The organism is Mycobacterium sp. E2479, from assembly GCF_001667925.1.
Taxonomy (GTDB): Bacteria; Actinomycetota; Actinomycetes; order Mycobacteriales; family Mycobacteriaceae; genus Mycobacterium.
Map to the genome: position 1 here is coordinate 1 of NZ_LZJR01000135.1, position 57,671 is coordinate 57,671.

The following is a 57,671-nucleotide window of genomic DNA, read 5'->3' on the forward strand; positions in this document are numbered from 1 at the left end:
CCAACCAGCGCGACCGGAACCGCCCATCCGAACACGTGCGTGAGCGACTCGGCGTAGGCGCCGACGATCGGGCCGGCCATCTGGCGGGGCAGGCGGTGCAACGCGTCCGGTGACGCGGCGGCCGCGGCCGGGGCGCGACTGGCCGCCATCGCCGGCCCGATCCGGCTGTGCAGGAAGTTTGTGAACAGCGAACCGAATATGGCGGCTCCGAACGAGCTGCCGATCGTGCGGAAAAAGGTGACCCCGGAGGTTGCGACGCCGAGGTCGTCGAAGCTCGAGGTGTTCTGCACAATCAGGACCAGGGTCTGCATGCACATCCCGATCCCGGCGCCAAGAATGACGAGGAACAACGATTGGACGAAAGTGGATGTCGACGGGTCCATCCGCGACATCAGAAAGAACGCTCCCGCCATGACGGCGGTGCCGGCGACGGGGAACACCTTGTATCTGCCCGTGCGGCCGACGATGACACCGCTGCCCATTGAGGTGGTCAGCATCCCGATCACCATCGGCAAGGTGCGCAAGCCCGACGTGGTCGCCGAGACACCGTCGACGAACTGCATGTAGGTCGGCAGGAACGTCAGGGCGCCCAGCATTGCGAACCCGACCACGAAAGACAGCACACAGCAGACGGTGAACACCGAACTCCGGAACAGCCGGACGGGCAGGATTGGCGCGGCGGCACGGCTCTCCACCCAGGCGAAAATGCACAACGCGATCACCGAGCCGATGAACAGGCCGATGATCATGGGCGATCCCCACGGATAGGTGGTCCCGCCCCAACTGGTGGCGAGTGTCAGGCCGGCGGCGCCCAGGCCGACGAACAGGATCCCGGTGTAGTCGATGACGGGTCTGGTGCGGCCGGTCAGGGCCGGGATGGCGGCGGCGGCCACAAAGAAGACCACGACCGAGATAGGCACGTTGATCCAGAACGCCCACCGCCAGGTGAAGTGGTCGGTGAAGTAGCCACCGAGCAAGGGACCGATGACGGTGGTGACGCCGAACACCGCTCCCATCGCCCCTTGGTAGCGGCCGCGGTCCCGCAGCGGGATCACCTCGCCGATCAGGGCCATGGCGGTCACCATGAGCCCGCCGCCGCCGAGACCTTGCAGTGCGCGCGACGCGACCAGCATGCCCATCGAACTCGAGAGCCCGCACAGCACGGAGCCGGCGACGAAGAACACGACGGCCGCCTGGAAGACCCGCTTGCGGCCGAACAGGTCACCGAACTTGCCGACGAGCGCGGTGATGATGGTCGACGCGAGGAGGTAGCTGGTGACTACCCACGATTGATGGCCTGCGCCACCGAGATTGGCGACGATGGTCGGCAACGCGGTCGCCACGATCGTCTGGTCCAGTGCGGCCATCAACATGCCGAGCAGGACCGCTACGAAGATGAAATTGCGTCGCTGCGAGTCGACCGCGACATCGCCGGCTTGTGAATCCGAAGCGGGACCGGCCGGAGCCGCTGCTGAAGTCGCCCTCGTCATGCCTGCCTTCCCACGGCGTTCGATGGTAATGAGTGCCCACGGTCAACCGGTGGCAACCAAAACCGCCGCAGGGTGGCGTCCTAGGGTCAGCTGGGTGGCCGTGACACGCACTGCGCCGAGTACAGCTCCACGCCCAGCTTGTCCATCAACTCGAGCTGGGTCTCGAGGTAGTCGATGTGCTTTTCCTCGTCGGCCACGATGTCCTCGAAAAGGGTCGCTGTGGTGGAATCCTGCTTTTCCCGGCACAGGATGATGGCCGGCTTGAGCCGCTCCATCACCTCGTATTCGATCGCCAGGTCGGCCTCGAACTGCTCGCGCAGCGTCTGGCCGATGCGCAGTGAGAACAGGCGCTGGTAATTCGGCAACCCGTCGAGCAACAGGATGCGGTCGGTGATCGTCTCCGCGTGTCGCATCTCGTCGAATGACTCGGCCCGGGTGTGCTCAGCTAACTCGGTGAAACCCCAGTTGTCCTGCATCTTGGAGTGCAGGAAGTATTGGTTGATCGCGGTGAGCTCGCTGGTCAGTTGCTCGTTGAGCAGACGCAAAACTTCCGGATCCCCTTGCATTGTCACTCCTATGGTGTGAGCGGCTGTCGTGTGTGGCCGCGCCGGTGCGCTGGGCTGGAGCGCACAAAACCTGGGCGCTAGCAGCACTTTGCCACGCCCGGATGGAATGTTCTAGCAAGGTTTGGCTGCACTCAGTGACGTGCGGAGCCGAGTAAGTCGGCCCTTGGTTAGGTTAGACTGCGCTAACGAACTTAGGTTAGACTCCACTAATAAGCGGCATGCGTTTCGGCCTGATCGCCATGACTCACAGTCGGCGACGAACCGCAGACGTTTGACCGAACGACGAAGGGACGCGGACGTGCGGGAGGTGCGCTGATGTACGTGTGCCTCTGTGTTGGGGTAACCAACCAGACCGTGTGCGACGTCGTGGCGCAGGGCGCGTCGACCTCCAAGGAGATCGCCGCTGCATGCGGGGCCGGCGGTGACTGCGGCCGCTGCCGACGCACCTTGCGTGCCATCCTCGCCGACTCGGCCAAGTTGCGAACGGCTCAGTCGGTTTAGCGCTTGTTGAAATCGGCCAGCGCGGCCGCGTTGGCTTGCGCACCCATCAGTTCGGCGAAGTGCGCGTTTTCGCGGGCGGTAGCCGCCACGATCTCCGGGCGAACGGGTTCCATCATCGTGTGCTTGACGGCCATCAGGCTCGAAATCGGCCGCGAGGCAAGAACTTCGGCGTGCTGACGGGCCTGCGCCATTAGCTCGTCGGGTTCGCAGACGCGCCAGACGAGGCCCATTCGCAAAGCCTCGTCGGCATCGACCCATTCCGACGACATCAACAGCCACGCCGCGTTCTGGCGGCCGACCAACTGCGGCAATAGATACGACGAAGCCGCTTCGGGCGCCACGCCCAGGCTGGTGAACGGGCACTTCAGGCGGGCGGTCGAGGACATGAACGCCAGATCGGCGTACCCGAGGATGGTGGCGCCGATCCCGACGCCCACGCCGTTCACCGCGCAGATCAGCGGCTTGGGAAACGCACGCAGCGCGTCGATCAGTCCGATGAAGCCGTGCTTACCCGGTGTGAAGCGCGGGTCGGTGATACGAGCCTGCATCTCGGACAGGTCGGTGCCGGCGCTGAAGCCCCGACCCGCGCCGGTCAGCAGCACGACGGCGACATCGGGATCCTCGGCGGCGGCCAGCAGCGCCTCGGCCGCGGCGTCATAGAGGGCTTCGTTGAACGCGTTGAGCGCCTCCGGCCGGTTCAGGGTGAGAGTGCGCACCCGTTTCTCGTCGTCGATCTGCAGCGTCACGCCAGCAGCCTAACGAGGCTAGCCGTTGCTGTAGACCCGGGTTGGGGCGATCAGCACCACGGCGCGCCGCTCGGAAGCCATCACCCGGTCGTACTCGTCCCAGTTGTCGTGCGTGCCGCCCGCGGCGGTGAACACCTCGCGGAGCAGCAACCGCAATTGATCTGCGTCCGCCAGCCAGGGCTGGGCATCGTCGGGACCGACCAGTTCGGCGCGGCCCTCGACGGTCGCCCACTGCCATCCGTTGCGGAAGGTCACCGCCAGCTGCGGACGAGCGCGCAGGTTGGCCAGCTTGACCCTGCCGTAGGTGGTGAAGGCCAGGGCTTGTTCGCCAGTCGAAGGGTGCGCCAGCAAGCCCACGTTGACCAGCGAAGCCTGCACCGTCCCGTCGCCCCGGACGGTGGATATCACCGCCAGGCCGCTTTCTCCTCTGGCCAATGCGACTGCGTCGTCGAGTGTTGTCATGAGCGGCCCTCAATCCCGGAACGGTGTTTCGAATACGTAGCGGCTCGTCGGCACGGTGTCGATGTTCTCGTTGGCACCGAATGCCGTTGTGCTGGCGACCATTCGGCCCAACCGATCCTGCAGGTCGTCGTCATCAGAGGCTCCGAAGAATGCCTTGAGGTCGGTGATGGCCTCCTGCGGGAACAACTCCTCGACGATGCCGGCGATTCCCGGCGCATTCGGCGTAAGCGTCCGCACCACCCAATTCTGGGTGTAACCGAACGTCGACTGCGTTTCGATGGCGACCGACGTGTGGTCACGTTGCCAGCGATCCAGCCAGTCCGCCTGATCCATGCCGTCGGGACGGCGCAGCAACGCGATGTTGGCCAAACCCGGTGTGCGAGCACCGGACTCGACAGCCGGGGCGCTCAGTGGGACCGATTCGGTCACCAGATAGGCGGCCAGCTGTTCGCATTCCTGGGCGAGGAATTTGAGCGCCGCCGCCGTTTGGTCGCCGTAGCACTGTTGGGTCCACATGCTCACCACCGCGGCCACGGGTGGGTTCAACGTTGTCAGTGTCATCAGCGAGTGACGCACGGCGCTGTCACGAACGTTCACCTGCAGCCCGGCGAAGCCCAGTTGCAGCAGCGCGTCGGCGACGTGACCTCGTTGCCGGGCACACCACGCGTCATCCGGTTCGGCGCGCATCAGCACTGCGATGACCTTCTCCATACGCCGAACTTACAGTCGCTGCGGGCCTACTTCACCAGGCGTACCTGATGCTCGTTGCTGATCAATCGGCCGATGAGCCCGGCCAGCCGGCGGTAGGACTCGTCGCGCCCGCTCGACGAGCGGAAGACCAAACCGATCCGCCGGCCAGGGCGGGGCGCGGCGAACTGCGCGAGGCCCAGGCGGCTTCGGGACGCCTCGACGGGCACCGCGCTCTGTGGAATGAGCGTCACGCCCAGGCCGCCAGTCACACATTGGACCGCGGTCGCCAGCGACGCCGCCCTGGTGTTGGCCAGCTCGGCTCGTACCCCGGCCTTATGGCAGACGTCGAGTGCTTGATCGCGTAGGCAGTGGCCCTCATCCAGCAATAGCAGCGGCAGGTCGGCCAGGGCGGCGGCCGGCACCCTGCGCTTGCCCGCCAGCGGGTGGCCCGGGGGCAGGGCGAGCACGAAATCCTCGTCATAGATCGGGATCGCGCTGATGCCGGCGCCCTCGGCGGGCAGGGCGATCAGGGCCGCGTCCAACGCGCCCTCCCGCAACACCGCCAACAGCCGTTCGGTCTGGTCTTCGGTCACCCGCAGCGTCAGCTCCGGCAGTTGCTCGGCGACGCCGGCCAGCACCGTCGGCAGCACATAGGGCGCCACCGTGGGTATCAGGCCCAGCCGCATGCCGGCCCGGAGTGGGTCCGACGACCCCGCGGCAGCGGCGCTGAAAGCGTCCGCCGCCTCGACGACGGCCTGGGCGCGCGGGAGCAGTTGCATGCCTTGTGTCGTCAAGAAGACACGCCGGGTAGAGCGCTCAATCAGCCGGGTGCCCAGCCCGGCTTCCAGAGCCGCCAGCGCTTGCGACAACGTCGACTGACTTACGCTGAGAGCTGTTGCTGCACTGCTGAATTGCCGCTTCTCGGCTACCGCGACGAATGCGCGCAGGCCGGCGATCGTGGGTTGATAACTCTTATCGGCCATACCTATAAACCTAGTGGGAAATATCACCTTTACTTCAACTAGCGTACGCGGCAACATGGGAAAGGAAAGCTAATCTTGATTAAATCCAGACAAGGAGCGACATGCCTCTGCTGACCATCGGCGACCAGTTCCCCGCCTACGAGCTGACTGCATTGATCGCGGGCGATCTGTCCAAGGTCGACGCCAAGCAGCCTGGGGACTACTTCACCACCGTCACCAGCGAGGACCACGCCGGCAAGTGGCGCGTGGTGTTCTTCTGGCCGAAGGACTTCACCTTCGTGTGTCCAACCGAGATTGCCGCCTTCGGCAAGCTCAACGACGAGTTCGAAGACCGCGACGCGCAGGTGCTCGGCGTTTCGATCGACAGTGAGTTCGTGCACTTCAACTGGCGTGCACAGCACGACGACCTGAAGAAGCTGCCCTTCCCGATGCTCTCGGACATCAAGCGGGAGCTGAGCCTGGGCGCCGGTGTGCTCAACGCCGACGGAGTAGCCGACCGGGCGACCTTCATCGTCGACCCGAACAACGAGATCCAGTTTGTTTCGGTCACCGCGGGTTCCGTGGGCCGCAACGTCGAAGAAGTGCTGCGTGTCCTGGATGCGCTGCAGTCCGACGAGCTGTGCGCGTGCAACTGGCGCAAGGGTGACCCGACCCTGGACGCCACCGAGCTGCTCAAGCAGTCGGCCTGATTCTTTACTGATCGCATAGGGTCGGGATTAGGAGGCGAGATGAGCGTAGAAAACCTCAAAGAAGCGCTGCCCGAGTACGCCAAGGATCTCAAGCTCAACCTTGGCTCGATCACCCGCACGACCGAGCTCAACGAGGAGCAGTTGTGGGGCACGCTGCTGGCCAGCGCCGCGGCGACCCGGAACATGCAGGTGCTCACGGAGATTGGGGCCGAGGCGGCCGGCATCCTGTCCGCCGAGGCGTACAACGCGGCGCTGGGAGCCGCGTCGATCATGGGCATGAACAACGTGTTCTACCGTGGCCGGGGCTTCCTGGACGGCAAGTACGACGATCTGCGCGCGGGGTTGCGAATGAACATCATCGCCAACCCCGGTGTGGAGAAGGCGAACTTCGAGCTGTGGTCCTTCGCGGTGTCGTCGATCAACGGATGCCCAGATTGCGTGACCGCTCACGAGCACACCCTGCGCGAGGCCGGGGTCAGCCGCGAAACCATCCAGGAGGCGTTGAAGGCCGCGGCGATCATTTCCGGCGTGGCACAAGCGATCATCGCCGCCCAGACGCTGGCAACCGTCGGCTGATCGCGCCGTCGTGACCAGTCCCGTGACCCAACCCGCCTGGGTCGAGCACGCGATCTGGTGGCAGGTTTATCCCTTGGGGTTCGTGGGAGCATTCCCCACACCGCAGTCAAGCGAGCCGCCGCAGCCGGAGGAACATCGGTTGCGGCGGCTCGTCGACTGGCTGGACCATGCCATCGAACTCGGGGCGTCGGGCATTGCGCTAGGACCCATCTTCGCCTCGCGCACACACGGTTACGACACCACCGACCACTACCGCATCGATCCCCGGCTCGGTGACGACGCCGACTTCGACCACCTGGTCGCCGAGGCACATCGCCGCGGACTGCGAGTACTCCTCGACGGCGTGTTCAATCATGTCGGGGAGGACTTCGCACGCTACCGCGAGGCGGCCGATGACGAGCGAGCCGCACGCTGGTTTCGCGGACGCCCCGGTCGTTTCCACACCTTCGAAGGCCACTCCGGGCTGATCACCCTCAACCACGACAACCCCGAAGTCGCCGACTACACGGTCGACGTGATCGCACACTGGTTGGGTCGCGGCGCCGACGGCTGGCGTCTCGATGCTGCTTACGCTGTGCCAAAACACTTTTGGTCCTCAACCCTGAAGAGGGTCCGCGAGCGCTACCCGGATGCCTGGTTCGTCGGCGAACTCATCCATGGCGACTACGCCGCGGACGTACGGGCCGCCGGCTTCGACTCCGCCACGCAATACGAGCTGTGGAAAGCGATCTGGAGCAGCCTTAATGACGGCAACTTCTTCGAACTCGACTGGGCGCTGCAGCGGCACAACGACTTTTTGACCACCTTCTCGCCACTGACGTTCATCGGCAACCACGACGTCACCCGCATCGCCAGCCAGCTGGAGACCGCCGCACACGTGCCCCACGCGCTGGTGCTGTTGCTGACCATCGGCGGGGTGCCCAGCGTGTACGCCGGTGACGAACTCGGCTTTCAGGGATTGAAGGAAGAACGCTTCGGCGGAGACGACGCGGTACGACCCGAGTTCGGCTCTCCCCCAATGCAACTGGATGATCGAGGCGTCGAAATTTGGCGGTTGCATCAGTATTTGGTCAGGCTGCGGCGTCGCTACCCCTGGCTGCACGCGGCATCGACCACCGCACGGCTGCTCAAAAACCGGCACTACGTGTACGAGACGCGCAACGGCGACGATGCGCTGCTGGTGGTGCTCAACATCGACGACGAGCCACTGCGCATCGCACTACCAGAGCTGGGCACGGCGCGCGCGCAGGTGGTCGGCGGTTCGGCGGCCCCGCCGCAGGAGGTCGTCGACATTGTCACGGTCGAGGCACAAGGCTGGCGGATCTTGAGCCCGGCCTAGGGACGATCGCGAGCGCGGTGTAGCCGGGCGAAGCGGGTCGGCCCCATCAGCCTAGGGACGATCGCGAGCGCGGTGTAGCCGGGCGAAGCGGGTCGGCCCCATCAGGTTAGGGACGATCGCGAGCGCGGTGTAGCCGGGCGAAGCGGGTCGGCCCCATCAGGAATTCGTCAGCCGTTCCAACGTCAGCCGGTCTTGATGGCCGTCGTAGTACTTGTCGAGCACCGCGATGAAGTCCTGGTTGTCCTCGGTGGCCTGGGTGAACAGCGTCATGGAGGAGCGCAATTTGAGGTCGTCCGGCGAGCCGAAAATCTGCCCTATCGATCGCCCCTGCACCGAGGTGACCAGCCGCGAGCACTCATGCAACCGTGGCCCCAGCAACTCATGGCGCAGGTATGCGCGGGCCTCGTCGAGCGAGCCGATGCCGAAACGGGCGGCCATCGCGCTGCCGCCCAACCCGCGCAGCTGCGGAAAGACGAACCACATCCAGTGTTTGCGCTTTCGCCCGGCACGTAGCTCGTCTATGACATCGCCGTAAACCGGATCCTGCGCTTCGACAAAACGCTCGAGATCGAAAGGGTCGCCTGTCGATTCCATATGACTACGGTTGCACATATGGCGGTTCGACGACGAGTGCCCAAACTGCGGGATCTGGCGCCGCTGATGCAATTCAAGCGGCCCCGGTTCAACGCGACCAGGCGCCGCCTCGACGCCGCCTACACCATCGAGGATCTGCGAGCCATCGCCAAACGCCGCACTCCCAAGGCGGCGTTCGACTACACCGACGGCGCCGCCGAAAACGAGCTGTCCATCGAACGTGCGCGACAAGCGTTCCGCGACATCGAATTCCACCCGACAATACTGCGCGACGTCAGCAATGTCACCACGGGCTGGGACGTGCTGGGCCTGCCGGTGGTGTCGCCGTTCGCGATCGCGCCCACCGGTTTCACCCGATTGATGCACACCGAGGGCGAGATCGCCGGCGCGCAAGCGGCGGCCCGCGCGGGGATCCCGTTCTCGCTGTCCACGCTGGGCACCTGCGCGATCGAGGATCTGGTCACCGCCGTCCCTCAGGGCCGAAAGTGGTTCCAGCTCTACATGTGGCGCGATCGCGAGCGCTCGATGGCGCTGGTGCAGCGCGCCGCCGCCGCGGGATTCGACACGCTGCTGGCGACAGTCGACGTCCCCGTCTCCGGTGCCCGGCTGCGGGATAACCGTAACGGCATGACGATCCCGCCCACGCTGACACTGCGCACCGTGCTCGACGCGGTGCCGCACCCGAAGTGGTGGTTCGATCTGTTGACCACCGAGCCGCTGGCCTTCGCCTCACTGGATCGTTGGCCGGGCACCGTCGCCGAATACCTGAGCACGATGTTCGACCCGAGCCTCACCTTTGAAGACCTGCAATGGATCAAGGCGCAATGGCCCGGCAAGCTCGTCGTGAAGGGGATCCAGACACTCGAGGATGCGCGCGCCGTCGTCGACCGTGGCGTGGACGGCCTCGTGTTGTCCAATCATGGTGGGCGCCAACTGGACCGGGCCCCCGTCCCTTTTCACCTGCTGCCCGTTGTCGCGCGCGAGCTCGGGAAACACACCGAGATACTGGTGGACACCGGCATCATGTCGGGCGCCGACATCGTCGCCGCCATCGCGCTGGGGGCCCGCTGCACGCTGGTCGGGCGCGCCTACCTCTACGGCCTGATGGCCGGCGGCGAGGCGGGCGTGAGCCGCGCGATCGAGATCCTTGCCAGCGGCGTTCTGCGGACCATGGCGCTGCTCGGGGTCACCTGTTTAGCAGAGCTGTCACCCCAGCACGTCACCCAGCTCACGCGGCTTGGTCCTGTTTCGCCGCCAGCGTAACGCTCTGTGACGGCCGCCTCGCCGGCGCCGAGATTGCCGCTAGGGCTGTGATTTGCGCGCCAACAATGACCATGGCGGCAGTCTCGATGCGTTCGCCGCGATTGCATCGGGAACAAACCGGCGCCGAGCTGGGTTAAGCGCATCAGACTCAACTTTTGGAGGATTTGATGGCTGAAGCCAAGTCGGTGCCGGTGCTGTTTGTCACCGACACCATCGTCTTGCCCGGAATGGTGGTGCCGATCGCGCTGGACGACGCCGCCCGCGCGGCGATCGACGCCGCTCAGGCGAGCGACTCGGGGCAGCTGCTGATCGCCCCCCGGCTCGAGGACCGGTATCCGTCGCACGGAGTGATCGCGAAGATTTTGCAGGTCGGACGCATCGCCGGCGGTGGCACCGCCGCGGTGGTGCGCGGTGAGCGCAGGGCCCAAATAGGGGCGGGAGCGTCCGGACCCGGTGCGGCGCTGTGGGTCGAGGTGACCGAGGTCCCCGAGATCGAGACGACGGAGGAAATCAAGGCGCTGACGGCGGAGTACAAGAAGCTGCTGTTGGCCATGCTGCAACGCCGAGAAGCCTGGGAGATCATCGATTACGTCAACCGACTGACCGATCCCTCGGCGCTGGCGGACACCTCCGGGTACGCCTCCTACCTGACGAACGCTCAGAAGCGGCAGTTGCTGGAGACCGTCGATGTCGCCGACCGGTTGCGCGTGCTGATCGATTGGACCAGCAAGCATCTCGCCGAAGTCGAGGTCAGCGACAAGATCGCCGAGGACGTGCGCGAGGGCATGGAAAAGACGCAGAAAGAGTTTCTGCTCCGCCAACAGCTCGCCGCCATCCGCAAGGAACTGGGCGAAGGCGAACCCGACGGGTCGGATGACTACCGAGCCCGCGTCGAGGCGGCCGAGCTGCCCGAGAAGGTGCGCGAGGCCGCGCTGCGCGAGGTCGGCAAGCTGGAGCGCTCCAGCGACCAAAGCCCGGAAAGCGGCTGGATTCGCACCTGGCTGGACACCGTGCTCGACCTGCCCTGGAACGTCAAGAGTGAGGACTCGACGGATCTGAAGGCCGCGCGCGAGATCCTGGATGCCGACCACCACGGCTTGGACGACGTCAAGGACCGCATCGTCGAGTACCTGGCCGTGCGGGCCCGCCGCGCCCAGCGCGGGCTGCAGGTCGTCGGTGGACGCGGTTCGGGCGCGGTGATGGTGCTGGCCGGTCCTCCCGGCGTGGGCAAGACGTCGCTGGGTGAAAGCGTGGCCCGGGCGTTGGGTCGCAAGTTCGTGCGCGTCGCCCTGGGCGGCGTGCGCGACGAGGCCGAGATCCGTGGGCACCGTCGCACCTACGTGGGCGCATTGCCGGGCCGGATCGTGCGCGCGATCGGTGAGGCGGGATCGATGAATCCCGTTGTGCTGCTGGACGAAATCGACAAGGTGGGTTCCGACTATCGCGGCGACCCGAGTGCGGCGCTGCTCGAGGTGCTCGACCCCGCGCAGAACCACACCTTCCGCGACCACTATTTGGATCTGGACCTGGATCTGTCGGACGTGGTTTTCCTGGCCACCGCCAACGTGATTGAAAACATTCCGTCGGCGCTGCTCGACCGCATGGAGTTGGTGCAGATCGACGGTTACACGGAGGACGACAAGGTTGCCATCGCCCGGGACTACCTGCTGCCCCGGCAGCGAGAGCGGGCGGCTCTGACCGAGGATGAGGTCGCGGTGACCGACGCGGCGTTGCGCAAGATCGCAGCCGACTACACCCGCGAGCCTGGGGTGCGCCAGTTCGAACGGCTGCTGGCCAAGGCGTTGCGCAAGGCGACCACAAGGCTGGCCTCGGAAGCGAACGGGGATCCGGCGTCGCTGACCATCGATGAGCCCGATCTGGTTGACTTCCTGGGCCGCCCGCGGTTCATGCCGGAGTCGGCCGAGCGCACCGCGGTGCCGGGCGTGGCCACCGGGCTGGCCGTTACGGGCCTCGGTGGTGACGTGCTCTACATCGAGGCCGGGGCCACCGACGGTGAGCCGGGTCTGCAGCTGACGGGTCAACTGGGTGACGTCATGAAGGAGTCCGCGCAGATCGCGCTCTCCTACGTGCGCTCGCACGCCACCGACTTGGGTGTCGACCCTAAAGCGCTGGACCGGCGCATCCACGTGCACGTGCCCGCGGGCGCGGTGCCCAAGGACGGCCCATCGGCGGGGGTCACCATGGTGACCGCGCTGGTGTCGATGGCGACCGGAAGGCAGGTCCGTTCCGACGTCGGCATGACTGGCGAGGTCACGCTGAACGGGCGGGTGCTGCCGATCGGCGGCGTGAAGCAGAAGCTGCTGGCAGCCCAACGCGCTGGACTGTCAACGGTATTCATCCCGGCGCGCAACGAGCCGGATCTGGACGACGTGCCAGGCGAGGTGCTCGATGTGCTGGACGTGCGGCCCATGGCCGACGTCGCCGAGATCGTGGCCCAGGCGCTGGAGCCGGCGGCCGACGCCGCCACGGTGGCCGCCTAGCTACTGTTAAATGCCTGTCGAATAGGCCTTCCTAGTGGCCCCCGGGGACTGCCAAGAGGTTTTGGCTTCCCCGGACCGGGGGTAGTCACAAGCGCAGAGGCAAAGCCAGCCGAGGGGGGTTTGACCTCCACCCGACGTCAAAGGACGTTTGGTGACGAACAACAAATCAGGCCGTGAAGCCGCTGAACGGGCAGTGAGCGGCCGGACAAGGAGTTCATCGTGAGGTTGAACAGAATAGCTGCTAGCGCCGCTATTGCGGGCGCGTTGACGTCGGGCGCGTTGGGAGTCGGCGTGGGGTTTGCACAGGCCGACCCCAATGGCCCGAACCCAGGCCCGAACGTTCCGGGGCCAAACGTGCCAGGCCCGAACGTTCCTGATCGGGATGGACCGGGTCAGGGGCAATGGATCCCTGGGCAGCCGATTTGTAACGGTGGTCCGGGCGTCAACTGCAACGGCCCGGGCACCCCGCTTCCGCCGGGGCAGCGCGGATTCCCGCCGCCGGGCCACTTCAATGACCCGATTGGCTACGGGTACCCCCCGCGCTGGACGCCGCCGGGTCAGCCGGGCGACTACCCGGTGGTATTCAACCCGGACGCACACCAGTGGGGTGTGTTCCTGCCTGGTGGTCAGTTCGTGGCCTACGCGACCTAAAACCGCATAGTGAGACAGCCGCCGCCCTGCGGCGGCTGTTCTCGTTTGCGGCAGAATCCAAGCTATGAGTGACTTCAGGAATCTGAAACGGCAAGTCGTCCATCGCGTTCAGCGGCTGCTGGTCAATCCGGTGGGCCGCAGGTTACCCATGACGATGCTGGAAACCACGGGGCGCAAGAGCGGGCAGCCGCGTCGTACCGTGGTGGGCGGGCGCGTCGTGAATAACCAGTTCTGGATGGTTTCCGAACATGGCGAGCACTCGGACTACGTCCGCAACATCAAGGCGAATCCCGCGGTCCGGGTGCGGGTTGGCGGGCAGTGGCGTAACGGCACGGCGCACCTGCTGCCCGACGACGACGCGGTACAGCGGCTCGGCGAGCTGCCGCGATTGAACAGCGCGGCGGTACGCCTAATGGGCAGCGACCTGCTGACCATCCGCGTCGATCTGGACTGATGCCGCATGGCCTACGACGAGGATCTGGCCAATCGCATCCGTGAACTCCTCGGCTCCGAGCCCGGCGTCGACGAGAAACGCATGTTCGGCGGTCTGGCGTTCTTGATCTACGGCAATATGTCGGTCGCCGTCAGCGGCCAGGGCGGACTGTTGGTGCGGGTGCGGCGGGAGGACACCGATAAGCTCATCGAGCGTGCCCATGTCAGCCCGATGGTGATGGCCGGCCGCGAGACCCGGGGCTGGCTGCGCGTCGAGGCCGCCGGGGTGCGGACCAAACGCCAGCTGCACAGTTGGGTGAACCGCGGAGTCGGCTACGCGCGCAGCCTGCCGCCCAAGTAGCGTCCGGTTTGCTCGCCCAAAGCGCGGGTACGCGGGTGCCTATGGACAAGCGGGTGCGACGGCTGCTCGATGTTGCCGGTACCACGTACGCGGCCCAGGCGCGGATCACCATGAGCGACAAGCCGATGCCGCTGTTTCAGCTCCTGGTTCTGTGCATGCTGGCCAGCAAGCCGATCGACGCGGGCATCGCCATGGCCGCCGCACGTGAACTGTTCAGGACCGGCCTGCGGACAGCCAAAGCCGTGCAGGAGGCCGACCGGCAGACCATGATCGAGGCGTTCGGGCGCGCGCACTACGTTCGCTACGACGAAAGCTCGGCGACCCGCCTCGCCGAGATGGCCGACCGTGTTTGTAATCAGTATTCCGGTGATCTGCGCCGGCTGGCAGATCGCAGCCACCGCGACCCGGCGGCGGCCAAACGAATGCTCAAACAATTCAAGGGAATCGGTGACACCGGTGCCGATATCTACCTGCGGGAAGTTCAGGACGTGTGGACGTGGGTGCGGCCCTACTTCGACGACCGCACCACCGACACCGCCAAGCAACTTGGCTTGCCCGGGGAGCCGAAGAAGCTGGGATCGCTTGCGCCGCAAGCCAATGCCCGCCTTGCGGCCGCGCTGGTCAGGGTGTCGATGGACGACGATGTGCGTCAGCGGGTGACCGGCTGAGCGGCCCGTGACCATACGCATCGGTACCTCGGGGTGGTCGTACAACCACTGGGTTGACGTGCTGTATCCCACCGGGACGCCGTCGGGACGTCGGCTCGCCCGGTACGTCGAGGTGTTCGATACCGTCGAGCTGAACGGAAGCTTCTACCGCTGGCCCCAGGACTCAACCTTCACCGGCTGGCGCCAACAGCTGCCGAAGGGCTTTACCATGTCGGTCAAGGCCCATCGCGGCTTGACGCACTACCGCAGGCTGGCCTCACCCGAGCCGTGGATCGAACGGTTCGAACGCTGTTGGCGTCTGCTGGGTGATCGGCACGGGGTGCTGCTCGTGCAATTGCACCCTCAGCAGCAGCGCGACGACGCGCGCCTGGATTCGTTCCTGTCCCTCATGCCCGAGTCGATCCGCGTCGCCGTCGAACTGCGTCACCCGACGTGGAACGACCCTGCCGTGTTCGAGTTACTGGAACACCGACGCGCGGCCTATGTGGTGATGAGCGGCCTCGGGCTCGAGTGCATCCCCCGGGCGACCACCGATCTGGTGTACATCCGGATGCACGGCCCGGATCCGGAAGCCAACTATGCCGGCTCGTATTCCGACAGCGACTTGCGGCGTTGGGCCGGCCGAATCGCCGAGTGGGACAGTGACGGCAGGGATGTGTGGATGTATTTCAACAACGACCTAGGTGGCCACGCGGTCCGCAATGCCCTGGCCTTGCGCGAGCTGGTGAGCTGAGCGCGCACGAGTAGGCTGGAATCCTTCGAAGAAGGGAGCACCGATCATGGCCGGCTCGACCAGCTTCGTCATCGTCGGCGGCGGACTCGCGGCTGCTAAAGCCGTAGAAGCATTGCGCGACAACAACTTCGATGGTCATATCACGGTGTTCGCCGACGAGGAGCATCTGCCTTACGAGCGGCCCCCGCTGTCAAAGGAGTACCTGGCCGGCAAGAAGTCGTTGACTGACTTTACCGTGCACAACTCCGACTGGTATCGGGACAACGACGTCGATCTGCGGCTCAGCGCCCGGGTGACGGCCCTGGACGCCGCCGGCCACACCGTGGGTCTTGCCGACGGCGCTACCGTGCGCTACGACAAGCTGCTACTGGCCACCGGATCCGCCTCGCGACATCCACCGATACCGGGTTCGGACGCCGGCGGCGTCCACTACCTGCGCAGCTACGAAGATGCGGTGGCGTTGAATTCCGTTCTGGCCGAAGGGGCGTCGCTGGCCGTTGTGGGGGCCGGGTGGATCGGGCTGGAAGTGGCCGCCGGTGCCCGCCAGCGTGGCGTCGACGTCACCGTGGTCGAGGCGGCCAGGCAACCACTGCTGGCCGCACTAGGCGAAACCGTAGGCGACGTGTTCGCCACTCTGCATCGCCAGCACGGTGTGGATCTGCGGCTCGAGACCCAGGTCGAGGAGATCACCCATACGGACGGCGCGGCGAGCGGTTTGCGCATCCGCGGCGGGGCGACCATCGCGGCCGACGCCGTGCTGGTGGCCGTTGGCGCCAAGCCGAACACCGAACTCGCCGAGCAGGCCGGGTTGTCCATGGGTGACGGCGGGGTACTGGTCGACGCGTCGTTGCGCACCAGCGACCCCGACATCTATGCCGTTGGTGACATCGCCGCGGCCGAGCACCCGCTTTTCGGCACCCGGATCCGCACCGAGCACTGGGCCAACGCGCTCAAGCAGCCCGCAGTCGCGGTGGCCGGGATGCTGGGTACGCCAGGCGAATACGCGGAGCTGCCGTATTTCTTTACCGACCAATACGACCTCGGCATGGAATACGTCGGGCACGCGCCCAGCTTCGAGCGGGTGGTGTTTCGAGGCGACGTCGACGGGCGCGAATTCGTCGCGTTCTGGCTCGATCGTGACGACCGGGTGCTAGCCGGGATGAACGTCAATGTCTGGGATGTGCTGGACGACGTCAAAGCCCTGATCCGGGCGCAGACCCCGGTCGACGTCGACAAGTTGTGCGATACGCAGTCATCGCTGGCCGACCTGCCCAGCGTCAGCTGACAGTTTGCACGGCGTCGGAATCGTCAGCGCTGCGCTGCACGGGGGTCCACGTCCCGTCGATGACGTCGGGTGGGTATTGCACCTGTAAGCGTTCGCGCTCGGTGCGTCGGCGTTTGATCCGCAGCCGCGCATCGCCGGGCAGCGTGACCAGCTCGTTGCAGGTCAAGTAGTACATATCGTCGACTTCATCGATCAGATCCGCCTCGACCCGCAGGGAACCCAAGGCGCGCAACGTCATCCGGAGCTCATGTGTGAAGCGCATCGTGGTGTCGTGGGCCAGTTCCCGCGAGCCGCGGGCGTTGGCGGCCAACCGAGCGTCATGCGACAGCAGCGGCGCGGGCTGTGCGGCGGCGGCAGCCGCGGCGATCAGCAACATTGTCGGGTCGTCGGCAAATGTGGTGCTGGCCAGTTCGGCCTCCCCCGGTCCGCGGTGCCCGATGCGCGCGACGGCGGCATCGACGGCGGCCGCGGTCGTCGGCGACAACGCGCGAATGCTCGCGAGGTTGCCCTCCTTCGCCAGCGCACACAACGGCGGGTCGGCACGCAGCGCGGCCGCCAACTCGGCGATCTCGGTGGCGACGAGATCGCTGTCGGCGATCATGCCCATCCCGGGCACACCGCGCCGGGCCTGGCTAAGCACCGGCGTTGCGGCGCTGACGCCGGCATCGATCAACCACAGCGCGTTCAGGATCCAGCCCTGATGAATGCGGTCGCGCAGCAGCCGCAGCCGAACTTCCAGCGCCGCCTCCGGCAGCATCGCCAGTTGGCCGGCGTCGAGGTGCTCCGCGGTGGCGGCGGCGCCGTATGCGCGGGTGTCGGCCCGCAGATGGCGCAGCGCAGCCAACGACCGTCCCGCGGCAACCGCCTTGGCGACCGAGCCGAGAGCTCCGCCCGCCAGGGCCGGCTCGCCGAACGGCAGCGGATCCCCGACATGGGGCCGGCCGACCAGAGCGTCGCGGGCGACGGCCTCCTGGTCCCAACCGGGCAGCTGAGACGCGGCGACCAGGTTGACCGACACCCCGACATAGGCGCGGTGACCGAACACCGCAATGGCCCTGGTGCCCCATTCCTCGTCGACCGCACCCCCCAACGCGAGCACGTGACCCAACACCCGGCTCGCGGCGCGCAGCCCACTCAATTGCACGTCCAGCGTTATCGGCGTCAGCGGTCCGGGAAGCGCCTCATTGAGGGCGGAGCCGCTGAAGATGGGAAACCGAGGATCGATCTGGTCGTCGAATTCGCCCTCGATGCCTTCCGGTGCCGCGCTGTGCGTGTCGACAGCCGGCCGTCGATGGTGCGGCAGCACCTCCACCGGGAGCGCGAGCCGTCCGCCGTGGTTGATCGCGCCCGCGGTGTCGAGTCGGCGGCCGACGAGTCCGCGTGCGGTGTCGGCGACCGCGTCGACTGCCTGCCAGCCGAAATCGAATGACCAATCCTCTTGTGCCGCCGACACATTCAGTTCCGGGATCAATTGCGGCCAGCTGCGCACCCGATGCAGCCGGGACCGCGGGTCGGTCGCCCGCAACATGCGCCACGCGGTGATGAGATTGACGGTGTCCGGGCTGGCGAGGTCAACCACGCCGGTGCGGTCGGTGTTCAACGCCAGAACCACAAAGCGCATCAGATCGTCGAGGTGCAGCACACGGACGGGCTGAGCCGAGGCTTTGGCGTGAACCAGGGTGGCGACGGTACGGCACACCATCCAGTCGAGCTGGCGACCGACCGGTGGTGCGATCCGGACGACCACGGTTGGGCCCCAGCTCGAGACCACCAGGTCTTCGGCCGGCCGGTACAGGTCGGCCCGGCCCGCGGCCTGGGACACGAACAGCAGCCGGGAACCGGCGCGGGCGGCCGCGTCGGTCACCCGCGCGAGGCCGTCCATGTCCGCGCTGCCGGGGGCGGAGGGGTCGATGGGCGCCAGGTGGATCACCGCATCGGCTTCGTCGGTCAGCTCACTCAGGACCCGGTCGCTCAGCGACGCGCAAACAAAGTCGACGTTGCGGTCCAGGCACGGATGGGGAAGCTCAGCAATGCCGGTAACGGTGTGGCCGGCAGCGATCAGCTGCCCGGCGACCAGCCGCCCGAGTGCGCCGGTGGCGTCGGTAACCAGGATGTGCACCTGGGCTCACCTCCCCCAACCCTCAGTCCTCAACAATAGGCACGCGGGCATGGGCTACGCGACCGTCGGTCCGGTAACGGTTCGGCGACCTTGCGTGATGTGTCCGGCCCGGCTATCGCAGCGCCGCGCTGCCGTCCGCGGCGACGGCAACCTTGGCGCCACCGATATCTTCGCGCACCGACGCCTGCGCCGTGGCGCGATCGGTGATCACGGCCAGCGCCCGCGATCCGCCGGGGGTACGCACGGCCAAAAAAGCCTTCTCGGGCTCGCCGCCGCGGTCGAATGGCGTCGTCCAGGCTTCGACGGTGCCGACACCTTCCCACTCCACGACCGCGTCGGTCGTGGGCTCCCGGTCGACAGCCACTTGCGCGTCGTCCCAACGGAATTCGGCAGGCGGCTCGGTGCTGTAGACCCCGAAGCTGTGTTTCGTCAGGTACCCGCCGTTTGCGGTGATCAGGCCGCGTCGACCCGGATTGGCCACCAGCAACTCCGCCATGGTGGCGATCGAATGCATCACGTAGTTGCTCCACGGCCCGCCCGCGAACGTCAGCCCACCGGTGACCGTCAGCGGGCGGGCGGGATCGTCGAGGCTCAGGCCGAGCTCGGACGCCGCCACCTGTACCGCGGAGGGGAAGCAGGAGTACAGGTCGACGTAGTCGATGTCGTCGATTCCCAAACTGGCGAGTTCCAGCACGCGCTGGCCGGCGATGCGGATCGCCGGCGAGCGGTGCAATTCATGGCGCTCGGCGATGGACGGCGTGTCGTGGGCGTCGGTGCCAGCGTGCGGGAACACCCACCGCTCGGCGGGGATCTTCAGCCGCGTCGCCTCCCCGACCGAGGTCAGGACCAGCGCCGCACCCTGGTCGACCATGTTGTTGGAGTTCATCAGCTTGGTGTAGGGCCAACTGATCATCCGGTTCTGTGGGCTCACCTGACTGATCTCGTCGGCTCCCGACGGTTTGCGGATCCAGGCGTTCGGGTTGGCCACCGCCACGGCGTTGAACCGTGCCCACAGCGCCGCGATGCGCCTGAGGTGATCGTCGATCGACTCGCCGTTCGCGATCCGAAGCGCCTCCTCGAACATCGGGTAGACGTAGGCAGGCCGATCGAGAGAGATCCTGATTTCGGCGTCGCCGGCCATCGGGACGTCGTCACCGCTGACCTTGGCCATCGGGACCGAGTGGTCCTGTTCGGTCCAGACCAGCTTGCCGCCCTTGGCCCGCAGGCCCCGCCTGGTCCGCCAGGTTTCGGCGCCGGCCAGCAGCACCACGTTGGCGCGGGCCCGCTGGATGTCCAGGCAGGCCTCGTTGACCAGCGACTGCGGCACGTTGCCGCCCACGGGGCTGTAGAGCGTGGTGAAGTCGGAGGCGCCGATCCGCTGACCGAGCAACAAGCCCGGGTCGCGGTACTGAGCCGACAGGATGTTGACGATGCGGATGGAATCCACGGCTTCGATCACAGCGGCATCGGCAGCTTGCCGTGCAGCGCCAACCATCAGGTCCATCGGCTCGACCGAGCGGGTTTGCGGGTCGATCTCGTCGCGATGGTTGACCTGGCCGTAGCCGATCAACACCGGGGTCCTGGGGTCGACACTCATGGGAACGAATTTAGCGTGGCTATGAATCTGGCCGTCGCGGCGGGCCTCGCCCGTGCGTGGCGCCCGGGCAGGTGAGGTTGTGCGTCGACCGCTAGGCGATGTCCGCCGGGACGGACAGGACTCCGTCGTCGATCAGCCGCTGGATATCTTCGGGGTGCATTCCCAGCAGGCTTCGGCAAATCTCCACTGTGTCCTGGCCGGGCAGCGGTGCGGGGGCCTTCCGGGCCGCCGGGATGTGGCGAAACGGCGCCGGGCCGGTCTCGGCCGGCAACGGATTTTCGATCAGCGGATGCACCATGGGGCTGTAGACGTTTCGCGCGATCAGCTGCGGATCCTCGAGCACGTCCGGCGGACGGTTCATGGGCCCGGCCGGGACGCCGGCCGACTGCAGCAGTTCTGCCGCCCGCAGAGGCGTGCGCGTGCGGGTCCAGCCGGAGACCAGCTCCACCAGCTCGCCGCGATGGGACATCCGCGCTTGGCCGGTGGCGAATCGCGGATCGTCGGCCCACTCGGCATGGTCGAAAACCAAAGTGGCGCGGCGCCATTCATCGTCCGATCGAATCGAGATGACGCACCACTCGTCGTCTCCCGCACAGGGGTAGACCGCATGCAGGCTGGTGTCCTCGCGGATCTGAGCGACGCCTGCGGCCAACGCCGCCTCGGTGACATAGAGCGTATCGAGCTGGTTGACCACGACTTCGGCCTGCGAAACGTGCACGTGGGCCCCCCTGCCGGCCCGGTCGCGGTGGATCAGTGCCGCCAGCGCCCCGATCGCCGTGACCCGCCCCACCACATGGTCGGGAAAGACGGTCGTCGCGTCGTAGAACTCATGTCTGCCCGTGTTCGCCTGGTCCTGGGTGCCGTCGGACGTCCAGAGCCCGGTGACGCCGGTGCTGGCGCGGACCAGCGGTCCATAGCCCAACCGCGCGCTCCACGGCCCGGTATCGCCGAACGCGCTGCTTTCAGCGAGCACGATCCGCGGGTTGATGGCGCGCAGCTCATCGAAGGAAAAGCCCAGTGCCGTAAGCGTTCCCGGCTTGAAATTGGCGAACACCGCGTCGGCCTCGGCCACCAGGCGGCCGAAGATCTTCTTGCCCTCGGCGCTGCGCAGATCCAGTCCCAATCCCCGGTTGTTGCGGTGCGTCCAGGCGAACGATTCGCTCATGGCGTCGCCGATCCGGGCCTGGCGCAATCCGTCCGGATAATCGACGCTTTCGACTTTGATGACGTCGGCACCCAGGTCGCCGAACAAGCGGCTCAGCTCGCCACCGGCCACGATGATGCCCAGATCCAGAATCCGCAGCCCGGCGAAGGGATAGTCGCCGAGCCGGCCCGACGACGACGGCACCACCGCCGGGCTGCCGCGCCAACACGGTTCGTCGTGTCCGGCGGCCGGCACCGGCGTGCGAAGGCCCGCACGCCGGCCGTCGACGACGAAATATCCGGTCGGCACACGGATGCGCGAGCCGGGCACGAGTTCGGCGTCGGTGATGGCGCCCACCGCCTCGAAGTGTTCGGACCCCAAAATCCGTGCGGGCGTCAGTACCGCGGCGATGGGCACCCCGTTCGCCTGGCCGGCGGCTACCAAGTCCTTCATGGTCTGTCCGGCGAACAACTTTTCAATCAGTTGGCTGATTTGCGGCCAGGCCGCGAAGCGCGCCCCGATCACGTCGTATTTCGGATCCTGAAACTCCGCCGGCTCCCCCAGCCAGCGCCGCAGGCCACGCCATTGGCGCGGTGCCATCACACACAGCCGGACATAACCGTCCTGGCAGGGATAGATCGGGTACGCGTCCTGGTTCTTCGGTCGGCCCCGCCACCGCCCACTGCGGCGGACGCCGGCGGCGGCCTGCCCGTGCGCACCGAACGCCGGGTCGAGGGCCATGACGACAGCATCCAAGCGGGAGAAGTCGATGTAATCGCCTGTGCCACAGCGTAATCGATTGTAGTATGCCGCGAGTGCTGCCCACGCCGCCTGAACGGCGGCGGTCGCCGACGCGATGCCGTCCGGCGGCAACACCGGGGTGCCGAGGGTGGGGCCGGACCGCGACAGCGCCCCACACATCGCGTACAACACGGGATCGGTGGCACGCCATGACGACCGCGAACCCGTCGCGCCGAAGTCGGTGATCGACAGCACCACCAGGTGCGGGTAGCGGGCCGCCAGTTCCTCGCCCGAAGTCCCGAACATGGCCCCGCGCTCGTCGGCGCCGGTGTCCACGACGATGTCGGCCTGGGCGGCCAGGTCCAGAAAGCGGGCGCAGTCCTCGTCATCGAACGGATCGAGCACCGCACTGCGCTTGTTGGCGTTGTGCACGGCGAAGGGAATGCTGGCTCCACGCAGGGTGGGCAGCGCGTCCCGTGCCAGGCAACCGCCCGGCGGCTCCACCTTGAGGACGTCGGCGCCCAGGTCGGCGAACAGCCGCGAGACCGCGTCCGCGACGTCGCTCGACAAGTCGAGGACGCGCACGCCATCAAGCAACCCGTCGGCCATCTGCACACCGTACCTGCCTGGTCAGGCCGCAGCGCGACGACCTTTCCCGTCGTCCAGCGACCACGCCGAGAGCCAAAGTGCCAGGTGGGCAAGCTGATTCGATAGATGCGCCATCGGCCGTGGCGCAACGTTCAGTCGAACGTCCACCGCGGCGCGGCGTCGGCTATCGTCACAGGCCGACCCGCCAGGCCCCACCCGTCGTCTCATGGAGGCATCACTATGACCGCGCACCTGAGCTACGTCGAGGCCGTCGTGGTCGGCGCGTTTCAAGGCGTCACCGAGTTGTTTCCCGTCTCCAGCCTGGGGCACGCGGTGCTGGTGCCGGCGCTGGTCGGCGGGCGATGGGCCCAGGACCTCAGCGTGTCCGCCCCCAAATCGCCCTACCTCGCGTTCATCGTCGGCCTGCATGTGGCCACCGCCGCCGCGCTGCTGGTGTTCTTCTGGCGTGACTGGATGCGCATCCTGACGGGGTTCTTCACATCGTTGCGCCACCGGCGGATCGAGACGCCCGACGAACGGCTGGCATGGCTGATCGTGGCGGGCACCGTCCCGGTGGGTCTGGCCGGGCTGGCGCTCGAGCAGCTGTTCCGCACCACGCTGGGCAAGCCCGTCCCCGCGGCGGCCTTCCTGTTGCTCAACGGCATCGCGCTTTATGTCGGCGAAGTGCTTCGTAGGCGCATCGCGCCCACGCCGGATGAGCTCGCGGTGGCCGGCGAGGAACTCGAGCACGGCGACGAGGCCTCCGACCATCGGCTCGCGCAACTCCCCTTGCCCCGCGGCGTGGTGATCGGGGCGGCGCAAATCCTCGCGCTGCTGCCCGGCATCAGCCGCTCGGGGATCACCATCGTGGCCGGCCTGTGGCGGGGGCTGTCGCACGAAGACGCCGCCCGCTTCTCCTTCTTGCTTGCGACACCGATCATTCTGGCCGCGGGCGTGTACAAGATCCCGGAACTCTTCGGACCGCTCGGTGCCGGAATCGGGGGCCAGGTGCTGGCCGGCAGTATCGCCTCGTTCGTCTGCGCCTACCTGGCCGTGCGCTTCCTGACGCGCTATTTCGAGACCCGGACACTGACGCCGTTCGCGATCTACTGCGCCCTGGCCGGCGGCGGCAGCCTGGTCTGGTTTGCCGTGAGCTGAATCGTCGGGGCCGGGCGCGCGGCCATCCCTGTCGCGGCAACGGGGATTGTTGCGCGTGCTGACTTCGAGTGCTGTGCTTACCCAATTGTCTAGTTGACACCCGTCAAGAATCTGGAGGGGACCGGCATGGCAGACACGGCTTCGAGTGGCCTGAAGGGTAGCGGCCGGCTTCAAGGCAAGGTCGTCGTGATCACCGGTGGCGCCCGGGGCATCGGGCTGGCCACCGCGACCGCATTGCACAACCTGGGTGCCAAGGTCGCCATCGGCGATATCGACGAGATGCGGGTGAAGGAATCGGGCGCCGACCTGGGCCTCGACGTCTACGGGAAGCTCGATGTCACCGATCCGCAATCGTTCTCCGACTTCCTGGACGAGGTCGAACGCCGGCTCGGCCCGATCGACGTCTTGGTCAACAACGCCGGCATCATGCCCGTCGGCAGGATCATCGACGAGCCGGACGCGGTCACCCGACGGATTTTGGATATCAACGTCTATGGCGTGATCCTGGGCAGCAAGCTGGCGGCCCAGCGCATGGTCCCGCGCGGCAAGGGGCACGTCATCAATGTCGCCTCGCTGGCCGGTGAGCTCTATATCGTCGGCCTGGCAACCTACTGCGCCAGCAAGCACGCCGTGGTCGCGTTCACCGACTCGGCGCGGCTGGAGTACCGGTCGGCTGGCGTCAAGTTCTCTGTGGTGTTGCCGACGTTCGTCAACACCGAGTTGGTCGCCGGGACTCCTGGCATGAAGGGATTCCGCAACGCCGAGCCCGTCGAGATAGCCGACGCGATCGTCAACCTGGTGGCCCGCCCCAAGCCCCGGGTGCGGATCACCAAAGCGGCCGGCGCAATGGTCGTGTCCCAGAGGTTTTGGCCGCGCCGAATCGCCGAGGGGCTCAACCGGATGCTCGGCGGTGACCACGTCTTCACCGACGATGTCGACGTCGCGAAGCGGCAGGCATACGAGGCCCGCGCCCGCGGCGAAGAATAATCTCGCACGAGCATTGTTCACCGAAGGCGCGGACAATCAGCCGGGTGAGCCTAGTAACCCGAACCCCCGCGCCCTCACGATCTCCGCTCTCGGGCGACGAACTAGCCCTCATCGACAAGTACTGGCGCGCGGCCAATTATTTGTCGGTCGGGCAGATCTACCTGCTGGACAACCCGCTGTTGCACGAGCCGTTGTCGACCGACCACATCAAACCGCGGTTGCTGGGGCATTGGGGCACCACGCCCGGGCTCAACCTCGTCTATGCGCACCTCAACCGGATCATCCGCAACCGCGACGCTGACGTCATCTACGTGACCGGGCCGGGTCACGGCGGGCCCGGGCTGGTCGCCAACGCATACCTGGAAGGCACTTACAGCGAGGTGTACACCGGCATCGAGGAGGACACCGAAGGGCTGCGCAAGCTGTTCCGGCAGTTCTCCTTTCCCGGCGGGATCCCCAGTCACGTGGCGGCCCAGACGCCGGGATCCATCCACGAGGGCGGCGAGCTCGGCTACGCGCTGGTGCACGCCTACGGCGCGGCCCTGGATAATCCGTACCTGGTGGTGGCCTGTGTCGTCGGTGACGGCGAGGCCGAAACCGGGCCGCTGGCCGCCAGCTGGCATTCCAACAAGTTCCTCAACCCGGTGACCGACGGCGCCGTGCTGCCCATTCTGGCGCTCAACGGCTACAAGATCGCCAACCCGACGGTGCTCGCCCGCATCCCGCACGACGAGTTGGAATCGCTGCTGCGCGGTTACGGCTACCGGCCGATCACCGTCGCCGCGCAGCAGGAACAGGACCCGGCCGACGTGCACCAGCAATTGGCCGCCGCACTCGACGACGCCTTCGACGACATCGCGGCGATCCAGTCGGCGGCCCGTGGCGGCGGTCCAGTCGAACGACCGGTGTGGCCGATGATCGTGCTGCGCACGCCCAAAGGCTGGACCGGGCCCAAAGTGGTGGACGGCAAGAAGGTCGAGGGCACCTGGCGTTCGCATCAGGTGCCGCTGTCCCAGACGCACGACAACCCCGAGCACCGCGCCCAGCTCGAGGAATGGCTGCGCAGCTATACACCGGATCAGCTTTTCGACGAAAACGGCAGGCTGCGCGACGAATTGCGGGCGCTGGCACCCACCGGCGATCGCCGGATGAGCGCCAACCCGCACGCCAACGGCGGGCTGTTGCTGCACGATCTGGACCTGCCGGACTTCCGCGATTACGCTGTCGCCGTCGACCGGCCGGCGGCCGCCACGCACGAAGCCACCCGAGTGCTCGGGGCGTTCCTGCGCGACGTGATCGCCCGCAACCGGGATCGCTTCCGGCTGATGGGGCCCGACGAGACGGCCTCCAATCGGCTCGACGCCGTCTACGGATCGACCGACAAGGTGTGGCTCTCAGAGGTCGAGCCCGACGACGAGCACCTGGCCCCGGACGGCCGCGTGATGGAGGTGCTCTCCGAGCACCTGTGCCAGGGCTGGCTGGAGGGCTACCTGCTTACCGGGCGGCACGGGCTGTTCAACTGCTACGAGGCGTTCGTGCACATCGTCGACTCGATGCTGAACCAGCACGCGAAATGGCTCGCCACCAGCCGGGAATTGCCGTGGCGTCGCCCGATCGCGTCGCTCAACTACCTGCTGAGCTCGCACGTCTGGCGCCAGGATCACAACGGCGCCTCCCACCAGGACCCGGGCTTCATCGACCTCGTCGCCAACAAGAGGCCGGAGCTGACGCGGGTCTACCTGCCGCCGGACGGCAACACGCTGCTATCGGTGGCCGATCACTGCCTGCGGAGCCGCGATTACATCAACGTCATCGTCGCCGGCAAGCAGCCCGCGCTGGCTTACCTCGGCATCGACGACGCCATCGCTCACTGCACCCGCGGCCTGGGCATCTGGCCCTGGGCGAGTACGGCCACCGACGAACCCGACGTGGTGCTGGCTTGCGCCGGCGACATCCCGACCTTGGAAACGCTGGCCGCCGCCGATATCCTGCGCTCCGAACTGCCCGAGCTGGGCGTCCGGGTGATCAACGTGGTCGATTTGATGCGGCTGCAGCCCGCTTCCGAGCACCCGCACGGCTTGCCGGACCGCGAGTTCGACGCGCTGTTCACCCGCGACAAGCCGGTCATCTTCGCCTACCACGGCTATCCCTGGCTGATTCACCGGCTCACCTACAGCCGCACCAACCACGCCCACCTGCATGTGCGCGGGTTCAAGGAACGCGGCACCACGACTACCCCCTTTGACATGGTGATGCTCAACGATTTGGACCGCTTCCACCTGGTCATGGACGTCATCGACCGGGTGGATGGGCTGACCAGTCGCGCCGCCATGCTGCGTCAGCGCATGGTCGATGCCCGCCTCGCTGCTCGGATGTACACCCGCGAGCACGGCGAGGACGACCCGCGGATCGCCGGCTGGACCTGGGAGTCGAGCGAGCAGAACGAACGCAGTGAGTGATGGGAGCGAGACGACCCATCGGACCTGGACGGCTGAGTGATATGACGCCGAGATTGCCGTGACGGTTGTTCTTCGGGGCCGATCGCGACCATGATGGCAATCTCGGCGAACTGTCGGCCCCGTCCGGCGCCGCTAAACTGGTCGGATGCGTGACGCCACCGGGACGGTTGACATTCACCCCGCGGTGTCCCAGCCTTTGACGCTGCACCGGTTTCGGATCCACCTCGACATCGCCGTCGTCGTCGTAGTGCTCGTGTTGACCAACCTGATCGCGCACTTCACCACCCCGTGGGCGAGCATCGCCACCGTCCCGGCCGCCGCGGTCGGGTTGGTCATCTTGATGCGCTGGCGGGGATTGGGCTGGGCGGACCTCGGCTTGGGGCGCGAGCACTGGAAGCCTGGCGTCGGTTACGCGCTGGCCGCCGTGGCTCTCGTGGCGTCGGTGATCGCACTGGGAGTGCTGCTGCCCGCGACGCGGCCCATGTTCATGAACAACCGCTACGCAACGATCTCCGGGGCGATGATCGCCTCGATGGTCGTCATCCCACTGCAGACCGTGATTCCCGAGGAACTGGCTTTTCGGGGCGTTCTGCACGGCGCGCTCAACCGGGCCTGGGGATTTCGCGGCGTCGCACTGGCGGGTTCGCTGTTGTTCGGGCTGTGGCACGTCGCGACGTCGTTCGGGCTGACCAGCAGCAACGTGGGTTTCACCCGGCTGTTCGGCGGCGGGCTGGTGGGCATGATGGTCGGGGTGACCGGGGCGGTGCTGGCGACCGGGGCCGCTGGGTTCGTCTTCAGCTGGCTGCGCCGACGCAGCGGCAGCCTGATCGCGCCCATCGCTTTGCACTGGTCGTTGAACGGGCTCGGCGCACTGGCCGCCGCGCTGGTGTGGCACCTGTCCACCTGACGCCGATCAGACCAGCAGGACCGCCGCACCGGCGATACGGCCGGCGCTCAGATCCGCCAGCGCCCGATCCGCTTGTCCGAGTGGGTATTCCGGCGTCGTCACTTCGATGTGGTGATTTCCCGCGAAGTCGAGGAAGGCCCGCGCATCCGCCCGCGTATTAGACGTGACCGATCGGACCTGGCGTTCCTGGAACAGGTGACGCTGGTAATTCAGGGCCGGGATGTCGGATAGGTGGATCCCGGCAATCGCCAGGGTGCCGCCGCGATCCAGCGCTTCCATTGCGGGCAGCACCAGATCACCCACCGGAGCAAACAAGATCGCGGCATCCAGCGGCACCGGCGGCGGATCCGCGGCTCCTTGTGCCGACGCCGCCCCGAGCTTCGATGCCAGTTGTTGCGCCCGGGATCCGCGGGTCATCACGTGCACCTCGGCGCCTTGCGCCAGCGCGACCTGCGCGGTGATGTGGGCGCTGCCACCGAAGCCGTAGAGGCCCAGCCGCCCGCCGGGCGGCAGCTGGGCACGCAGCAGCGAGCGATAGCCGATGATGCCCGCGCACAACAACGGCGCCAACTCGGTGTCGCTGTAGCCGCTCGGTAGTGGGTGCGCGAAAGCGGCTGGGACAGTGGTGAATTCGGCATAGCCGCCGTCGGCGTCCCAGCCGGTGTAACGGGATTCGGGGCAGAGGTTCTCGTCGCCACGACGGCAGTATTTGCACACGCCGCAGGTGTGGCGCAGCCAGGCGATGCCCACCCGGTCCCCGACCCGGAATTCGCCACCGGCCTCGGGACCCACTTCGATGACCTCACCGACCACTTCATGGCCGGGGGTGACCCGGTCGCGGTGCACGGGCAGGTCGCCTTCGGTGACGTGCAGGTCGGTGCGGCAGACCCCGCACGCGCGCACGGCCACCAGTAGTTCGGACGGTCCGGGGCGTGGCACCTCGGTAGTGACCTGCTCCAGCGGGCCGGTGTTCATCGGCCCCGGCCGGCGCACGCGCCAGGCGCGCATGGCCGTGGTGTTCGGCGGAACCATCAATCCATCATGCCGCTAACCACCACGGCCGCAACGGGTTATCCCGATTACGTCTTGCGCACCATGCCGACAACCCAGAGCAGGAGCAGGGCGCCGAGCAGCGCCGTGAAGAACGTGAAGATGATGCCGCCGCCAGCGGTGTTGACGAAGAAGCTCAGGATGAAGCCACCGATCAGGGCGCCCACGATGCCGATAACGATGTCCATCACGATGCCGGCTCCGCTGCCCCTAATGATCCTGCTGGCAAGCGCTCCCGCGAGCCCGCCGATGATGATGTAACCGATCCAGCCGACGCTGGTCAAAGTGCTGGAGCGGGCAAGAAATTCGGTAGCTGCCAAGGCCGTCATGAAAGTCTCCTTGCAATCGCTGGCAAAGCCCGGCTGTTTGCTGGGCGGTTATTTCGGTATACCCGGTCTGGGTCACGAAATGGGTGCCGAATTGGAGACTTTTGGCCACCCGGTTTCGGGTCGGCCGGACCGCGCTATCAGGCCGAAAGGGTCTGCTGCGGTGTCGGTGTGGGGGTCGGGCTGACCTCGGAGGCCGGCGCGCCACCGGGAACCGGCGCGGGCGCTCCCGGCGCCGCCGGTGCCGCGGGCGCTCCCGGTGCCGGGGGTGCTCCGGGCGCCGGGGCTGCGGGTGCCGCAGGTGGTGCGGGCGCTCCCGGTGCCGGGGGTGCTCCCGGTGCGGGTGCCCCGGGTGCCGCGGGTGTGCCGGGTGCCGGTGCCGCGGGTGCCGGCGCCGCGGGGCCTCCCGGACCGCCTGCAGGCGGTGTCCACGCCTGAATCGACTCGGTCAGCGCCTTCGCCGCGCCCCTGTCTACCGGGTCGTTCGAGGTTCCGAGCCACACCACGAACCAGCGTTGCGCGGTCCCGCCGTTAGCCGAACCGATGACGCCCGTCCAGATCTGTCCATTTGGCTTGGACGCATCGCTGAACTTGACTTCGTAGTACGACGCGCTGCCGGTGCTCCCATTGCTTCCGTTGAGCGGGGTGGCGTCCTGGTTGATCCGGGTGCCCGGATAGGGCATGAAGAACTCGCCCATGTCCGACCCCAGCCGCACCGCGGCCTTGGCATTGTTGGCTTCCGCGCTGGCGTAGAGCTTTTGGTCCAGGCGGCCCATCACGATGCGAGTGTCATTGGCGACCGCCGGTGGCTGGTCTGGCGCAGGCGGGGGGCCGGTGACTTTGCTCAGCAGCGCTGAGCCGTAGTCGAGGTGCGACGCGTCCGACTCCACCCAGCCGCCGGGCAGGACGTAACTAAATCCCCCGACCGCGTTGGTGATCCGCCCGGCGTTCGGGTCAACGGGCGGTGGCGGTGGTGCATTCGGGTCGGCGGGCGGCGGCGGTGCCCCGTTGGGATTGAGCGGTGGCGGCGGGACCGCGTTGGGATCGCCTGGCGCCGGTTGCCCATTCGGCGCCTGGCCGGCCGGCGGTGCGTTGGTCGCCGGCGCGCCCGGCGGGGCCGCGGCCGTGCTCGGCGGCACTGGCGTCGGCACCTCGGGATCGGCGCTGGAAGTCGCCGGCAACGCGATGGCGACCGCACTGGCACCGGTCACCGTGGTGATCGCCAGCGTCGTCCACAGTCCTTTGCGACGGGTCGAAGTCGGATCCACCTGTTCCATGGCGACGAACCTACCGTGTTACCGCTGTGACGCAAGGATGTATTGCGGCAAATGCTATGCGGATTTACCGATGTTGCCGATGTGCAATCCCACATGCGATCCCACCAGGTTCCTGACGCTGTGCGCCGAACGTCTCAGCGCGCGGTGGGATGCAGTGACACCTCATGGGCCTTGACCGAGAACCACACTCGGTCCCCGGGCACCAGTTGCAGCTCCGAAGCGGCGTCGACCGTGATCTCCGCGGCGAGGCCGGGCGCACCGTCGGCTTGCTGGGCGCCACGCACCCACACCTCCGGCCCGCGGACATCCATCTCGGCCACGATGATCTCAACGGTGTTGCGGGGGCTCCCGTGCGGGCGATCGCGATAGACGGCCACGGCCGTCGGCGGGAACACCGCGATCGCCCGCTGCTGCGGCGAGAACGGTTCCCCGTTCTCTGCAGCGGCGGCATACCAGCGGTCGCCGGCGTCCCCGCGCAGCGAGCCGTCACGGTCGACGGTTCCATTCACCAGGTTGATGCCGGCGATGCGGGCCGCGAAATGACTGCGCGGCGTGCTGAGAACCTCCGGGACCGGGCCGATTTCGGCGATCTTGCCGGACTCCAGCACCAGGACGCGATCGGCCAGGGTAAACACGTCCAGCAGGTCATGGGTTACCAGGATCGCCGCACACCCGATGCGGGTGATGACGTTGCGCAACAGCGCCCGGATCGCGGCGGCCGCGGCGACGTCGAGGCCGGCCAGCGGTTCATCGAGCAGCAACACGTCGGGTTCGGCGGCCAGCGCCCGGGCGATCGCGACCCGCTGGGCCTGTCCGCCGGACAGCTGTCGCGGTTTCCGGTCGGCGAAGCGTTCGGCATCCACCTCTCGGAGCCAGCGCAGCGCCGTCGCCCTGCGAGCGGCGCGAGCCGGGCGTGACCTCGCGCGCCGGCTGTGCGGCCCGAAGGCGACATTGGCGGCGACGCTCATGTGCGGGAACAGCAACGGGTCTTGCAGCAGCAGCCCGACCCGCCGATCGTGTGTCGCCACGTCGATTCCGGCAGCGGTGTCCGTCAGGGCCCGGTCCCCCAGCCGCACCACCCCGTCATCGGGACGAAGCAGCCCCGCGATGACGTGCAGCAAGGTCGATTTGCCCGCACCATTGGGTCCGAGCACGGCGAGCACCTCGCCCGCCGCCACGCAGAACTCCACGTCCACGTCGCGGTCCGCGACGACCGCGCGCAGCTGCAACTCGCTCATCGTCACCCCGTTACGGCTCCGGTCAGTCGGCGGCTGCCCAGGCCCAACACCACCAGGGCGGCCGCCACCACCAGCAGGATCGACAGCGCCACCGCGGCATTGGCGTCGGTCACACGTTGCAGGTAGATCTCCAGCGGCAGCGTGCGGGTCACCCCCTGTCGAGATCCGGCGAACGTCAGCGTCGCGCCGAATTCGCCCAGCGAGCGGGCAAAGGCCAGCACCGCGCCGGACAGCAGGCCCGGCAACAGCAGGGGCAGCGTGACGCGCCACCAGACGACGCTCGGCCGCGCCCCCAGCGTCGCTGCCACCACCTCGAAATCGGCGCCCGCAGTGCGCGCGGCCCCCTCCAAAGAGATCACCAGGAACGGCAACGAGACGAAGGTCTGGGCGAGCACCACGGCGGTGGTGCTGAACGCGATGCTGACACGGGCGGCTTCCAGGTATTGCCCGAGCAAACCGAGCCGACCGAACGCGTACAGCAGCGCGATTCCGCCCACCACCGGCGGCAACACCAGGGGCAGCAGAATCAGCGGCCGAAGCAGCCGGATCAGGCGCAGCGTGCTGCGGGCCAGCACCAGCGCCATCGGCACCCCCAGCGCCACGCACAGCACCGTGCTGGCGGCGGCGGTCTTCAGGCTCAGCGATAACGCGGTCCTCGACGAAGAGCTGGTGATCAGCGACCAGAAATGCGGCCAGTCGACCTTGACCGCGATGGCCAGCAACGGCAGCACCACGAAGACGACCCCCACCGCCGCGGGGACATAGACCCAGCGGGGCGGATCCGACGGGCGGTGCACCCGTGGCCTCAGGGCTTCGCGAAGCCGGCCTGGGCCAGGATCTGCTGCCCGGCCGGTGCGGTCACCAGGTCGACGAACTTGTGCGCTTGCTCGGCCAGCGGCGCCTTGTTCAGGACCGCGATGGGATAGACGTTCACGGCGCTGACGGATTCCGGGAAGTTCACGGTCGCGACCTTATTGCCGGCGGACTTGGCGTCGGTGACGTAGACCAGCGCGGCGTCGGCCTGGCGGCTGGTGACCTTGTTGAGGGCATCCGTCACGCTGGGTTCCTCACTGACCGGGTCGAGATGCACCCGGGTGCTGTCTTCGAGGCGCTGGGTCGCCGCCCCGCACGGCACCGGTTGCTGGCAGATGACCACGCTGAGGCCTGGTTTCGCCAGATCGGCGAAGGAATTGATTCTCTTCGGGTTGCCCGGCGCGGTGACAATGACCAAGGTGTTCGATGCGAAGTTCGTGGGGTTGCCGTTCAGCAAGCCGGCCTTACTGACCTTGTCCATCTGGGCGGTGTCGGCCGAGGCGAACACGTCGGCAATAGCTCCCTGCGTCAACTGAGTGGCCAAGTCGGAGGAACCGGCGAATTCGAAGTCGACGCCGATGCCCGGATTTTGATTCTTGAATTGCTCGCTGATCTGGGTGAACGCCGGCTTGAGCGACGCCGCGGCGAATACCATAACCGTGCCGGATACCGGGGAGGTCTGCGACGAGGGCGATTTCGGACTACACCCGATCAGTCCCGCCGCCAGCACCGTCGAAACCACAGCGGCCAGGGACGCGATCCGACGCATGGAAGAACCCTAGCCCGCCGATAATGCGGTGCGCTCGCTGGTGGAATCGCCGCAAGAAAGTAGCGGCCAAATAGTTACGCAAATGATCCGCGCGTCGCGTGCCTGTAAGTTTCGCCGACTAGCTACTGTCCAGTAACATATCTGAGACCGATGCCATAACGTGTGAACACGAGGAGGTCATGGCAGTGGAGGTGCTGGTTACCGGCGGAGACACGGACCTGGGGCGCACGGTAGCCGAGGGTTTCCGCGATGAGGGCCACAAAGTGACCTTGGTAGGCGCGCGCAAGAGCGAACTGGAGATCGCCGCCAAGGAGCTCGAGGTCGATGCGATCGTCTGCGACACCACCGACCCGGCCAGCCTCGAAGAGGCCCGTCCCCTGTTCCCGCATCACCTGGACACCATCGTCAACGTGCCGGCACCCACCTGGGAGGCCGGCGACCCGCGCACCTATTCGATCGCCGATACGGCCAATGCCTGGCGCAACGCCCTTGAGACGACGGTGCTTTCGGCAGTGTTGACCGTGCAGGCCGTGGGTGACCACCTGCGCTCGGGGGGCTCCATCATCAGCCTGGTGCCCGAGAACCCGCCCGCCGGAAGCGCCGACGCCGCCATCAAGGCGACGCTTTCGAACTGGACCGCGGGCCAGGCAGGCATTTTCGGGACCCGCGGAATCACGGTCAACGTCGTCGCGAGTGGACGCAGCGCCGAGGCCGGCTACGACGGACTCTCCCGCACGCCTGCGACCGTGGCCGCCGAGGCCGCCCGGTTGGCGTTGTTCTTGACCACGTCGGCGGCTCGCCACATCACCGGCCAGACCTTGCACGTGAGCCACGGCGCGCTGGCTCGTTTCGCCTGAGGCGTAGCGCGCACCCTTCTGCGGGACGGGACCGGTCGCTACGGTAATTCTCGTGGCTATTCGACTCGGTCTGCAGATCCCCAACTTCTCCTACGGCACCGGGGTCGAGCAACTCTTCCCCACCGTCATCGCCCAAGCCCGCGAAGCCGACTCCGCCGGATTCGATTCGGTTTTCGTGATGGATCACTTCTACCAACTGCCAATGTTGGGATCTCCCGATCAGCCGATGCTGGAGGCCTACACCGCCCTGGGGGCATTGGCCACCGCTACCGAGCGGGTGCAGCTGGGCACCCTGGTGACCGGCAACTCGTATCGGAACCCGAGTCTGCTCGCGAAGACCATCACAACGCTGGATGTGGTGAGCCAGGGCCGGGCGATCCTGGGAATCGGTACCGGATGGTTTCAGCTCGAGCACGATCAGCTCGGCTTCGAATTCGGCACCTTCACCGACAGATTCAACCGGCTCGACGAGGCCCTGGAGATCATCCTGCCTATGCTCAGAGGCGAGCGGGCCACCTTCTCGGGCAAGTGGTATCGAACCAGCGAGGCGTTCGCCAATCCCCGCTTCCGGGACCACGTTCCGCTGATGATCGGCGGCAGCGGGGAGAAGAAGACAATCCCGCTTGCCGCGCGGCATTTCGACCACCTCAACGTGATCGCGGGATTCGATGAGTTGCCACGCAAGCTGGACGCGGTGCGCCGGTCCTGCGAGGAGGTGGACCGCGACCCCGCCACCCTGGAAACCAGCACGCTGATTACGGTGCTGATCGACGAAAACGCCAGCGTCGACCAGATTCCCGCTGAGATGACGCAGCGGATGGTGGTCGGCACGCCGGATTCGGTCGCCGATCAGATCAAGACCAAGGTGATCGACGCCGGCGTCGACGGCGTGATCATCAATCTGCCCTTTTACACGCCCGGCGTCATCGAGGCGACCGGTGCGGCGCTGCGTCCGCTCGTAGGCCTGTAGACCGTGCCGGTTGTGTCGAGTCGCGAATCGGCCATGCCGCGGTAATACTTCTCGTGTAGCGGCGTTTTCCTGCGCCACGGTGGCGCGGCGCAGAAGCAGAGGGCTGGGACCGCCATGAAGTATCGAGCCCTGGTGGCGATCGCGGTCGGCGTGGCGCTCGTTCCGAGTCCCATCGCGTTGGCCGACAACAACTGGATCGCCATGGCGATATCGGACTCCACCGGCCACATCGACATCGCCGATGGGGCATCGAGCCAGGGCGCGGCGGAGAAGGCGGTGATGGAGACCTGCCGCAAGACCATCAGCGACTGTCGCCTGCTGGCCAGCGGCCAGGGTGGGTGCATGGCCCTGGTCTTGAACGCGGCCAGATCCAGGTACTTCGGGGGCTGGGGCGCGACACGGGAAGAGGCAGAGGCGGCGGCGCTGGGGCGCGCCCCGGGCGGAACGATTCAGGAAGGCCACGACCACTGCGTGGCAGAAGGATCCAGTCAGTGACGACGACCTCGATGCTCTGATATCTGCGCCACAATCGCGGCGCCCACCAGGTATTTCACCTCGATACACCGTTAGTGTTGCAAACAACACATGCGTATCAGTTAGGTCTCGGGGTATCCGCCTCACTAGCGTAGTGGCTAACAGCAGTCGCGCGTCCAGGAGCCCCCGTCAGGAGCAGCGGAAACATGAGCCCCCAGCCAGGTACCCCAGCTGGACCGGAGCGCCGTCACCAGGTCGTCATCATCGGCTCCGGCTTCGGCGGACTGAACGCAGCAAAGAAACTCAAGCACGCCGATGTCGACATCAAATTGATCGCCCGCACCACCCATCACCTGTTCCAGCCGCTGCTGTACCAGGTGGCGACGGGCATTGTGTCCGAAGGCGATATCGCACCGCCCACCCGTGTCGTCCTACGCCGCCAGCGCAACGTTCAGGTGCTGCTCGGCGACGTCACGCACATCGATCTGGAAGGCAAGTTCGTGGTGTCCGACTTGCTTGGGCACACCTACGACACTCCATACGACAGCCTGATCATCGCCGCCGGCGCCGGCCAGTCGTATTTCGGCAACGACCATTTCGCCGAGTTCGCACCTGGTATGAAGTCGATCGACGACGCACTCGAGGTTCGCGGCCGGATCCTGAGCGCGTTCGAACAGGCCGAGCGGTCTCGCGACCCGGAACGACGTGCCAAGCTACTGACGTTCACCGTGATCGGGGCGGGCCCAACCGGCGTCGAAATGGCCGGGCAGATAGCCGAATTGGCGTCGTACACGCTGAAGGGCTCATTCCGGCACATCGACTCGACGAGGGCCCGGGTGATCCTGCTCGACGCCGCGCCCGCCGTGCTGCCACCGTTCGGCGAAAAGCTGGGCCAGCGTGCGGCGGCCCGGCTGGAGAAGATGGGCGTGGAGATCCAGCTGGGTGCGATGGTGACCGACGTCGACCGCAACGGCATCACTGTCAAGGATTCTGATGGCACTGTCCGGCGCATCGAGTCGGCCTGCAAGGTCTGGTCGGCCGGCGTGTCAGCCAGCCCACTGGGTCGCGACCTTGCCGATCAGTCGTCCGTCGAACTGGACCGGGCCGGCCGCGTCAAAGTGCTGCCTGACCTGTCGGTCCCCGGCTACCCGAACGTATTCGTGATCGGTGACCTAGCCGCCGTCGACGGCGTGCCGGGAGTGGCGCAGGGCGCCATTCAGGGCGCCAAGTACGTCGCGAGCACCATCAAGGCAGAACTCGGCGGTGCCGACCCGGCCGAGCGGGAGCCGTTCCAGTACTTCGACAAGGGCTCCATGGCAACGGTGTCGCGGTTCTCGGCAGTCGCCAAGATCGGTCCGGTCGAGTTCAGCGGCCTATTCGCCTGGTTCGCGTGGCTGGTGCTGCACCTGGTCTACCTGGTCGGGTTCAAGACCAAGATCAGCACGCTGCTGTCCTGGACGGTGACGTTCCTGAGCACCCGGCGCGGCCAACTCACCATCACCGAGCAACAGGCGTTCGCCCGGACCCGGCTCGAACAGCTGGCCGTGCTCGCCGCCGAGACGAAACGGCCGGCGGCCCGCCGGGCGAGCTAGCCGATCGCTGTAGCCATACTCGAATGTGATTGCCCGGCAGGGCATTCCATCGGTGCGCTGCTCAGCCTTCGCGAATCTCGAGATTCTGCAGTCGCACCTGACCGCGGGCGATGATTCGGTCGTCGCTGTCGGTGATGGTCACCAACCACAACTGTTGGCTGCGGCCGCGGTGGATGGGTTCGACCGTGCCGTACACGGTGCCCGAACCGATGGACCGCAGGAAGTCGGTGTTGTTGTTGACACCCACCACATTTCCGCCACCGCGGGTGGCCAGCCAGGTGTAGGCGGCCACGCTTGCCATGCTCTCGATCATCGAGCAGTAAACACCGCCGTGAACCAAACCCATAGGCTGCAACAGTTTGGGCGTGACTTCGAGCTGCGCGCGGGCACCGTCGGGGCTGAGTTCGGTGAATTGCAGCCCGATCTCGCGGTCGAAGGGTGCGGCGAAATCCGGCGGGAGGATCGTTTTCTGCGGCTCTGGCACGTCCATGTGTCTACACCATGGCCACCGCAGGCATGCTCGCGGCGGAACTGTGGCGCGCAAAACGGCTGAGCCCCGTGCCGTTGCGGCACGGGGCTCGCCGATCGAGCAGACCGGGGGTCGCTGCAGCCCTCAGGACTCTCACACGGTCCGCATCGCTCGACCCGACCAGCATAGGCAAGGCTGCCCTAACTCTGCAAGCGGTATGGTTCTTCTTGTCGCTCGACGGGCCCGCGGCGGCCGACACAGTAATTTGTCAGCCTCCCGTACGACCGTCGGTAGTAAGCCGGAGTACGCTTGATTCGACGCTCAGGAGATGAACGAACTATGGCCAAACTGACACGGCTGGGGGATCTAGAACGGGCCGTCATGGATCACCTGTGGTCCACGCCCGAGCCTCAGACCGTTCGCCAGGTCCATGAGGCGTTGTCGGCTCAGCGCGACCTGGCCTACACCACGATCATGACCGTGCTGCAGCGGTTGGCCAAGAAGAACCTGGTCTCCCAGATCCGCGACGACCGGGCACACCGGTACGCACCGGTGCACGGTCGTGACGAGTTGGTCGCCGGACTCATGGTGGACGCGCTGTCTCAGGCGGAGGATCCGGGCGGCAGACAGGCCGCGCTGGTGCACTTTGTTGAACGCGTCGGCGCCGACGAGGCCGAGGCGCTGCGGCGCGCACTCGCCGAATTGGAAGCCAATCAACACAAGAACGCGACATCTGCTGGCGCAGGCCCGGAGGGCTGAGGGACACTAGCGGTGTGTCCGCGCTGGCTTTCACCATAATCGCGGTGCTACTGACCGGCCCGGTGCCGGCGATGTTGGCACGCGCGAGCTGGCCGCTACGCGCTCCCCGCGCCGCAATGGTGCTCTGGCAAGCCGTGGCGCTGGCCGCCGTCCTGTCGGCGTTCAGCGCCGGCATCGCAATCGCCACCCGTTTACTGATGCCCGGCCGCGACGGGCGGCCCACGACCAGCATCGTCGGCGCCGCCGACCGCCTCGGATGGCCGCTATGGACCGCCTACCTCGGCGTTTTCACCCTGACGGTGCTGGTCGGCGCCCGGCTGATGGTCGCGGTGGTCCGGGTCGCCATCGCGACCCGAAAGCGACGGGCGCACCACCGCATGGTGGTCGACCTGGTCGGAGTCGGCCACGGCGCGGCGAACTCCCAGCCCTGCGCCCGCACGCGCGATCTTCGCGTGCTGGACGTCCCGCAACCGCTCGCCTACTGCCTGCCGGGCGTGCGCAGCCGGGTGGTGGTCAGCGAGGGAACCCTGAGCGCGCTTGCGGACACCGAAGTCCAGGCGATCCTCACCCACGAGCGCGCCCATCTGCGGGCGCGACACGACCTGGTGCTGGAGGCGTTCACAGCGGTGCACGCGGCCTTCCCCCGGCTGGTCCGCAGCGCCAACGCGCTTGGCGCGGTCCAGCTGCTGGTCGAGCTGCTCGCCGACGACGCGGCCGTCCGCGCCGCGGGTCGCGCTCCCCTGGCCCGGGCGCTGGTCGCCTGCGCAGCGGGGCGCGCCCCTTCGGGCGCACTCGCGGCCAGCGGTCCCAGCACGGTACTTAGAGTGCGGCGGCTGGGCGGACGCGGCAACAGCCCACTGTTGTCGGCGGCCGCATATTTGGCCGCGGCGGCGGTATTCGTGGTGCCCACGGTCGCACTGGCCGTCCCGTGGCTCACCGAGCTGGAACGCTTGTTCAACCTCTGACGCCGCCGATCGCCGATCACCCCGGGCGCGCAACTGTTGGCTGTGCCACAGTGTCACCGAAGGCTTTTGCCGCAAAGTTCGTAGATTGAAAGGCGAAAACATGAGTTCGTCGGATGCGAAGACCGGTACCGCCCAGATCGGTGTCACTGGTCTGGCCGTGATGGGTTCCAACATCGCCCGTAACTTCGCCCGGCATGGCTACACCGTGGCACTGCACAACCGCTCGATCGCCAAAACCGATGCGCTGCTCAAAGAGCACGGCGACGAGGGCAATTTCGTGCGTTCGGAAACCATCGCGGAATTCCTGGACGCGCTGGAGAAGCCGCGTCGGGTGCTGATCATGGTCAAGGCCGGCGAGCCCACCGACGCAGTCATCAACGAGCTCGCCGACGCCATGGAAGAGGGCGACATCATCATCGACGGCGGCAACGCGCTCTACACCGACACCATCCGCCGGGAGAAGGCGATCCGCGAGCGAGGTCTGCACTTCGTCGGCGCGGGCATCTCCGGCGGCGAAGAGGGCGCGCTCAACGGCCCGTCGATCATGCCGGGCGGTCCCGCCGAGTCGTACAAGTCGCTGGGCCCACTGCTGGAGGAGATCTCCGCCCACGTCGACGGAGTGCCCTGCTGCACCCACATCGGCCCCGACGGCGCCGGACATTTCGTCAAGATGGTGCACAACGGCATCGAGTACTCCGACATGCAGCTCATCGGCGAGGCCTACCAGCTGCTGCGCGACGGCCTGGGCAAGACCGCACCCGAGATCGCCGACATCTTCGCCGAATGGAACAAGGGCGACCTGGACAGCTTCCTGATCGAGATCACCGCGCAGGTACTGCGCCAGACCGACGCCAAGACCGGGAAGCCGCTGGTCGACCTCATACTCGACGAGGCCGAGCAGAAGGGCACCGGACGCTGGACCGTGAAGTCGGCGCTCGATCTCGGTGTGCCGGTGACCGGTATCGCCGAGGCGGTGTTCGCCCGTGCCCTGTCCGGATCGGTCGCCCAGCGCAAGGCCACGACCGGCCTCGCCTCCGGCAGGCTAGGCGAGAAGCCAAGTGACGCAATACGATTCATTGACGATGTGAGCAAGGCGCTGTACGCGTCGAAGATCATTGCCTACGCCCAGGGCTTCAACCAGATCCAGGCGGGCAGCGCCGAGTACGACTGGGACATCACCCCGGGCGACATGGCGACGATCTGGCGCGGCGGCTGCATCATCCGCGCGAAGTTCCTCAACCGGATCAAGGAGGCGTTCGACTCCGACGCCCGCCTGCCGACGCTGATCGTCGCGCCGTACTTCCGCAGCGCCATCGAGGAATCAATCGACAGCTGGCGGCGCGTCGTGGTGAAGGCCACCGAACTCGGCATTCCGATCCCCGGCTTCGCCTCGGCGCTGTCCTACTACGACGCGCTGCGCACCGAGCGGCTGCCCGCGGCGCTCACCCAGGGTTTGCGGGACTTCTTCGGCGCACACACCTATGGCCGGATCGATGACGACCCGAAGACGCGCTTTCACACTCTGTGGAGCGCAGATCGCACCGAGGTGCCCGCATAGCCGGGCGGCGGCAGTGGGCGTGAAGGGGGCTTGAGTTGGTGGGGCGACTGGAATGAGATTCCTCGACGGGCACAGTCCCGCATACGATCTGACCTACAACGATGTGTTCGTGATGCCGAACCGCTCGGAGGTCGCGTCCCGCTTCGATGTTGACCTGTCCACCGGTGACGGCTCGGGCACGACCATCCCGGTCATCGTCGCCAACATGACCGCGGTGGCCGGGCGCCGGATGGCCGAAACCATCGCGCGCCGCGGCGGACTCGTCATCTTGCCGCAGGATCTCCCGATCACCGCGGTGCAGGAGACGGTGGAGTTCGTCAAGAGCCGCGACCTGGTGCTGGACACCCCCGTGGTGCTCGGCCCCGACGACTCGGTGTCCGACGCGACGGCGCTGATCCACAAGCGTGCGCACGGTGTCGCCGTCGTCACCTTCGAGGGGCGTCCCCTCGGCTTGGTGAGCGAATCGTCGTGCCTGGGCGTGGATCGCTTTACCCGAGTGCGCGACGTCGCGATCACCGACTTCGTCACCGCCCCGGTGGGAACCGAGCCCCGCAAGGTCTTCGATCTGCTCGAGCACTCACCCATCGGCGTCGCCGCCGTGACGAATGCGGACGGGACGCTGGCCGGCGTGCTGACCCGCACCGGTGCCATCCGGGCGGGCCTGTACACCCCGGCAGTCGACGCGCGAGGCCGGCTGCGGGTGGGTGCGGCCGTCGGCATCAACGGCGACGTCGGAGCCAAGGCGCGGTCGCTGGTCGAGGCCGGCATCGACCTGTTGGTCATCGACACGGCGCACGGGCATCAGGTCAAGACGATCGAGGCGATCGGGACGGTCGCGGCGCTGCAGTTGGGTGTGCCGCTGGCCGCCGGCAACGTCGTGTCGGCGGAGGGCACCCGCGACCTGCTGGGCGCCGGGGCGAACATCGTCAAGGTCGGTGTCGGCCCGGGCGCGATGTGCACCACCCGGATGATGACCGGCGTAGGCCGCCCCCAATTCTCCGCTGTTGTCGAATGTGCTTCGGCGGCACGCGAATTAGGTGGACATGTGTGGGCCGACGGCGGCGTCCGGCATCCGCGGGATGTGGCGCTGGCACTGGCGGCGGGGGCGTCCAACGTGATGATCGGCTCGTGGTTCGCCGGCACCTACGAGTCGCCCGGGGACCTGATGCGCGACCGTGACGACCAGCCGTACAAGGAGAGCTACGGCATGGCGTCCAAGCGTGCGGTGGTCGCGCGCACCGGCGCGGACACCGCATTCGATCGGGCCCGCAAAGCGCTGTTCGAGGAGGGCATTTCGACGTCCCGGATGGGGCTCGATCCGGACCGTGGCGGCGTCGAGGATCTGCTCGATCACATCACCTCGGGCGTGCGCAGCACCTGCACCTATGTCGGAGCCGCCAACCTGGAGCAGCTGTATGAGCGGGTGGTGATCGGGGTGCAGTCGACCGCGGGCTTCGCCGAGGGGCATCCGCTACCGCAGGGGTGGTAACGCCCCGGAATAAGGCTGGCAAGTGGCCGCACGTTGTTCGGGCACCAGGCGCTGCAGCCGTAAACGGCGGGCTTACCGGCGCCGCCAGGCGTGGTCGGGACGGGCGGCGCCGTGCGGGCTAGCATAAGACAGCAAAGACGGAAGCAACCGCGACCGCTCCACCACCGGGCAGCGAAAGGATCGACGTGCCGCAGGCACCCGTAGCAGCCATCGGCTTGCGGGCGCACGGCTCGTCAGACGAATCGTCCGACGGGGAGCCTCCTTCGGCGCGGTCTTCGCTCATCACGCCAGGCCGCTCGGTCGGTTGGCGGCGCAGGTTATGAACCTCACTGTCAACGTGGTCAGCGTTGTTGCGATCGCCGCGCTCATCTTCGGCAACGCCGTCTTCGTCGCCGCGGAGTTCTCGCTGACCACACTGGACCGCAGCGCCGTCGAGGCGAACGCGCGCGGCGGGGGACGCCGCGACCGCTGGATCCGCCGGGCGCACCACCGGCTGTCGTTTCAGCTCTCGGGTGCCCAGTTGGGCATCTCGGTCACCACGCTGGCGGCCGGTTACCTGACCGATCCGATGGTGGAAGACTTACCGCACCCGTGGCTGGATGCGCTCGGCGTATCCGACAAGGTCGGCGACGTGATCATGGCCTTCCTGGTATTGGTCATCGTGACCTCGGTGTCGATGGTGTTCGGCGAGCTCGTTCCCAAATATCTGGCCGTGGCGCGTCCGCTTTCGACGGCCCGCACCGTCGTGAGTGCCCAGCTGTTGTTCTCGCTGCTGCTCACCCCGGCGATCCGGCTGACCAACGGGGCCGCTAACTGGATCGTGCGCCGGCTCGGCATTGAACCGGCCGAAGAGCTGCGGTCGGCTCGATCGCCCCAAGAGCTGTTGTCGCTGGTGCGTTCGTCGGCGCGCAGCGGCGCCCTGGACGCCGCCACGGCGGCCCTGGTGCGAAGATCGCTGCAGTTCGGCACCCTGAGCGCCGAGGAGCTGATGACACCCCGATCCAAGATCGTGGCGCTGCAGACCGACGATACGGTCGCGGACCTGGTGACCGCGGCCGCCGAGTCTGGTTTTTCCCGCTTTCCCATCGTCGACGGCGACCTCGACGAGACGGTCGGCATCGTGCACGTCAAGCAGGTGTTCGCCATCCCGCGCGCCGAACGCGCCCGCACGCGGCTGATCACAGTGGCCCAACCCGTTCCCAAGGTGCCGTCGACCCTGGACGGCGACGCGGTGATGGCCGAGATCCGGGCCAACAACCTGCAAACCGCGCTGGTCGTGGACGAATACGGCGGAACGGCCGGCATGGTGACCGTCGAGGACCTGATCGAAGAGATCGTCGGCGATGTCCGCGACGAGCACGACGACGCGACTCCGGACGTCGTGCCCGCCGGCACGGGCTGGCGGGTGTCGGGCTTGCTGCGCATCGACGAGGTGGCCGCAGCCATCGGTTTTCGGGCACCCGAAGGCCCCTACGAGACCATCGGTGGGCTGGTGCTGCGCGAGATCGGTCGCATTCCGGTGGCCGGTGACACGGTCGAGTTGCCCGCGTTGGATTCGGACGGACTGCTGGACGCGGTGACGCGTTGGCAGGCAACGGTTATCCGGATGGACGGACGGCGGATCGACCTGCTCGAACTCGTCGAACTGAGCAGTCACGGCGAAGTTCCCGCGACCGGGGCACACCGATGATCGACACCATGGGCCTGTTGCTGGCCTGCTTGCTGATCGGGGTGAACGCGTTCTTCGTGGGCGCGGAGTTCTCGCTGATCTCGGCGCGGCGCGACCGGCTCGAGGCGCTGGCCGAGCAGGGCCGAGCGGCCGCGGTCACGGTGATCCGCGCCGGGGAGCAACTGCCGTCCATGCTGGCCGGTGCCCAACTCGGCGTCACGGCCGCGTCGCTGCTTCTCGGGCGGATCGGCGAGTCGGCGGTGTCCAACCTGCTGCGAACGGGGCTGGGACTCACCGGAATTCACTCGGCGCTGCTGCACACGTTGTCGTTTGCGATCGCGCTGGCCATCGTGGTGACGCTGCACGTGCTGCTGGGAGAGATGGTGCCGAAGAACATCGCGCTGGCCGGCCCGGAGCGCACCGCGATGCTGCTCGTCCCGCCATATCTGGCCTACGTGCGGGCCGCCCGGCCGTTCATCGTGTTCTACAACAAGTGCGCCAACGCGGTGGTGCGCGCGTTCGGAGTTGAACCCAAGGACGAGCTGGAGATCACCGTCTCCCCCGTCGAGCTCAGCGAGATGATCGCCGAATCGGAGTCTGAAGGCTTGCTGGACCGCGACGAGCGCACCCGGCTCACCCGGGCACTGCAAATTCGCCACCGCGTGGTCGGCGACGTGGCGGTCCCCCTCGCCGGCGTGCACGCGGTACCGGTCGCCGCGGCGGGCTCGGGACCGACGGTCGGTGCTGTCGAGCAAGCCCTGGCCGAGACCGGCTACTCCCGGTTCCCAGTGGCCAGCGTCGGCGGCGCCTTCCTGGGGTATCTGCACATCAAGGACGTGCTGACGCTCGACGACGACCCGCGGACGGTGATCGATCTGGCGAAGGTGCGGCCGCTGCCGCGGCTGTCGCGATCGCTGCCGCTGGCCGACGCTTTGTCGCGGATGCGCCGCAGCAACAGCCATCTGGCCCTGGTGACCGACGAGAGCGGAGGCGTCGTGGCCATGGTGGCCATGGAAGACCTGGTCGAAGACCTCGTGGGCACCATTCGGGAGGCGTAGCGACACTGGCCGGAAGGTGCGACTGCGCGCAGCCCGTATGATCTTCACGGCTGCCAGTTAAGAAACTGCTGGAGGGCAGAGGACCGTTGCACGCGAAACATGCGTTGCTGGAAACACATCCCGGTGCTCGCCGCGGCGTCGTTCTTGGGGCTGACAGCGCGGCCTGACCTGCTATGGCGGATCGGGCGGGATAACGCTCACCAGGCTGCGCTCGGTAGGCTTATGACATTGCCAATCTGGCCCGACGACGGTCCAGTGCGGCCCATGATGGAGGAGAATCATGACTGATCGCGTGTCGGCGGGGAACTTGCGCGTCGCCCGAGTGCTCTACGACTTCGTGAACAACGAGGCCTTGCCCGGCACCGACATCGACCCCGACAGTTTCTGGGCGGGCGTCGACAAGGTGGTCACCGACCTCACGCCCAAGAACCAGGACTTGCTGCGCAGGCGGGACGAACTGCAGGCGCAGATCGACAAGTGGCACCGGCAGCGTGTCATCGAGCCGCTTGACATCGAGGCGTACCGCGAATTCCTCATCGAAATCGGTTACCTGCTACCGGAGCCCCCGGACTTCACCATCACGACCTCGGGTGTGGACGACGAGATCACCACGACCGCCGGCCCGCAGCTGGTGGTGCCGGTGCTCAACGCCCGGTTCGCGCTGAACGCCGCCAATGCCCGGTGGGGCTCGCTCTACGACGCCCTCTATGGCACCGACGTCATCCCGGAGAGCGACGGCGCCGAGAAGGGGACGAGCTACAACAAGGTTCGCGGCGACAAGGTGATCGCCTACGCGCGCAAATTCCTCGACCAGGCCGTGCCGCTGGAATCCGGATCGTGGGCCGACGCTACGGGGCTCGCCGTCGAAGACGGACAGCTCAAAATCGCGACCGCCGACGGCTCCGTCGGTCTGGCCGATGCGGCGCAGTTCGCCGGCTACACCGGCGAACTCGGTTCCCCTGACTGGTCGGTGTTGCTGGCCAACCACGGCTTGCACATCGAGATCCTGATCGATCCGGACTCACCGATCGGCAAGACGGACTCCGCGGGAATCAAAGACGTGGTCCTGGAATCGGCCGTCACCACGATCATGGACTTCGAGGACTCGGTGGCCGCCGTCGACGCCGACGACAAGGTGCTCGGCTACCGCAACTGGCTCGGTCTGAACAAGGGCGATCTGTCCGAAGAGGTCTCCAAGGACGGCAAGACCTTCACCCGGGTTCTCAACGAGGACCGCACCTACCGCACACCCGACGGCGAGGGCGAGCTGACGCTGCCCGGCCGCAGCCTGCTGTTCGTCCGCAACGTCGGTCACCTGATGACCAATGACGCGATCGTCGACGCCGAGGGTAACGAGGTGTTCGAAGGCATCATGGATGCGCTGTTCACGGGCGTGACCGCGATCCACGGCCTCAAGACAGGTGACGCGAACGGCCCGCTGGCCAACAGCCGCACCGGGTCCATCTACATCGTCAAGCCCAAGATGCACGGACCCGACGAGGTCGCCTACACCTGCGAGCTGTTCAGCCGCGTCGAAGACGTCCTCGGCCTGCCCCAGGGCACCCTCAAGGTCGGCATCATGGACGAGGAACGGCGCACCACGGTCAACCTCAAGGCCTGCATCAAGGCCGCGGCCGACCGTGTCGTGTTCATCAACACCGGCTTCCTGGACCGCACCGGCGACGAGATCCACACGTCGATGGAGGCCGGGCCGATGATCCGCAAAGGTGCGATGAAGAGCACCACGTGGATCAAGGCCTACGAGGACGCCAACGTCGACATCGGCCTGGCGGCCGGCTTCAAGGGCAAGGCCCAGATCGGTAAGGGCATGTGGGCGATGACCGAGCTGATGGCCGACATGGTCGAGCAGAAGATCGGCCAACCGAAGGCGGGCGCGACCACCGCGTGGGTGCCCTCGCCGACGGCGGCCACCCTGCACGCGATGCACTACCACTACGTGGACGTGGGCGCCGTGCAGGAGGAGCTCGCCGGCAAGAAGCGCACCACGATCGAAGAGCTGCTGACCATCCCGCTGGCCAAGGAACTGGCCTGGGCGCCCGAGGAGATCCGTGAAGAGGTCGACAACAACTGCCAGTCCATCCTGGGCTACGTGGTGCGCTGGGTCGCGCAGGGCGTCGGGTGTTCGAAGGTGCCCGACATTCACGACGTGGCACTGATGGAAGACCGTGCCACGCTGCGCATTTCGAGCCAGCTGCTGGCCAACTGGCTGCGCCACGGCGTGATCACCGACCAGGATGTGCGCGCCAGCCTGGAGCGGATGGCCCCACTGGTCGACGAGCAGAACGCCAAGGATGCGGCGTACCTGCCGATGGCGCCGAACTTCGACGACAGCCTGGCCTTCCTCGCCGCGCAGGATCTGATCCTGACCGGAACGCAGCAACCCAACGGTTACACCGAGCCGATCCTGCATCGCCGTCGGCGTGAAGCCAAGGCACAGGCCGCGCAATCGAATTGAGCCTGAGCTCAAATCGGGTAGGAACGTGTAATGGTGCCGTCGATGACTAATATCGGCGCCGAGTCAACGATGGATCGACGGAAAGGCCGCGGGCACTGGTATGGGTAGGCACAGTGCGCCCGACCCTGGCGACTCCCTCGACGAGCCATCTCGCGACGACGTTGTCGATGAGCCATCTCGAGGTGAAGAGGTAGGGCGTCGCCATGGGAATGCCGGCGACGACGAAACAGCCCGCCCCTACTCCGACGAGGGTGACTACTCCGACGAGGGTGACTACTCCGACGAGCGTCGCCATCCCGAGCACGCGGGTTTCGCGGCGGACGATGATCTCTACGCCGCCGAGGATTCATTCGTAGACGACTCCGCCGATGACTACCCGGAGTTTCCGTCGCGGCAGGCCGCCCCCTCGACTCCGGAGCCGCCGGCCGCACAGCCGTCGCTCTTCCGCGGCGGGCATCGCGGGCTCGGCGATTGGCGGGGCGGTCATCGCAGCGAGGGCGGGCGACGCGGCGTCAGCATCGGCGTGATCGTGGCACTGGTCGCGGTGGTCGTCGTGGTGGGTGCGGTGATTCTGTGGAGCTTCTTCGGTGACGCGTTGTCCAAGCGTTCGCACACGGCGGCCGGCCGCTGTGTGGGCGGCCAGGAGACGGTGGCAGTCGTCGCCGACCCGTCGATCGCCGATTCCGTTCAGCAGTTCGCGGAAACCTACAATAAATCCGCCGGGCCGATCGGCGACCGCTGCGTGGTGGTAAGCGTCAAGCCGGCCAACTCCGACGCGGTGCTCAACGGATTCATCGGCAAGTGGCCCGCGGAACTGGGCGGCCAGCCTGCGCTGTGGATTCCGGCCAGTTCGATCTCGGCCGCACGCCTCACCGGGGCGACGGCCCAAAAGACGGTCACCGAGAGCCATTCGCTGGTCACCTCGCCGGTGGTGCTGGCCATCCGCCCTGAACTCGCGCCGGCCCTGTCCAATCAGAACTGGGCGGCGCTGCCCGGCCTGCAAACCAACCCGAATGCGTTGGCCGGGTTGAACTTACCCGCGTGGGGCTCGCTGCGCATGGCGCTGCCGATGAACGGCAACGGGGACGCATCGTTTCTGGCCGGAGAGGCGGTGGCGGCCGCCTCGGTGCCGCCCGGTGCGCCGGCGACCCAGGGCACCGGCGCGGTGCGCAGCCTGTTGAGCGCACAACCCAAGCTGGCCGACAACTCCCTGACCGAGGCGATGAACACGCTGCTGAAGCCCGGTGACCCGGCAACCGCGCCGGTGCACGCGGTGGTGACCACCGAACAACAGCTGTTCCAACGTGGCCAATCGTTGCCAGACGCCAAGGGCACCTTGGCATTCTGGCTTCCACCAGGGTCCGCGGCGGTGGCCGACTACCCCACGGTGCTGCTCAGCGGTTCGTGGCTGAGCAGGGAACAGGCGTCGGCGGCCAGCGAGTTCTCGCGATTCATGCACAAATCAGACCAGCTGGCCAAGCTGGCGAAGGCCGGCTTCCGCGTCAGCGGAGTCACACCGCCCGGTAGTCCGGTCACGAATTTCCCGGCGCTGCCGCCCGCGCTTTCGGTGGGTGATGAGCCGATGCGGGCCACCCTCGCCGAGGCGATGGCCAGCCCGTCGACCGGACAGGCCACGACGATCATGCTCGACCAGTCGATGCCGGCACAGGAAGGCGGAAAATCCCGGCTGGCCAACGTGGTCGGCGCGCTGCAGGACAAGATCAAATCGCTGCCCGCCACCGCGGTGGTGGGACTGTGGACGTTCGACGGCCACGAGGGCCGCTCGGAGGTGGCGGGCGGGCCGTTGTCCGACGCCGTCAACGGCCAGCCGCGTTCGGCGGCGTTGGCCGCGGCGCTGGACAAGCAGTACTCGTCGAACGGCGGGGCGGTGTCATTCACTACGCTGCGAATGCTCTATCAGGATATGCAGACCAATTATCATGCGGGCCAGACGAATTCGATCTTAGTGATCACCGCGGGGCCACACACCGACCAGACGCTGGACGGGCCGGGGCTGCAGGACTTCATCCGTAAGAGTGCTGATCCGGCCAAACCCATCGCGGTGAATGTCATCAATTTCGGAGCGGACCCGGACCGGGCGACCTGGGAGGCGGTGTCCCAGCTCAGTGGCGGTAGCTATCAGAACCTCACGACGTCGGCGTCCCCCGACCTCGCTTCGGCGGTGAACACCTTTCTGAGCTGATCAGGCGAACGCCTCTACCGGCGGGCACGAGCAGACCAGATTGCGATCGCCGTAGGCGCCGTCGATGCGGCGCACCGGCGGCCAGACCTTGGGCCGGAACTCCTTGCCCAGCGGATAGGCGGCCTGCTCCCGGGTGTAGGGGTGGTCCCAGTCGCCGATCACCAGGCACTCGGCCGTGTGCGGTGCGCCCCGCAACGGGTTGTCGTCGGCGGGCCACTCCCCCGCGCCCACCCGGTCGATCTCGCCGCGGATGGCGATCATGGCGTCGCAGAAGGCGTCGACCTCGGTCAGGGTCTCGCTCTCGGTGGGCTCCACCATCAGCGTGCCGGCCACCGGGAAACTCATGGTCGGCGCATGAAAACCATAGTCCGCCAATCGCTTTGCCACGTCGTCGACGGTGACACCGGTGGACTTTGTGATTCCACGAAGGTCCAGGATGCATTCGTGGGCGACCATCCCGTTCTCGCCGGTGTAAAGCACCGGGAAGTACTCGTCGAGGCGGCGGGCGATGTAATTGGCCGAGGTGATCGCGGTCAGCGAAGCCGCACGCAGGCCCTCGGCACCCATCATCCGGATGTAGGCCCAGCTGATCGGCAGGATCGACGCCGACCCGTAGGGCGCCGCCGACACCGGATGCCCCGGCGGCAGCTCGGCGGCGTGCGGGTGCCCCGGCAGGAACGGTGCCAGATGCGAGCGCACCGCCACCGGCCCGACGCCGGGCCCGCCGCCGCCGTGCGGAATGCAGAATGTCTTGTGCAGGTTCAGATGGCTGACATCGCCGCCGAACTCGCCCGGACGCGCCAGCCCGACCAGCGCGTTGAGGTTGGCACCGTCGATGTAGACCTGGCCCCCGGCGTCGTGCACCGCCGCACAGATCTCGGCAATGTCGTGCTCGTAGACGCCGTGTGTGGACGGATACGTGATCATCAGCGTCGACAGACGGTCGCGGTGCTCGCTGACTTTGGCGCGCAGGTCGTTTAGGTCCACGTCGCCATTGGCGCGGCAGGCCACGACGACGACCCGCATCCCGGCCAGCGCCGCCGACGCGGCATTGGTGCCGTGCGCACTGGACGGGATGAGGCAGATGTCGCGGTGCGGTTCCCCGCGGCTGGCGTGGTAATCGTGAATGGCCAGCAGCCCGGCGTATTCGCCCTGCGAGCCGGCGTTGGGTTGCAGCGAGACGGCGTCGTAACCGGTGATCTGCACCAGCCAGGACTCCAGGTCGGCGATCAGACGCCGCAGGCCCGGGGTGTCCGACGCCGGCGCGAACGGATGCTGGCGGGCGAACTCCGGCCAGGTGATCGGTTCCATCTCCGCGGCGGCGTTCAGCTTCATGGTGCAGGATCCAAGTGGAATCATGCTGCGGTCCAAGGCAATATCTTTGTCAGCCAGCGTGCGCAGGTAGCGCATCATCGCGGTCTCGGTGCGGTACTGGGTGAACGCGGGATGGGTGAGAAACTCCGATGTGCGGGTGATGATGCCCGCACCGCCGCCCACCTGCCCAGTGGCGTTTAGCTTGAAGGCCGCGAGCACCGCGGCGACGTGCTCATCGGTGGTGGTCTCGTCGCAGGCCACCGACACGTGGTCGTCGTCGACCCGCCACAGGTTGATGCCGGCGGCCTTGGCCGCGGCGATCACCTCGTCGGCGCGCCCGGGGACCCGGGCCAGCACGGTGTCGAAGTACTTGTCGTGCACCAACGCATCACCAAGGGCGCCTGCGATCACCTCGGCGTGGCCGTGCACGCGGCGTGCCATCGCGGTCAGCCCCTCGGCGCCGTGGTAGCTGGCATACATCGCGGCCATCACCGCCAGCAGCACCTGCGCGGTACAGATGTTGCTGGTCGCCTTGTCGCGGCGGATGTGCTGCTCGCGCGTCTGCAACGCCAGCCGGTAGGCCGGCGACCCGTCGGCGTCCAGCGACACACCGACCAGCCGGCCCGGCAGCTGACGCGCATGGTTGGCGTGCACCGCCAGGTAGCCGGCGTGTGGCCCACCGAATCCCATTGGCACGCCGAATCTTTGGGTGCTGCCGAAGGCGACGTCGGCACCGATCTCACCGGGAGGCGTTAGCAGCGTCATGGCGAGCAGGTCGGCGCCGATGGCGACTAGCGCACCCCGGTCGTGCGCCTGCTCCACCAGGTTCGACCAGTCGGTGACCCGGCCACTGGCCCCGGGCAGCTGGGCGATGACGCCGAAGAAGTCGCCTCCGTCGGGCAGGTCCGGAAGACCACTGCGCAGGTCGGCGGTGACGATCTCGATGCCCAGGGGCTTGGCCCGCGTGGCCAGGATGGCCGCGGTCTGGGCGAAGGTGTCGGCGTCCACCGCCAGCCGGTGGGCCTTCCCGCGCGCCGCGCGATGCATCAGCGTCATGGCCTCCGCCGCCGCGGTGCCCTCGTCGAGCATCGAGGCGTTGGCGACCTCGAGGCCGGTCAGGTCCGCGACCATCGTCTGGAAATTCAGCAGCGCCTCGAGCCGGCCCTGGCTGATCTCCGGCTGGTACGGAGTGTAGGCGGTGTACCAGGCCGGGTTCTCCAAGATGTTGCGCAGCAACACCGGCGGCGTGAGCGTGTCGTAGTAGCCCTGCCCGATCATGGACACGGCCACCGTGTTGGCCTCGGCCAGCGATCGCAGCTCGGCCAGCGCTTCGGCTTCGCTGGCGGGCGGCGGCAGCCGGTCGAGACCGGGCGCGGCGCCACGGCCGGTCAGCCGGTCCAGGATGCCGGCGGGAACCGCCTTGGCGGCAAGCTCGTCCAGCGAGTCCACACCGATGACGGCGAGCATGGCGGCGACGGCTTGGCTGTCCGGGCCGATGTGCCGAGCCGCGAAAGTGAATTGATCGGACACTGGAACTCCTGAGTAAGACATATCAAGGCAGAGGACTAGCGGCCCTCCCCCTCTGTCTTCACCCGTTCGCCGGGCGCCTGAGAGATTCGGCGCGCGATGCCGCGTGCGCGCCTTTCCCCATCGGCGGGTGCGGGCCACAGGGGTCCACACCGCTTTCCAGAGGCATCATGATTTCGTGCGGTCCGGGTGCCTGAGAGGTTGACGGAGAGGTGTTGCTCCTTCGGCGTCCGTGGCTGGCAGCCACGAAACTCTCCCGCTCGATTGCGATGCGCAGCCCAGTTTACCCGGCCGCGTACGGCCCGGTCGCGGGCGCGCCGTCAGCCGATCTTGCGGTCGCGGTGCTTGCGCCGGGACGCCAGTTCGTCCTCGGGCTCGGCGATCGACTCGCCGCCGTCGGCTCTTTCGCCGGGGAAGTCCGCGATGACGCCGGTCAGCTCGCGCATGGCGCCCGACACGGCGATGCCGAAGACGCCCTGCCCGCCCTGCAACAAATCGACGACCTCTTCGGCCGACGTGCACTCGTAGACGGTGGTGCCGTCGGAGAACAGGGTGATGTTGGCCAGATCCTGGACGCCACGCTGACGCAGATGATCGACCGCGACGCGGATGTTGTGCAACGAGATTCCGGTGTCGAGCAGCCGTTTGACGATTTTGAGGACCAGGATGTCCTTGAACGAATAGAGCCGCTGGCTGCCGGAGCCCGCCGCGCTACGGATCGACGGCACCACCAGCGAGGTGCGCGCCCAGTAGTCCAGCTGCCGGTAGGTGATGCCGGCAATTTGGCAGGCACTCGGACCGCGGTAGCCGACCAGCTCGTCGGGCACGGAGTCGTCCGGGAAAAGCCCGGGCTGCACGGGCGCGCTGGCCACGGAGACACCGCGGTCACTGGTCGCCGGGCTGCCGCTCTCAGCTAGGTTGACCTGCTCTTGGCGTGGCTGCTCGCTCACGGTGGTTCCTCTCCGCGATCGCGCTCTCGTCGTTAGCTGCGTCCCTGGCTGCAGTGCAGCCACGTTTGCTCAGGCCCGAGTGCTAGTAGAGCTTACGCTTTCCGATAGCCGCCGCGCCTGTAGTCGCGAACAAAGTATGGCCGCCGCGGGGCCAAGTGGGCGGGCTATCCGTCAGCGTGTCGACATCGTGGCGTGGTTCGAGATGGATCCGTGATGTCGCTTTTCAGGCTAGACCAGCCGCCCCGCGGTTCCCAAGTGCTGGTCGAGGCAGGTTTTCGTTAGGTGGCTTTGAAATCGTCGGGAGACACGCTATCGAGAAATTCTTTGAACTTCTCCACCTCGTCCTCCCGGACCGCGGTGCCACCTTCCTCGTCACTCTCATCGGGGATCAAAAGGCCGGCTTGGGCGAGCACGCCTTCTTCGACATAGATCGGAACGCCGACACGTAGTGCGATCGCGACCGAGTCGGACGGACGGGCCGACACGGTGATGTTGCGGTCGAAAACCAGGTCAGCGTAGAAAGTGCCCTCTTGCAGATCAACGATCCGCACCTCTTTCAGCGAATGCCCAAGCGCGGCAATGACATCCCTGATCAGATCGTGCGTCAACGGGCGCGGGGGCTCAACGCCTTGCTGCTCGAGCGCGATGGCCGCGGCCTCCGACTGACCGATCCAGATCGGAAGGTAACGATCACCGTTCGTTTCGCGCAGTAACAGCACCGGCTGGTTCTGCGGCTGCTCGACGCGAATGCCGACAACACGAACTTCACCCATTTGTGTCTGCCCTCCGCATTAGTGGCGCCGGTCGGCTTGGTGATCGCCAGGGACGGCGAGGTTCAAAGTTCCGCGCTGCTGCCGAAAACCAAGCTGTCGACCGAAGTCTAGTCCTCAGCGATCCAGTACGTCGCGAACGGCGGATTTGATCAACGACGTGTGCAACGTGATGGCGAGCGCCGCGACTTCGCGGGCCAAATCGTCGGCGCGATCGCGTGCGCCGGCCTTGCCGGCCTTGACTACCGGTCCGGCGATTTGCGCGATCAGGTCCGACTGCCGATCGGCGGCCGAGCGGAAAGCGCGCAAATGTCGCGGTTCGACACCGTAATCCGACAGCGCCCGCGCACATTGCAGGATGACGACCGCATGCTCGTCGAAGAAACCGGCGGGTCCGGTGGTGATGACTCCGGCTTTGAGTAGCGCGGTCAGCAGGTCGTCCTTGACGCCCGCGCGGTTCAGCAGTTCTTCGCGGCTCAGCCGGACGTGGGTGGGGGTCACCGCCGAGGTGTCGGAGCCCGCATCCACCCCAGCGGCCTCCCCGGTTCCCGCCACGGATACCAGGCGCGGGGCGGAATAAGACGTTCGGACGGGCGGCAGTTCGCCGTCGGGTTGGGCGTCCAATTGCGCCCTGATGACCTTCAGCGGCAGGTAGTGATCGCGTTGCGCGGTAAGGATGAACCGCAACCGTGCGCAGTCGTACGCGGTGAACCTTCGATACCCCGACGCGGCCCGCTGCGGCGTCACCAGCCCCTCGGCCTCCAGGAAGCGGATCTTGGAGATGGTGACATCGGGGAAGTCCGGCCTCAGCAGTTCCAGGACCGCCCCAATCGACATCCCGGCCAGTGCCGAGCTATCGGGTGCGCTCACTAGCCTGAAGATCCTCCATCCTCACCCTGCTTGGGTCCGGTCAGAAACACCAAGCGGAACTTGCCGATCTGCACCTCGTCACCGTTGGCAAGCACCGCGGAGTCCACGGGCTCACGGTTGACGTAGGTGCCGTTGAGACTACCAACGTCGACCACGCTGAATTCGTCGTTTTCCAACCTGAATTCGGCGTGCCGGCGGCTGACGGTGACGTCGTCGAGGAAAATGTCGCTGTCGGGGTGCCGGCCGGCGGACGTGGTCGGTTGGTCCAGCAAAAAGCGAGAGCCCGCGTTCGGTCCCCGCTTGACGACCAGCAACGCCGAGCCGGCGGGGAGTCCCTCGACTCCGGACACCGCACTCTCGGTTCCCGCTTGTGCGGGAGCGTCCAGCTCGTTGAGGAAGTCGGCACGGAAGACAGAAGTCGTCTCTACCGTGACTTCGTCCGAATTCTGGTCTTGCTGATTTCCTGAGTCCATGTCCGTCACGCGCTGCTCCTCACTGGCTGCTGTGGCGTTGTCTGCCCGGGCCGCTCGGCCGGCTTTCGCACCGGGATTCTTCGCCCGGAATGCCGTTTACTGCCGTCTTCTACTTGCAAGTGTCTTTCAGATGTTTTTCAGGGTCTTCGAAGGTGTTCAAAGGTCGATCTGTCGACGGTACCGCGCACGGGCTTGCAATGCGCCCACCACCTGACGATCCGAAACATCGACTCCCCCGCGTACCCTGGGTGCACCGCTCGCTCGCCGGGCGGGGCTGCAGGGACATTAGCAACCGTCATTCGGTCAGGGTTCCGCGGTAGGCCTCGGCGTCCAGCAGCGAAGAAATCGTCGACTCCAATTCGCCGACGTCGGATACCTGCACATCCAGCAGCCAGCCGGCGCCGTACGGGTCGGAGTTCACCAGTTGCGGACTGCCGTCCAGATCGCTGTTGACCGCAGAAACCTTGCCGGACACCGGCGCGTATAGGTCGGACACCGATTTCGTGGACTCGACCTCACCGAAGGATTCGCCTGCGGTCAATTCGTCGCCCACGTCGGGCAGTTGAACGAAGACGACATCGCCCAACGCGGACTGCGCGAAATCGGTGATGCCCACTCGCACGGTGTCATCCCCGCTGCGGCGAACCCATTCGTGTTCAGCGGTGTAGCGCAGATCGGGTGGGATATCGCTCACGGGAGATCCTGTTCTGTTTGGGCGGTGCTCACTTGACGGGCTGAGCGTATTGGTGTGGTTTTGGTTGTCGCAAGGTGGTCACGTCCAACCGGTCGGCCTGCTGGACGGACATTCGCGCACCGACACGCTTGACAGTGTCCTGCGCACCACCGGGAATGTTCATGGCCGCGGCGAGGGTGGGTGGATCGCCAATCGCCAGAATCGAATACGACGGCGACAGTGTTTTGGAGTCGATCGTCAGCGACCCAGGCATACCCACGACCCACGTGTCGACACCTACTCGCACCGATTGGTGCGCGTCGTTGACTTCGATGGCCTCGGCGCCGGCAGCCCGCAGCTCATTGATCACGTCGAGCATCGCCTCGGGCGAAACTCCGGGCCCGGGGTCGTCGATGGTGACGGTAACGCCGGGCCCGGTGGCGCCGACTGCTCCGACCAGAATGGACAGCGCCGCCAGCCTGGACTGCGCGGATCGAATCGCGGCCTGGTCGTTGTTTCCGGACGCCTGCAACAAATTCAGCGTGTTCTGCAGTTCGTTCACCTCGGTGTTGAGCGTGCCTTCGCGTTGTCGCAACGAATCCAGCAGCACTAGAAGGTCTGCGGGGCGGGCCGTCTCGAGTGAGTCACCCGACTCGGTCTGGCGCACCTGGGTGACGATGGCCAGGCCGAGCAGCAGGCAGAGCATGGCGGCCAGCGTCCCGAAGGCCATCCGGGACCGACCGCCGAGCGCCATGCCGGATAGCCCGGTGCGGTGCACCGGGCCGATTTCGGGACGCGGGCTTTTCGCGGCAAGTTCGTGGCGGCCGCGCGGCGCGCCCGGTTCCGGCGGCG

The 57,671-nt window shown here is 66.8% G+C and carries 52 protein-coding genes and 1 riboswitch (1 of these 53 running past the window's edge); of the genes, 28 read left to right on the forward strand and 24 right to left on the reverse strand.

Going from position 1 to position 57,671, the window contains the following annotated elements; genetic code table 11:
• Both A5686_RS20240 and bfr read right to left on the reverse strand, forming a co-directional pair.
• The coding region (locus A5686_RS20240; protein ID WP_067937982.1) for an MDR family MFS transporter at nt 1-1,490 on the reverse strand (1,490 nt) is incomplete at its 3' end.
• 86 nt (nt 1,491-1,576) lie between these two features.
• On the reverse strand, nt 1,577-2,056 hold the full coding sequence (bfr, locus tag A5686_RS20245; RefSeq protein ID WP_067937984.1) for a bacterioferritin: 480 nt from the start codon (nt 2,054-2,056) through the stop codon (nt 1,577-1,579).
• 315 nt (nt 2,057-2,371) lie between these two features.
• Here bfr and A5686_RS20250 point away from each other — a divergent pair, with 315 nt between their 5' ends.
• Nucleotides 2,372-2,557: a bacterioferritin-associated ferredoxin gene (locus A5686_RS20250; RefSeq protein WP_067937986.1), complete on the forward strand. Its 186-nt coding sequence runs from the start codon at nt 2,372-2,374 to the stop codon at nt 2,555-2,557.
• Here the strand turns inward: A5686_RS20250 and A5686_RS20255 are convergent.
• Genes A5686_RS20255 through A5686_RS20270 form a run of 4 tightly spaced genes read right to left on the reverse strand, consistent with a single transcriptional unit; the run spans nt 2,554 to nt 5,438 of the window.
• Complete coding sequence (locus tag A5686_RS20255; protein WP_067937987.1) at nt 2,554-3,303, reverse strand: enoyl-CoA hydratase/isomerase family protein; 750 nt, start codon at nt 3,301-3,303, stop codon at nt 2,554-2,556. The two genes, A5686_RS20250 and A5686_RS20255, sit on opposite strands and share 4 nt — an antisense overlap.
• An 18-nt stretch (nt 3,304-3,321) precedes the next feature.
• Nucleotides 3,322-3,765: a PPOX class F420-dependent oxidoreductase gene (locus A5686_RS20260; protein WP_067937989.1), complete on the reverse strand. Its 444-nt coding sequence runs from the start codon at nt 3,763-3,765 to the stop codon at nt 3,322-3,324.
• Nucleotides 3,766-3,774: 9 nt separating this feature from the next.
• A complete protein-coding gene (locus tag A5686_RS20265) occupies nt 3,775-4,476 on the reverse strand; it encodes an EthD domain-containing protein (RefSeq protein ID WP_067937991.1) in 702 nt (233 codons plus the stop codon).
• A 26-nt stretch (nt 4,477-4,502) separates the two neighbouring features.
• Nucleotides 4,503-5,438 (reverse strand): hydrogen peroxide-inducible genes activator, encoded by a 936-nt coding sequence (locus A5686_RS20270; protein WP_067937993.1) that lies wholly within the window; start codon nt 5,436-5,438, stop codon nt 4,503-4,505.
• A 101-nt stretch (nt 5,439-5,539) separates the two neighbouring features.
• Here A5686_RS20270 and A5686_RS20275 point away from each other — a divergent pair, with 101 nt between their 5' ends.
• From A5686_RS20275 to A5686_RS20285, 3 genes are read left to right on the forward strand one after another with little or no spacing between them, the layout of a single operon-like run.
• Entirely contained in the window at nt 5,540-6,127 is a 588-nt protein-coding gene (locus A5686_RS20275; protein ID WP_067937995.1) for a peroxiredoxin, read from the forward strand.
• Between the two features lie 39 nt (nt 6,128-6,166).
• Nucleotides 6,167-6,703 (forward strand): alkyl hydroperoxide reductase, encoded by a 537-nt coding sequence (locus tag A5686_RS20280; protein ID WP_067937997.1) that lies wholly within the window; start codon nt 6,167-6,169, stop codon nt 6,701-6,703.
• Between the two features lie 10 nt (nt 6,704-6,713).
• On the forward strand, nt 6,714-8,042 hold the full coding sequence (locus A5686_RS20285) for an alpha-amylase family protein (RefSeq protein WP_067937999.1): 1,329 nt from the start codon (nt 6,714-6,716) through the stop codon (nt 8,040-8,042).
• A 156-nt stretch (nt 8,043-8,198) separates the two neighbouring features.
• On the opposite strand, the gene A5686_RS20290 is transcribed toward A5686_RS20285, so the two are convergent.
• Nucleotides 8,199-8,636 (reverse strand): DUF1810 domain-containing protein, encoded by a 438-nt coding sequence (locus A5686_RS20290; RefSeq protein ID WP_067938001.1) that lies wholly within the window; start codon nt 8,634-8,636, stop codon nt 8,199-8,201.
• Between the two features lie 18 nt (nt 8,637-8,654).
• Between A5686_RS20290 and A5686_RS20295 the strand changes: the two genes are divergently transcribed.
• From A5686_RS20295 to A5686_RS20325, 8 genes are all read left to right on the forward strand, one after another.
• Nucleotides 8,655-9,899, forward strand: a complete 1,245-nt coding sequence (locus tag A5686_RS20295) for an alpha-hydroxy acid oxidase (RefSeq protein WP_067938003.1) — start codon at nt 8,655-8,657, stop codon at nt 9,897-9,899.
• A gap of 167 nt (nt 9,900-10,066) precedes the next feature.
• Nucleotides 10,067-12,400, forward strand: a complete 2,334-nt coding sequence (gene lon / locus A5686_RS20300; RefSeq protein ID WP_197520652.1) for an endopeptidase La — start codon at nt 10,067-10,069, stop codon at nt 12,398-12,400.
• A gap of 219 nt (nt 12,401-12,619) precedes the next feature.
• On the forward strand, nt 12,620-13,051 hold the full coding sequence (locus A5686_RS26880) for a hypothetical protein (RefSeq protein WP_231986436.1): 432 nt from the start codon (nt 12,620-12,622) through the stop codon (nt 13,049-13,051).
• Nucleotides 13,052-13,115: 64 nt separating this feature from the next.
• Nucleotides 13,116-13,505 carry a nitroreductase family deazaflavin-dependent oxidoreductase gene (locus A5686_RS20305; protein WP_067938006.1) on the forward strand — a complete coding sequence of 130 codons (390 nt, stop codon included), beginning with the start codon at nt 13,116-13,118 and terminating at the stop codon, nt 13,503-13,505.
• A 6-nt stretch (nt 13,506-13,511) separates the two neighbouring features.
• Complete coding sequence (locus A5686_RS20310) at nt 13,512-13,844, forward strand: TfoX/Sxy family protein (protein WP_067938008.1); 333 nt, start codon at nt 13,512-13,514, stop codon at nt 13,842-13,844.
• A 41-nt stretch (nt 13,845-13,885) separates the two neighbouring features.
• A complete protein-coding gene (locus A5686_RS20315) occupies nt 13,886-14,512 on the forward strand; it encodes an endonuclease (protein WP_067938010.1) in 627 nt (208 codons plus the stop codon).
• Between the two features lie 7 nt (nt 14,513-14,519).
• On the forward strand, nt 14,520-15,245 hold the full coding sequence (locus A5686_RS20320) for a DUF72 domain-containing protein (protein ID WP_067938012.1): 726 nt from the start codon (nt 14,520-14,522) through the stop codon (nt 15,243-15,245).
• 46 nt (nt 15,246-15,291) lie between these two features.
• Complete coding sequence (locus tag A5686_RS20325) at nt 15,292-16,530, forward strand: NAD(P)/FAD-dependent oxidoreductase (RefSeq protein WP_067938015.1); 1,239 nt, start codon at nt 15,292-15,294, stop codon at nt 16,528-16,530.
• On the opposite strand, the gene A5686_RS20330 is transcribed toward A5686_RS20325, so the two are convergent.
• The 3 genes from A5686_RS20330 to A5686_RS20340 all read right to left on the reverse strand — a co-directional run bounded on the left by A5686_RS20330 (nt 16,523) and on the right by A5686_RS20340 (nt 22,746).
• Complete coding sequence (locus A5686_RS20330) at nt 16,523-18,649, reverse strand: NAD-dependent epimerase/dehydratase family protein (RefSeq protein WP_067938016.1); 2,127 nt, start codon at nt 18,647-18,649, stop codon at nt 16,523-16,525. The two genes, A5686_RS20325 and A5686_RS20330, sit on opposite strands and share 8 nt — an antisense overlap.
• Before the next feature lie 112 nt (nt 18,650-18,761).
• Complete coding sequence (locus A5686_RS20335) at nt 18,762-20,246, reverse strand: acetyl-CoA acetyltransferase (protein ID WP_067938019.1); 1,485 nt, start codon at nt 20,244-20,246, stop codon at nt 18,762-18,764.
• 91 nt (nt 20,247-20,337) lie between these two features.
• Nucleotides 20,338-22,746 carry a CoA transferase gene (locus tag A5686_RS20340; protein WP_067938020.1) on the reverse strand — a complete coding sequence of 803 codons (2,409 nt, stop codon included), beginning with the start codon at nt 22,744-22,746 and terminating at the stop codon, nt 20,338-20,340.
• Nucleotides 22,747-22,959: 213 nt separating this feature from the next.
• On the opposite strand from A5686_RS20340, the gene A5686_RS20345 reads away from it, so the two are divergent.
• The 4 genes from A5686_RS20345 to A5686_RS20360 all read left to right on the forward strand — a co-directional run bounded on the left by A5686_RS20345 (nt 22,960) and on the right by A5686_RS20360 (nt 28,230).
• Nucleotides 22,960-23,877 carry an undecaprenyl-diphosphate phosphatase gene (locus tag A5686_RS20345; RefSeq protein WP_067938022.1) on the forward strand — a complete coding sequence of 306 codons (918 nt, stop codon included), beginning with the start codon at nt 22,960-22,962 and terminating at the stop codon, nt 23,875-23,877.
• Nucleotides 23,878-24,003: 126 nt separating this feature from the next.
• Nucleotides 24,004-24,864 (forward strand): SDR family oxidoreductase, encoded by an 861-nt coding sequence (locus A5686_RS20350; RefSeq protein ID WP_067938024.1) that lies wholly within the window; start codon nt 24,004-24,006, stop codon nt 24,862-24,864.
• A gap of 44 nt (nt 24,865-24,908) precedes the next feature.
• Entirely contained in the window at nt 24,909-27,323 is a 2,415-nt protein-coding gene (locus A5686_RS20355; RefSeq protein ID WP_067938026.1) for a phosphoketolase, read from the forward strand.
• Nucleotides 27,324-27,468: 145 nt separating this feature from the next.
• Nucleotides 27,469-28,230 (forward strand): CPBP family intramembrane glutamic endopeptidase, encoded by a 762-nt coding sequence (locus tag A5686_RS20360; protein ID WP_067938028.1) that lies wholly within the window; start codon nt 27,469-27,471, stop codon nt 28,228-28,230.
• Between the two features lie 6 nt (nt 28,231-28,236).
• Here the strand turns inward: A5686_RS20360 and A5686_RS20365 are convergent, their stop codons facing one another.
• From A5686_RS20365 to modA, 6 genes are all read right to left on the reverse strand, one after another.
• The gene (locus A5686_RS20365) at nt 28,237-29,262 is read right to left on the reverse strand and encodes a zinc-binding alcohol dehydrogenase family protein (RefSeq protein WP_067938030.1); all 1,026 of its coding nucleotides are present in this window, start codon (nt 29,260-29,262) and stop codon (nt 28,237-28,239) included.
• A gap of 47 nt (nt 29,263-29,309) precedes the next feature.
• The gene (locus A5686_RS20370; protein ID WP_067938032.1) at nt 29,310-29,609 is read right to left on the reverse strand and encodes a GlsB/YeaQ/YmgE family stress response membrane protein; all 300 of its coding nucleotides are present in this window, start codon (nt 29,607-29,609) and stop codon (nt 29,310-29,312) included.
• A 137-nt stretch (nt 29,610-29,746) separates the two neighbouring features.
• Nucleotides 29,747-30,883, reverse strand: coding sequence for an alanine and proline-rich secreted protein Apa (locus A5686_RS20375; RefSeq protein ID WP_067938034.1), 1,137 nt, complete (start codon nt 30,881-30,883; stop codon nt 29,747-29,749).
• Nucleotides 30,884-31,017: 134 nt separating this feature from the next.
• The gene (locus tag A5686_RS20380; RefSeq protein ID WP_067938036.1) at nt 31,018-32,121 is read right to left on the reverse strand and encodes a sulfate/molybdate ABC transporter ATP-binding protein; all 1,104 of its coding nucleotides are present in this window, start codon (nt 32,119-32,121) and stop codon (nt 31,018-31,020) included.
• A gap of 2 nt (nt 32,122-32,123) precedes the next feature.
• Nucleotides 32,124-32,918 (reverse strand): ABC transporter permease, encoded by a 795-nt coding sequence (locus tag A5686_RS20385; RefSeq protein WP_067938038.1) that lies wholly within the window; start codon nt 32,916-32,918, stop codon nt 32,124-32,126.
• Between the two features lie 8 nt (nt 32,919-32,926).
• Nucleotides 32,927-33,703 (reverse strand): molybdate ABC transporter substrate-binding protein, encoded by a 777-nt coding sequence (gene modA / locus A5686_RS20390; protein WP_067938040.1) that lies wholly within the window; start codon nt 33,701-33,703, stop codon nt 32,927-32,929.
• A gap of 179 nt (nt 33,704-33,882) precedes the next feature.
• On the opposite strand from modA, the gene A5686_RS20395 reads away from it, so the two are divergent.
• From A5686_RS20395 to A5686_RS20410, 4 genes are all read left to right on the forward strand, one after another.
• The gene (locus tag A5686_RS20395; protein ID WP_067938042.1) at nt 33,883-34,560 is read left to right on the forward strand and encodes an SDR family oxidoreductase; all 678 of its coding nucleotides are present in this window, start codon (nt 33,883-33,885) and stop codon (nt 34,558-34,560) included.
• Nucleotides 34,561-34,612: 52 nt separating this feature from the next.
• Nucleotides 34,613-35,530, forward strand: a complete 918-nt coding sequence (locus tag A5686_RS20400) for an LLM class F420-dependent oxidoreductase (RefSeq protein WP_067938044.1) — start codon at nt 34,613-34,615, stop codon at nt 35,528-35,530.
• 114 nt (nt 35,531-35,644) lie between these two features.
• Nucleotides 35,645-36,025, forward strand: coding sequence for a DUF4189 domain-containing protein (locus A5686_RS20405; RefSeq protein ID WP_067938046.1), 381 nt, complete (start codon nt 35,645-35,647; stop codon nt 36,023-36,025).
• A 185-nt stretch (nt 36,026-36,210) separates the two neighbouring features.
• Nucleotides 36,211-37,596 carry an NAD(P)/FAD-dependent oxidoreductase gene (locus A5686_RS20410; RefSeq protein WP_067938048.1) on the forward strand — a complete coding sequence of 462 codons (1,386 nt, stop codon included), beginning with the start codon at nt 36,211-36,213 and terminating at the stop codon, nt 37,594-37,596.
• A 61-nt stretch (nt 37,597-37,657) separates the two neighbouring features.
• Here the strand turns inward: A5686_RS20410 and A5686_RS20415 are convergent, their stop codons facing one another.
• Entirely contained in the window at nt 37,658-38,086 is a 429-nt protein-coding gene (locus tag A5686_RS20415) for a PaaI family thioesterase (RefSeq protein ID WP_369829730.1), read from the reverse strand.
• Between the two features lie 318 nt (nt 38,087-38,404).
• On the opposite strand from A5686_RS20415, the gene A5686_RS20420 reads away from it, so the two are divergent.
• The 8 genes from A5686_RS20420 (at nt 38,405) to A5686_RS20455 (ending at nt 50,242) form a co-directional block, all read left to right on the forward strand.
• Nucleotides 38,405-38,824 carry a BlaI/MecI/CopY family transcriptional regulator gene (locus A5686_RS20420; RefSeq protein WP_067938050.1) on the forward strand — a complete coding sequence of 140 codons (420 nt, stop codon included), beginning with the start codon at nt 38,405-38,407 and terminating at the stop codon, nt 38,822-38,824.
• Between the two features lie 14 nt (nt 38,825-38,838).
• On the forward strand, nt 38,839-39,789 hold the full coding sequence (locus tag A5686_RS20425) for a M56 family metallopeptidase (protein ID WP_067938052.1): 951 nt from the start codon (nt 38,839-38,841) through the stop codon (nt 39,787-39,789).
• 100 nt (nt 39,790-39,889) lie between these two features.
• Nucleotides 39,890-41,347 carry an NADP-dependent phosphogluconate dehydrogenase gene (gndA, locus tag A5686_RS20430; RefSeq protein ID WP_067938054.1) on the forward strand — a complete coding sequence of 486 codons (1,458 nt, stop codon included), beginning with the start codon at nt 39,890-39,892 and terminating at the stop codon, nt 41,345-41,347.
• A gap of 52 nt (nt 41,348-41,399) precedes the next feature.
• The gene (locus A5686_RS20435) at nt 41,400-42,836 is read left to right on the forward strand and encodes a GuaB1 family IMP dehydrogenase-related protein (RefSeq protein ID WP_067938055.1); all 1,437 of its coding nucleotides are present in this window, start codon (nt 41,400-41,402) and stop codon (nt 42,834-42,836) included.
• Between the two features lie 319 nt (nt 42,837-43,155).
• Nucleotides 43,156-44,526: a hemolysin family protein gene (locus tag A5686_RS20440; RefSeq protein WP_067938056.1), complete on the forward strand. Its 1,371-nt coding sequence runs from the start codon at nt 43,156-43,158 to the stop codon at nt 44,524-44,526.
• Entirely contained in the window at nt 44,523-45,563 is a 1,041-nt protein-coding gene (locus A5686_RS20445; RefSeq protein WP_067938058.1) for a hemolysin family protein, read from the forward strand. Before A5686_RS20440 ends, A5686_RS20445 begins: the two co-directional genes overlap by 4 nt.
• Nucleotides 45,564-45,843: 280 nt before the next feature.
• Nucleotides 45,844-48,039: a malate synthase G gene (locus tag A5686_RS20450; RefSeq protein ID WP_067938060.1), complete on the forward strand. Its 2,196-nt coding sequence runs from the start codon at nt 45,844-45,846 to the stop codon at nt 48,037-48,039.
• Between the two features lie 100 nt (nt 48,040-48,139).
• Entirely contained in the window at nt 48,140-50,242 is a 2,103-nt protein-coding gene (locus A5686_RS20455; RefSeq protein ID WP_067938061.1) for a substrate-binding domain-containing protein, read from the forward strand.
• Here the strand turns inward: A5686_RS20455 and gcvP are convergent, their stop codons facing one another.
• The 7 genes from gcvP to A5686_RS20490 form a co-directional block, all read right to left on the reverse strand.
• A complete protein-coding gene (gcvP, locus tag A5686_RS20460; RefSeq protein ID WP_067938062.1) occupies nt 50,243-53,086 on the reverse strand; it encodes an aminomethyl-transferring glycine dehydrogenase in 2,844 nt (947 codons plus the stop codon). It lies immediately after the preceding gene.
• A gap of 168 nt (nt 53,087-53,254) precedes the next feature.
• Nucleotides 53,255-53,352, reverse strand: a riboswitch (glycine riboswitch).
• A gap of 51 nt (nt 53,353-53,403) precedes the next feature.
• Nucleotides 53,404-54,033, reverse strand: coding sequence for a MerR family transcriptional regulator (locus tag A5686_RS20465; protein WP_067938064.1), 630 nt, complete (start codon nt 54,031-54,033; stop codon nt 53,404-53,406).
• A 278-nt stretch (nt 54,034-54,311) separates the two neighbouring features.
• The gene (locus A5686_RS20470; protein ID WP_007771374.1) at nt 54,312-54,806 is read right to left on the reverse strand and encodes a bifunctional nuclease family protein; all 495 of its coding nucleotides are present in this window, start codon (nt 54,804-54,806) and stop codon (nt 54,312-54,314) included.
• Between the two features lie 114 nt (nt 54,807-54,920).
• Nucleotides 54,921-55,673, reverse strand: a complete 753-nt coding sequence (locus A5686_RS20475) for a MerR family transcriptional regulator (protein ID WP_067938066.1) — start codon at nt 55,671-55,673, stop codon at nt 54,921-54,923.
• Nucleotides 55,673-56,146 (reverse strand): glycogen accumulation regulator GarA, encoded by a 474-nt coding sequence (gene garA / locus A5686_RS20480; protein WP_369829731.1) that lies wholly within the window; start codon nt 56,144-56,146, stop codon nt 55,673-55,675. Before garA ends, A5686_RS20475 begins: the two co-directional genes overlap by 1 nt.
• 295 nt (nt 56,147-56,441) lie before the next feature.
• Nucleotides 56,442-56,840, reverse strand: coding sequence for a glycine cleavage system protein GcvH (gcvH, locus tag A5686_RS20485; RefSeq protein ID WP_067938070.1), 399 nt, complete (start codon nt 56,838-56,840; stop codon nt 56,442-56,444).
• 28 nt (nt 56,841-56,868) lie between these two features.
• A protein-coding gene (locus A5686_RS20490) for a DUF881 domain-containing protein (protein WP_156750156.1) crosses the window boundary here: on the reverse strand, nt 56,869-57,671 show its 3' portion. Its footprint extends 97 nt past the window's final position; 803 of the gene's 900 nt are visible here — the last part of the coding sequence; its start codon lies beyond the right edge, outside the window; its stop codon occupies nt 56,869-56,871.

Bases quoted from the DNA above. Each gene is read 5' to 3' on its own strand.
- A5686_RS20375 (WP_067938034.1), bottom strand. From the start codon at position 30,883: ATGGAACAGGTGGATCCGACTTCGACCCGTCGCAAAGGACTGTGGACG.
- A5686_RS20395 (WP_067938042.1), top strand. From the start codon at position 33,883: ATGGCAGTGGAGGTGCTGGTTACCGGCGGAGACACGGACCTGGGGCGC.
- A5686_RS20295 (WP_067938003.1), top strand. From the start codon at position 8,655: ATGGCGGTTCGACGACGAGTGCCCAAACTGCGGGATCTGGCGCCGCTG.
- A5686_RS20260 (WP_067937989.1), bottom strand. From the start codon at position 3,765: ATGACAACACTCGACGACGCAGTCGCATTGGCCAGAGGAGAAAGCGGC.
- A5686_RS20370 (WP_067938032.1), bottom strand. From the start codon at position 29,609: ATGACGGCCTTGGCAGCTACCGAATTTCTTGCCCGCTCCAGCACTTTG.
- bfr (WP_067937984.1), bottom strand. From the start codon at position 2,056: ATGCAAGGGGATCCGGAAGTTTTGCGTCTGCTCAACGAGCAACTGACC.
- A5686_RS20440 (WP_067938056.1), top strand. From the start codon at position 43,156: ATGAACCTCACTGTCAACGTGGTCAGCGTTGTTGCGATCGCCGCGCTC.
- A5686_RS20455 (WP_067938061.1), top strand. From the start codon at position 48,140: ATGGGTAGGCACAGTGCGCCCGACCCTGGCGACTCCCTCGACGAGCCA.
- A5686_RS20310 (WP_067938008.1), top strand. From the start codon at position 13,512: ATGGCCTACGACGAGGATCTGGCCAATCGCATCCGTGAACTCCTCGGC.
- A5686_RS20410 (WP_067938048.1), top strand. From the start codon at position 36,211: ATGAGCCCCCAGCCAGGTACCCCAGCTGGACCGGAGCGCCGTCACCAG.
- A5686_RS20335 (WP_067938019.1), bottom strand. From the start codon at position 20,246: ATGAGTGTCGACCCCAGGACCCCGGTGTTGATCGGCTACGGCCAGGTC.
- A5686_RS20360 (WP_067938028.1), top strand. From the start codon at position 27,469: ATGCGTGACGCCACCGGGACGGTTGACATTCACCCCGCGGTGTCCCAG.
- modA (WP_067938040.1), bottom strand. From the start codon at position 33,703: ATGCGTCGGATCGCGTCCCTGGCCGCTGTGGTTTCGACGGTGCTGGCG.
- A5686_RS20345 (WP_067938022.1), top strand. From the start codon at position 22,960: ATGACCGCGCACCTGAGCTACGTCGAGGCCGTCGTGGTCGGCGCGTTT.
- A5686_RS20350 (WP_067938024.1), top strand. From the start codon at position 24,004: ATGGCAGACACGGCTTCGAGTGGCCTGAAGGGTAGCGGCCGGCTTCAA.
- A5686_RS20275 (WP_067937995.1), top strand. From the start codon at position 5,540: ATGCCTCTGCTGACCATCGGCGACCAGTTCCCCGCCTACGAGCTGACT.
- A5686_RS20315 (WP_067938010.1), top strand. From the start codon at position 13,886: ATGGACAAGCGGGTGCGACGGCTGCTCGATGTTGCCGGTACCACGTAC.
- garA (WP_369829731.1), bottom strand. From the start codon at position 56,146: ATGGACTCAGGAAATCAGCAAGACCAGAATTCGGACGAAGTCACGGTA.
- A5686_RS20265 (WP_067937991.1), bottom strand. From the start codon at position 4,476: ATGGAGAAGGTCATCGCAGTGCTGATGCGCGCCGAACCGGATGACGCG.
- A5686_RS20280 (WP_067937997.1), top strand. From the start codon at position 6,167: ATGAGCGTAGAAAACCTCAAAGAAGCGCTGCCCGAGTACGCCAAGGAT.
- A5686_RS20290 (WP_067938001.1), bottom strand. From the start codon at position 8,636: ATGGAATCGACAGGCGACCCTTTCGATCTCGAGCGTTTTGTCGAAGCG.
- A5686_RS20380 (WP_067938036.1), bottom strand. From the start codon at position 32,121: ATGAGCGAGTTGCAGCTGCGCGCGGTCGTCGCGGACCGCGACGTGGAC.
- A5686_RS20415 (WP_369829730.1), bottom strand. From the start codon at position 38,086: ATGGACGTGCCAGAGCCGCAGAAAACGATCCTCCCGCCGGATTTCGCC.
- A5686_RS20305 (WP_067938006.1), top strand. From the start codon at position 13,116: ATGAGTGACTTCAGGAATCTGAAACGGCAAGTCGTCCATCGCGTTCAG.
- A5686_RS20445 (WP_067938058.1), top strand. From the start codon at position 44,523: ATGATCGACACCATGGGCCTGTTGCTGGCCTGCTTGCTGATCGGGGTG.
- gndA (WP_067938054.1), top strand. From the start codon at position 39,890: ATGAGTTCGTCGGATGCGAAGACCGGTACCGCCCAGATCGGTGTCACT.
- A5686_RS20325 (WP_067938015.1), top strand. From the start codon at position 15,292: ATGGCCGGCTCGACCAGCTTCGTCATCGTCGGCGGCGGACTCGCGGCT.
- A5686_RS20450 (WP_067938060.1), top strand. From the start codon at position 45,844: ATGACTGATCGCGTGTCGGCGGGGAACTTGCGCGTCGCCCGAGTGCTC.
- A5686_RS20420 (WP_067938050.1), top strand. From the start codon at position 38,405: ATGGCCAAACTGACACGGCTGGGGGATCTAGAACGGGCCGTCATGGAT.
- A5686_RS20365 (WP_067938030.1), bottom strand. From the start codon at position 29,262: ATGGTTCCGCCGAACACCACGGCCATGCGCGCCTGGCGCGTGCGCCGG.
- lon (WP_197520652.1), top strand. From the start codon at position 10,067: ATGGCTGAAGCCAAGTCGGTGCCGGTGCTGTTTGTCACCGACACCATC.
- A5686_RS20435 (WP_067938055.1), top strand. From the start codon at position 41,400: ATGAGATTCCTCGACGGGCACAGTCCCGCATACGATCTGACCTACAAC.
- A5686_RS20405 (WP_067938046.1), top strand. From the start codon at position 35,645: ATGAAGTATCGAGCCCTGGTGGCGATCGCGGTCGGCGTGGCGCTCGTT.
- A5686_RS20470 (WP_007771374.1), bottom strand. From the start codon at position 54,806: ATGGGTGAAGTTCGTGTTGTCGGCATTCGCGTCGAGCAGCCGCAGAAC.
- A5686_RS20270 (WP_067937993.1), bottom strand. From the start codon at position 5,438: ATGGCCGATAAGAGTTATCAACCCACGATCGCCGGCCTGCGCGCATTC.
- A5686_RS20250 (WP_067937986.1), top strand. From the start codon at position 2,372: ATGTACGTGTGCCTCTGTGTTGGGGTAACCAACCAGACCGTGTGCGAC.